At 60.4% G+C, this 55,365-nt stretch carries 57 protein-coding genes, 2 pseudogenes and 1 riboswitch; of the genes and pseudogenes, 27 read left to right on the plus strand and 32 right to left on the minus strand.

Annotated elements, in window-relative coordinates; translation table 11 throughout:
• Positions 1-105: 105 nt before the first annotated feature.
• Together CKW25_RS27340 and CKW25_RS27345 are read left to right on the plus strand one after the other, a co-directional pair.
• Positions 106-186 (plus strand): annotated as a pseudogene (locus tag CKW25_RS27340) (hypothetical protein); the annotation flags it as partial.
• Between the two features lie 439 nt (positions 187-625).
• Positions 626-706, plus strand: a pseudogene (locus tag CKW25_RS27345) (hypothetical protein); the annotation flags it as partial.
• A gap of 173 nt (positions 707-879) precedes the next feature.
• Here the strand turns inward: CKW25_RS27345 and rmuC are convergent.
• Together rmuC and CKW25_RS06645 are read right to left on the minus strand one after the other, a co-directional pair.
• Complete coding sequence (gene rmuC / locus CKW25_RS06640; RefSeq protein WP_172736444.1) at positions 880-2,244, minus strand: DNA recombination protein RmuC; 1,365 nt, start codon at positions 2,242-2,244, stop codon at positions 880-882.
• A gap of 175 nt (positions 2,245-2,419) precedes the next feature.
• Positions 2,420-2,743, minus strand: coding sequence for a sel1 repeat family protein (locus CKW25_RS06645; RefSeq protein WP_095078388.1), 324 nt, complete (start codon positions 2,741-2,743; stop codon positions 2,420-2,422).
• 985 nt (positions 2,744-3,728) lie between these two features.
• Here CKW25_RS06645 and CKW25_RS06655 point away from each other — a divergent pair.
• The 3 genes from CKW25_RS06655 (at position 3,729) to CKW25_RS06665 (ending at position 6,132) form a co-directional block, all read left to right on the plus strand.
• Positions 3,729-3,953, plus strand: coding sequence for a hypothetical protein (locus tag CKW25_RS06655; RefSeq protein WP_007898912.1), 225 nt, complete (start codon positions 3,729-3,731; stop codon positions 3,951-3,953).
• A gap of 278 nt (positions 3,954-4,231) precedes the next feature.
• Positions 4,232-4,714, plus strand: a complete 483-nt coding sequence (locus tag CKW25_RS06660; protein ID WP_095078389.1) for a hypothetical protein — start codon at positions 4,232-4,234, stop codon at positions 4,712-4,714.
• Positions 4,715-4,860: 146 nt separating this feature from the next.
• Positions 4,861-6,132 (plus strand): OmpP1/FadL family transporter, encoded by a 1,272-nt coding sequence (locus tag CKW25_RS06665; RefSeq protein WP_095078390.1) that lies wholly within the window; start codon positions 4,861-4,863, stop codon positions 6,130-6,132.
• Positions 6,133-6,221: 89 nt separating this feature from the next.
• Here the strand turns inward: CKW25_RS06665 and CKW25_RS06670 are convergent, their stop codons facing one another.
• The 14 genes from CKW25_RS06670 to cobO form a co-directional block, all read right to left on the minus strand.
• Positions 6,222-6,773, minus strand: coding sequence for a glutathione peroxidase (locus CKW25_RS06670; protein ID WP_095078391.1), 552 nt, complete (start codon positions 6,771-6,773; stop codon positions 6,222-6,224).
• Between the two features lie 70 nt (positions 6,774-6,843).
• Positions 6,844-6,966, minus strand: a complete 123-nt coding sequence (locus CKW25_RS26960; protein WP_256577939.1) for a hypothetical protein — start codon at positions 6,964-6,966, stop codon at positions 6,844-6,846.
• Positions 6,963-8,171 (minus strand): MFS transporter, encoded by a 1,209-nt coding sequence (locus CKW25_RS06675; RefSeq protein WP_095078392.1) that lies wholly within the window; start codon positions 8,169-8,171, stop codon positions 6,963-6,965. The genes CKW25_RS26960 and CKW25_RS06675 overlap by 4 nt, the downstream gene beginning before the upstream one ends.
• Before the next feature lie 52 nt (positions 8,172-8,223).
• The gene (locus CKW25_RS06680; RefSeq protein ID WP_095078393.1) at positions 8,224-8,628 is read right to left on the minus strand and encodes a MarR family winged helix-turn-helix transcriptional regulator; all 405 of its coding nucleotides are present in this window, start codon (positions 8,626-8,628) and stop codon (positions 8,224-8,226) included.
• Between the two features lie 82 nt (positions 8,629-8,710).
• Positions 8,711-9,442 carry an adenosylcobinamide-GDP ribazoletransferase gene (locus CKW25_RS06685; RefSeq protein WP_095078394.1) on the minus strand — a complete coding sequence of 244 codons (732 nt, stop codon included), beginning with the start codon at positions 9,440-9,442 and terminating at the stop codon, positions 8,711-8,713.
• Positions 9,443-9,444: 2 nt separating this feature from the next.
• Positions 9,445-10,020, minus strand: coding sequence for an alpha-ribazole phosphatase family protein (cobC, locus tag CKW25_RS06690; RefSeq protein ID WP_095078395.1), 576 nt, complete (start codon positions 10,018-10,020; stop codon positions 9,445-9,447).
• Positions 10,017-11,072: a nicotinate-nucleotide--dimethylbenzimidazole phosphoribosyltransferase gene (gene cobT / locus CKW25_RS06695; protein WP_095078396.1), complete on the minus strand. Its 1,056-nt coding sequence runs from the start codon at positions 11,070-11,072 to the stop codon at positions 10,017-10,019. Before cobT ends, cobC begins: the two co-directional genes overlap by 4 nt.
• Complete coding sequence (cobU, locus tag CKW25_RS06700; protein ID WP_095078397.1) at positions 11,069-11,590, minus strand: bifunctional adenosylcobinamide kinase/adenosylcobinamide-phosphate guanylyltransferase; 522 nt, start codon at positions 11,588-11,590, stop codon at positions 11,069-11,071. The genes cobT and cobU overlap by 4 nt, the downstream gene beginning before the upstream one ends.
• 123 nt (positions 11,591-11,713) lie before the next feature.
• Positions 11,714-13,165: a cobyric acid synthase gene (locus tag CKW25_RS06705; protein WP_095078398.1), complete on the minus strand. Its 1,452-nt coding sequence runs from the start codon at positions 13,163-13,165 to the stop codon at positions 11,714-11,716.
• On the minus strand, positions 13,162-14,154 hold the full coding sequence (gene cobD, locus CKW25_RS06710; RefSeq protein ID WP_095078399.1) for a threonine-phosphate decarboxylase CobD: 993 nt from the start codon (positions 14,152-14,154) through the stop codon (positions 13,162-13,164). Before cobD ends, CKW25_RS06705 begins: the two co-directional genes overlap by 4 nt.
• Entirely contained in the window at positions 14,147-15,055 is a 909-nt protein-coding gene (gene cbiB, locus CKW25_RS06715) for an adenosylcobinamide-phosphate synthase CbiB (protein ID WP_095078400.1), read from the minus strand. Before cbiB ends, cobD begins: the two co-directional genes overlap by 8 nt.
• Positions 15,052-15,702, minus strand: coding sequence for a 5,6-dimethylbenzimidazole synthase (bluB, locus tag CKW25_RS06720; protein ID WP_095078401.1), 651 nt, complete (start codon positions 15,700-15,702; stop codon positions 15,052-15,054). The genes cbiB and bluB overlap by 4 nt, the downstream gene beginning before the upstream one ends.
• A complete protein-coding gene (locus CKW25_RS06725; protein WP_095078402.1) occupies positions 15,699-17,018 on the minus strand; it encodes a cobyrinate a,c-diamide synthase in 1,320 nt (439 codons plus the stop codon). Before CKW25_RS06725 ends, bluB begins: the two co-directional genes overlap by 4 nt.
• A gap of 10 nt (positions 17,019-17,028) precedes the next feature.
• Positions 17,029-17,640 (minus strand): cob(I)yrinic acid a,c-diamide adenosyltransferase, encoded by a 612-nt coding sequence (gene cobO / locus CKW25_RS06730; protein WP_095078403.1) that lies wholly within the window; start codon positions 17,638-17,640, stop codon positions 17,029-17,031.
• 80 nt (positions 17,641-17,720) lie between these two features.
• Positions 17,721-17,959: riboswitch (cobalamin riboswitch) on the minus strand.
• Between the two features lie 154 nt (positions 17,960-18,113).
• On the opposite strand from cobO, the gene CKW25_RS06735 reads away from it, so the two are divergent.
• Both CKW25_RS06735 and CKW25_RS06740 read left to right on the plus strand, forming a co-directional pair.
• Entirely contained in the window at positions 18,114-18,698 is a 585-nt protein-coding gene (locus CKW25_RS06735; RefSeq protein WP_095078404.1) for a hypothetical protein, read from the plus strand.
• 63 nt (positions 18,699-18,761) lie between these two features.
• Positions 18,762-20,075 (plus strand): sorbosone dehydrogenase family protein, encoded by a 1,314-nt coding sequence (locus CKW25_RS06740; protein ID WP_095078405.1) that lies wholly within the window; start codon positions 18,762-18,764, stop codon positions 20,073-20,075.
• Positions 20,076-20,096: 21 nt separating this feature from the next.
• On the opposite strand, the gene CKW25_RS06745 is transcribed toward CKW25_RS06740, so the two are convergent.
• From CKW25_RS06745 to CKW25_RS06770, 6 genes are all read right to left on the minus strand, one after another.
• Positions 20,097-20,759 (minus strand): class I SAM-dependent methyltransferase, encoded by a 663-nt coding sequence (locus CKW25_RS06745; protein WP_095078406.1) that lies wholly within the window; start codon positions 20,757-20,759, stop codon positions 20,097-20,099.
• Positions 20,760-20,782: 23 nt separating this feature from the next.
• Positions 20,783-21,316 (minus strand): C40 family peptidase, encoded by a 534-nt coding sequence (locus tag CKW25_RS06750; protein WP_095078407.1) that lies wholly within the window; start codon positions 21,314-21,316, stop codon positions 20,783-20,785.
• 242 nt (positions 21,317-21,558) lie between these two features.
• Positions 21,559-22,185, minus strand: coding sequence for a C40 family peptidase (locus tag CKW25_RS06755; protein ID WP_095078408.1), 627 nt, complete (start codon positions 22,183-22,185; stop codon positions 21,559-21,561).
• Positions 22,186-22,398: 213 nt separating this feature from the next.
• A complete protein-coding gene (hda, locus tag CKW25_RS06760) occupies positions 22,399-23,103 on the minus strand; it encodes a DnaA regulatory inactivator Hda (RefSeq protein ID WP_008033543.1) in 705 nt (234 codons plus the stop codon).
• A 217-nt stretch (positions 23,104-23,320) separates the two neighbouring features.
• Positions 23,321-24,397, minus strand: a complete 1,077-nt coding sequence (locus CKW25_RS06765; protein WP_095078409.1) for an AI-2E family transporter — start codon at positions 24,395-24,397, stop codon at positions 23,321-23,323.
• A 37-nt stretch (positions 24,398-24,434) separates the two neighbouring features.
• On the minus strand, positions 24,435-25,481 hold the full coding sequence (locus tag CKW25_RS06770) for a DUF2066 domain-containing protein (RefSeq protein WP_095078410.1): 1,047 nt from the start codon (positions 25,479-25,481) through the stop codon (positions 24,435-24,437).
• 385 nt (positions 25,482-25,866) lie between these two features.
• On the opposite strand from CKW25_RS06770, the gene purM reads away from it, so the two are divergent.
• The 4 genes from purM (at position 25,867) to CKW25_RS06790 (ending at position 28,808) form a co-directional block, all read left to right on the plus strand.
• A complete protein-coding gene (gene purM / locus CKW25_RS06775) occupies positions 25,867-26,925 on the plus strand; it encodes a phosphoribosylformylglycinamidine cyclo-ligase (RefSeq protein WP_095078411.1) in 1,059 nt (352 codons plus the stop codon).
• Position 26,926: 1 nt separating this feature from the next.
• A complete protein-coding gene (gene purN, locus CKW25_RS06780) occupies positions 26,927-27,577 on the plus strand; it encodes a phosphoribosylglycinamide formyltransferase (RefSeq protein WP_095078412.1) in 651 nt (216 codons plus the stop codon).
• 8 nt (positions 27,578-27,585) lie between these two features.
• Positions 27,586-28,305, plus strand: coding sequence for a DUF3108 domain-containing protein (locus tag CKW25_RS06785; RefSeq protein ID WP_095078413.1), 720 nt, complete (start codon positions 27,586-27,588; stop codon positions 28,303-28,305).
• Between the two features lie 314 nt (positions 28,306-28,619).
• On the plus strand, positions 28,620-28,808 hold the full coding sequence (locus CKW25_RS06790) for a hypothetical protein (RefSeq protein ID WP_095078414.1): 189 nt from the start codon (positions 28,620-28,622) through the stop codon (positions 28,806-28,808).
• Between the two features lie 294 nt (positions 28,809-29,102).
• On the opposite strand, the gene CKW25_RS06795 is transcribed toward CKW25_RS06790, so the two are convergent.
• From CKW25_RS06795 to cysM, 5 genes are all read right to left on the minus strand, one after another.
• Complete coding sequence (locus CKW25_RS06795) at positions 29,103-29,645, minus strand: DUF2058 domain-containing protein (protein ID WP_095078415.1); 543 nt, start codon at positions 29,643-29,645, stop codon at positions 29,103-29,105.
• A gap of 24 nt (positions 29,646-29,669) precedes the next feature.
• Positions 29,670-30,503: a nucleoside triphosphate pyrophosphohydrolase gene (gene mazG / locus CKW25_RS06800; protein WP_095078416.1), complete on the minus strand. Its 834-nt coding sequence runs from the start codon at positions 30,501-30,503 to the stop codon at positions 29,670-29,672.
• 152 nt (positions 30,504-30,655) lie between these two features.
• Entirely contained in the window at positions 30,656-32,899 is a 2,244-nt protein-coding gene (gene relA / locus CKW25_RS06805; protein WP_095078417.1) for a GTP diphosphokinase, read from the minus strand.
• A gap of 122 nt (positions 32,900-33,021) precedes the next feature.
• Positions 33,022-34,374, minus strand: coding sequence for a 23S rRNA (uracil(1939)-C(5))-methyltransferase RlmD (rlmD, locus tag CKW25_RS06810; protein ID WP_095078418.1), 1,353 nt, complete (start codon positions 34,372-34,374; stop codon positions 33,022-33,024).
• On the minus strand, positions 34,374-35,276 hold the full coding sequence (cysM, locus tag CKW25_RS06815) for a cysteine synthase CysM (RefSeq protein ID WP_095078419.1): 903 nt from the start codon (positions 35,274-35,276) through the stop codon (positions 34,374-34,376). Before cysM ends, rlmD begins: the two co-directional genes overlap by 1 nt.
• A 432-nt stretch (positions 35,277-35,708) precedes the next feature.
• Between cysM and CKW25_RS06820 the strand changes: the two genes are divergently transcribed.
• The 7 genes from CKW25_RS06820 to CKW25_RS06845 all read left to right on the plus strand — a co-directional run bounded on the left by CKW25_RS06820 (position 35,709) and on the right by CKW25_RS06845 (position 42,728).
• On the plus strand, positions 35,709-37,001 hold the full coding sequence (locus tag CKW25_RS06820) for an HlyD family secretion protein (protein ID WP_095078420.1): 1,293 nt from the start codon (positions 35,709-35,711) through the stop codon (positions 36,999-37,001).
• Between the two features lie 37 nt (positions 37,002-37,038).
• Positions 37,039-37,224, plus strand: a complete 186-nt coding sequence (locus tag CKW25_RS06825; protein WP_095078421.1) for a response regulator transcription factor — start codon at positions 37,039-37,041, stop codon at positions 37,222-37,224.
• A gap of 216 nt (positions 37,225-37,440) precedes the next feature.
• On the plus strand, positions 37,441-37,701 hold the full coding sequence (locus CKW25_RS26830; RefSeq protein ID WP_095078422.1) for a hypothetical protein: 261 nt from the start codon (positions 37,441-37,443) through the stop codon (positions 37,699-37,701).
• Between the two features lie 42 nt (positions 37,702-37,743).
• On the plus strand, positions 37,744-38,079 hold the full coding sequence (locus tag CKW25_RS26080; protein WP_143497275.1) for a hypothetical protein: 336 nt from the start codon (positions 37,744-37,746) through the stop codon (positions 38,077-38,079).
• Positions 38,080-38,139: 60 nt separating this feature from the next.
• Entirely contained in the window at positions 38,140-39,294 is a 1,155-nt protein-coding gene (locus tag CKW25_RS06835) for a JmjC domain-containing protein (protein WP_095078423.1), read from the plus strand.
• A 33-nt stretch (positions 39,295-39,327) separates the two neighbouring features.
• Complete coding sequence (locus CKW25_RS06840) at positions 39,328-41,415, plus strand: peptidase domain-containing ABC transporter (protein ID WP_095078424.1); 2,088 nt, start codon at positions 39,328-39,330, stop codon at positions 41,413-41,415.
• A 32-nt stretch (positions 41,416-41,447) separates the two neighbouring features.
• Positions 41,448-42,728, plus strand: coding sequence for a TolC family outer membrane protein (locus CKW25_RS06845; RefSeq protein ID WP_218192548.1), 1,281 nt, complete (start codon positions 41,448-41,450; stop codon positions 42,726-42,728).
• A gap of 94 nt (positions 42,729-42,822) precedes the next feature.
• Here CKW25_RS06845 and CKW25_RS06850 read toward each other — a convergent pair whose 3' ends face one another.
• Both CKW25_RS06850 and CKW25_RS06855 read right to left on the minus strand, forming a co-directional pair.
• The gene (locus tag CKW25_RS06850; RefSeq protein WP_095078426.1) at positions 42,823-44,202 is read right to left on the minus strand and encodes a sensor histidine kinase; all 1,380 of its coding nucleotides are present in this window, start codon (positions 44,200-44,202) and stop codon (positions 42,823-42,825) included.
• Complete coding sequence (locus tag CKW25_RS06855; protein WP_095078427.1) at positions 44,189-44,911, minus strand: response regulator transcription factor; 723 nt, start codon at positions 44,909-44,911, stop codon at positions 44,189-44,191. The genes CKW25_RS06850 and CKW25_RS06855 overlap by 14 nt, the downstream gene beginning before the upstream one ends.
• Before the next feature lie 218 nt (positions 44,912-45,129).
• Between CKW25_RS06855 and CKW25_RS06860 the strand changes: the two genes are divergently transcribed.
• The 4 genes from CKW25_RS06860 to CKW25_RS06875 all read left to right on the plus strand — a co-directional run bounded on the left by CKW25_RS06860 (position 45,130) and on the right by CKW25_RS06875 (position 49,855).
• Positions 45,130-47,880 (plus strand): response regulator, encoded by a 2,751-nt coding sequence (locus CKW25_RS06860; protein ID WP_095078428.1) that lies wholly within the window; start codon positions 45,130-45,132, stop codon positions 47,878-47,880.
• Positions 47,881-47,945: 65 nt separating this feature from the next.
• A complete protein-coding gene (locus CKW25_RS06865) occupies positions 47,946-48,935 on the plus strand; it encodes a 2-hydroxyacid dehydrogenase (protein ID WP_095078429.1) in 990 nt (329 codons plus the stop codon).
• A gap of 81 nt (positions 48,936-49,016) precedes the next feature.
• The gene (locus CKW25_RS06870) at positions 49,017-49,451 is read left to right on the plus strand and encodes a hypothetical protein (RefSeq protein WP_095078430.1); all 435 of its coding nucleotides are present in this window, start codon (positions 49,017-49,019) and stop codon (positions 49,449-49,451) included.
• Entirely contained in the window at positions 49,451-49,855 is a 405-nt protein-coding gene (locus CKW25_RS06875) for an META domain-containing protein (RefSeq protein WP_095078431.1), read from the plus strand. Before CKW25_RS06870 ends, CKW25_RS06875 begins: the two co-directional genes overlap by 1 nt.
• Positions 49,856-50,004: 149 nt before the next feature.
• Here CKW25_RS06875 and CKW25_RS06880 read toward each other — a convergent pair whose 3' ends face one another.
• Positions 50,005-50,472 carry a TlpA disulfide reductase family protein gene (locus tag CKW25_RS06880; RefSeq protein ID WP_095078432.1) on the minus strand — a complete coding sequence of 156 codons (468 nt, stop codon included), beginning with the start codon at positions 50,470-50,472 and terminating at the stop codon, positions 50,005-50,007.
• Positions 50,473-50,589: 117 nt separating this feature from the next.
• Here CKW25_RS06880 and arsC point away from each other — a divergent pair, with 117 nt between their 5' ends.
• The 3 genes from arsC to CKW25_RS06895 are packed head-to-tail and all read left to right on the plus strand — an operon-like array spanning position 50,590 to position 51,981.
• Positions 50,590-50,943 carry an arsenate reductase (glutaredoxin) gene (gene arsC, locus CKW25_RS06885; protein ID WP_095078433.1) on the plus strand — a complete coding sequence of 118 codons (354 nt, stop codon included), beginning with the start codon at positions 50,590-50,592 and terminating at the stop codon, positions 50,941-50,943.
• Positions 50,940-51,563, plus strand: coding sequence for an NAD(P)H:quinone oxidoreductase (gene wrbA, locus CKW25_RS06890; protein ID WP_095078434.1), 624 nt, complete (start codon positions 50,940-50,942; stop codon positions 51,561-51,563). Before arsC ends, wrbA begins: the two co-directional genes overlap by 4 nt.
• Complete coding sequence (locus CKW25_RS06895; RefSeq protein ID WP_095078435.1) at positions 51,556-51,981, plus strand: DUF2069 domain-containing protein; 426 nt, start codon at positions 51,556-51,558, stop codon at positions 51,979-51,981. Before wrbA ends, CKW25_RS06895 begins: the two co-directional genes overlap by 8 nt.
• 111 nt (positions 51,982-52,092) lie before the next feature.
• Here the strand turns inward: CKW25_RS06895 and CKW25_RS06900 are convergent, their stop codons facing one another.
• Both CKW25_RS06900 and ttcA read right to left on the minus strand, forming a co-directional pair.
• Complete coding sequence (locus CKW25_RS06900) at positions 52,093-52,764, minus strand: DNA-3-methyladenine glycosylase I (RefSeq protein ID WP_095078436.1); 672 nt, start codon at positions 52,762-52,764, stop codon at positions 52,093-52,095.
• A 68-nt stretch (positions 52,765-52,832) separates the two neighbouring features.
• The gene (gene ttcA, locus CKW25_RS06905; RefSeq protein ID WP_095078437.1) at positions 52,833-53,657 is read right to left on the minus strand and encodes a tRNA 2-thiocytidine(32) synthetase TtcA; all 825 of its coding nucleotides are present in this window, start codon (positions 53,655-53,657) and stop codon (positions 52,833-52,835) included.
• A gap of 313 nt (positions 53,658-53,970) precedes the next feature.
• Between ttcA and CKW25_RS06910 the strand changes: the two genes are divergently transcribed.
• The gene (locus CKW25_RS06910) at positions 53,971-54,573 is read left to right on the plus strand and encodes a Yip1 family protein (protein WP_095078438.1); all 603 of its coding nucleotides are present in this window, start codon (positions 53,971-53,973) and stop codon (positions 54,571-54,573) included.
• A gap of 183 nt (positions 54,574-54,756) precedes the next feature.
• The gene (locus CKW25_RS06915) at positions 54,757-55,251 is read left to right on the plus strand and encodes a SprT family zinc-dependent metalloprotease (RefSeq protein WP_095078439.1); all 495 of its coding nucleotides are present in this window, start codon (positions 54,757-54,759) and stop codon (positions 55,249-55,251) included.
• Positions 55,252-55,365 lie beyond the last annotated feature (114 nt).

Genomic DNA, 55,365 nt, shown 5'->3' on the forward strand with positions numbered 1-55,365 from the left:
AACCGATGGATGCGGTGTGCCTGAGACAACGGGCTGGACGCTTTCAGGGGCGCTTCGCACCCCAGCGGGAGCAAGCTCCCTCGCCACAGGGAAACCCGATTGCCCGCTCCAGGCCTGGACTACCTGGCCAAACCGGTGAAACCGGCGGCGCTGCGCGCCCTGTTGAGCCGGCATTTGCCGTTGTAGTCGACACACCGAGGAAAGGACAGATAACCCGTGGCGAGGGAGCTTGCTCCCGCTCGGTTGCGCAGCAACCGTAAAACCGATGGATGCGGTGTGCCTGAGACAACGGGCTGGACGCTTTCAGGGGCGCTTCGCACCCCAGCGGGAGCAAGCTCCCTCGCCACAGGGAAAGCCGATTGCCCGCTCCAGGCCTGGACTACCTGGCCAAACCGGTGAAGCCGGCGGCGCTGCGCGCCTTGTTGAGTCGGCATTTGCCGTTGTAGTCGACACACCGAGGAAAGGACAGATAACCCGTGGCGAGGGAGCTTGCTCCCGCTCGGTTGCGCAGCAACCGTACAACCGATGGATGCGGTGTGCCTGAGACAACGGGCTGGATGCATTTAGCGGCACTTCGCGCCCCAGCGGGAGCAAGCTCCCTCGCCACAGGGAACCCCGATTGCCCGCTCCAGGCCTGGACTACCTGGCCAAACCGGTGAAACCGGCGGCGCTGCGCGCCTTGTTGAGCCGGCATTTGCCGTTGTAGTCGACACACCGTGGAAGGGACAGCCAACCCGTGGCGAGGGAGCTTGCTCCCGCTCGGTTGCGCAGCAACCGTAAAACCGATGGATGCGGTGTGTCTGAGACAGCGGGCTGGACGCTTTCAGGGGCGCTTCGCACCCCAGCGGGAGCAAGCTCCCTCGCCACAAGGAAACCCGATTACTCGGGCAATTCGGCCAGGCCATCTACATCGGTCATCGCCCGCTCCAGCAATTCCGCTGGCAGGCTCTTGCTGGCCCGGGCGCCCAGCAGCTTGAGCTGCTCGCTACGGCTGACCAGGTTGCCACGGCCGTCGGTCAGCTTGTTGCGCGCGGCACTGTAGGCTTTATCCAGTTGCTGCAAGCGATTGCCGACCTCGTCCAGATCTTGAATAAACAGTACAAACTTGTCGTACAGCCACCCAGCACGCTCGGCGATTTCCCGCGCGTTCTGGCTCTGCCGCTCCTGCTTCCACAGGCTGTCGATGACGCGCAAGGTGGCCAGCAACGTGGTTGGACTGACAATCACGATGTGTCGATCGAAAGCTTCCTGGAACAGGTTCGGCTCGGCCTGCAAGGCTGCCGAAAAGGCGGCCTCGATGGGCACGAAGAGCAACACGAAATCGAGGCTGTGCAGACCGTCCAGACGCTTGTAGTCCTTGTCGGACAGACCTTTGACGTGGTTGCGCAACGACTGCACGTGCTGTTTGAGTGCGGCCTGGCCCACCGCCGTGTCGTCGGCGGCGACATACTGTTGATAGGCCGTGAGGCTGACCTTGGAGTCGACCACCACCTGCTTGTCGCCGGGCAGGTAAATCAGCACGTCCGGCTGGAAGCGCTCGCCATCCGGCCCCTTGAGGCTGACTTGCGTCTGGTACTCACGGCCCTTCTCGAGACCTGCGTGCTCCAGCACCCGCTCAAGAATCAGCTCGCCCCAGTTACCCTGGGTTTTCTGGCCCTTGAGCGCGCGCGTCAGGTTGGTCGCCTCATCGCTCAACCGCAGGTTCAATTGCTGCAAGCGCTCCAGCTCCTTGGCCAGCGAAAAACGCTCGCGGGCTTCGGCCTGATAGCTTTCCTCGACGCGCTTTTCAAAGGATTGAATGCGTTCTTTCAACGGATCGAGCAACTGCCCCAGGCGCTGCTGGCTGGTTTCGGCAAAGCGCTGCTCGCGCTCATCGAAGATTTTCCCGGCCAGTTCGGCAAACTGCGCGCGCAACTCATCCCGTGAGCCCTGCAGGTCGTTCAGGCGCTGTTGATGGCTTTCCTGCTGCTCGCGCAACTCGGCATGGAGTGAGGCGGCCTGGGCGTCCAGGCGTCGCAATTCGGTTTCCTTGCTGCTGCGCTCAAGGTTCCAGGCATGGGCCGCGTCACGGGCATTGTCACGCTCGATCTGCAACAGCTCGACCTCACGGCGCACGGCAGCCAGGTCGGCTTGCTTGGCGGCGTTGGCCTGCCCCAGGTCACTGATCTCGTCGCGGCTGGCATCGAGCTGTGCATTAAGGCCGTCCTGCGCCATCTGCGCAGTGCTCAGGCGTTCTTGCAGCAGTGAAAACCCGGACTGTGCCACACCCAGGCGTCGTTGCAGCTGCCACGCCAATACCAGCAATGGCAATGCAGCGCCCGCCAGCCCCAGCAACACACTGGTCAAGTCCACAGCCATGACGACTCCCGCCGAAGAATTAAAGCCCGAAGGTTAACCAAGCCATCGAGGCTTGGACAGCTCAGTCTTCGATCTGGCCCAATTCGCGCTGGGCACGCCGGTCCCCGGCCCGAGCGGCCTGGCGCAGCAGGTCCTGGCCTATGCGGCGGTCCCGGGCATTGCCGCACTCGCGGCACATCAACTGGCCCAGGCGACTTTGCGCTGCCACCACACCTTCACGGGCCGGCGCCTTGAGCAAGTGGCCGGCAAGATGCTTGACGCTCGGGTTTTCCCCCAGGCGCGGACTGTCGAGCAACCATTCGGCCACACGCATCGTAAAGCGCTTGGGCGGGGTAACACTTGAGGGTACGTCGGTAACAGAGGTTGATACTGAGCGAAACTTCATAAAGCACTGTGGGGCAGATCGGAAGGCGCGCAACTTTACTCCTTTTTTCGTACAGGTAAAGCCGAAAAAAACCCTGCACGCCCGTCCTAGAGCAAGCGCTCGGGACAATCCACAGAAGCTGTGGATAACTCAGTGGACAACCCTCCTCGAACTCGCCAGAAGCCTTGTGGAATGGGGCCTGCGTTCAAACTGACGCTTTTTTCACCAGTAAAAAAAAGCGATGTTTTTCATTGACTTAAACTTTCACTACAGGCACCCACTGTGCTTGAGGGTGAAATGACAGAGTGGTGACAGCCTGCGCAACTAATGTGCACAAGTCCCGATGAGGCGGTTATATCGGCGCACTTTTTTCGTGCGGATGACTGCCAACCCGTAACACCCGGAGGGACTGTCCGCAGTCCAGCACTCACTTGAAGCCGTTACCTCCCCGCATTTGTTGTCACAATTGTGTGCTGCCCTGCCATGGCGCCGATTGACCGTCGGCTACCGAAGACCCCAGGACCTGTAACCAAATGTTTTTTGCCTAGCACACTTCCATTCCCCAATTCAATCCGTTAGTATCCCCGGCGTTAGTACCAAGCTGAAAGTCAATTCTGGTCGAACGACACCCGCGGTATACCTTCCCTAAAGAGAAGCCTCTACCGACACCACGGGATCGACCACCTCGATGGTTTCCAGGTAATGCTTGCGGCAACACGGCCTTTGAATCGAATGCAAAGGGTGTTGCGAAGCTCACTTACTCTGACCGAACCAACCTGCAAATTGATCAGGATCTTCACCCCGGGCCCAGAACCTTTGCCCTTGATGTGTTGCCTGCCCTCCTAAGTACCTACCTGCCGGCCCAAGCGCGCAAAAATCATAGCGCTTCAACTGGCTGCTTTGTTCCAGTCGGGTTCTTCGTTCGATCAATGGTGATCGACGTTACTGGAACGTTTTAACGTTGCACGGTTCTTATCCGTGTCATTTGTAGGAACACCTAATAACTATGTCTACTCAAATCCACACTCAGGATGCCATTCGCACCCTAACCAACGCCTTCGCACCAATGAACTGCCTGATCATGGCCGCTCGCAAAGGCTGCTTCAGCTTCACCCTGGTCAACGAACACGGCATCGCTCGTCACAGCGAACGCCTGTACCCCGACCAGTACTCCAGCGCCGAGCCGCTGCAGGCCGTGATCGAGCGTACCCGTCAGGCACTGGTTGCCTGAAGCGCCAGAAAGGCTGAAAACCCTGAAAGCCCTGCTGAAAATGCGGGGCTTTTTATTGCCCGATGTTTCTCCAGCCGCGGTTCCGGCTTAAGCACCAACCGGTATAAGGTTTATAACTGGAAGCCGTAAATATTTTAAAAACAGTCCTTTACAGCGCGAAATTGACACTAGACTTCAACTCAAGCGGCCTGATCCGCTTCCGGCGAGCCTGAGTCGACCCACTGCTGCCAAGCCCACCCATTCAGGTATCGCCGCCCATTCCACACTTCGAGGGTTTTATGGGTATCGCCGCCAGCGAACTGTGCCGCTTTGTGATCCGCCCCACATTGATTTATCTGGGGCGCCACAGCACGACAGCTGAAGCCTTGCTACTGGGGGTCGCAGCCAGTCAATCCGCCCTGGGTTCCGCCCTGCATGACCGCCGTGGACACGGCCTGTACCGGATTGCCGAGCTTCGCCACCAGGCACTCTGGGATCACTACCTGGCGCGGGACCCGGATCGCGCCAGCCTGGTGCGTGGCCTCGCCAGCCAGCACGCCTTTCTCAGCGGCCCGCACCTGGAACTGACCGTGAACCTGCGCTACGCCACCGCCATCGCCTGGTTACTGATAGAAGAACAAAACACCCCCCTCCCCGAAGCAGATGATCTGCTGGGTATGGCGCGAATCTGGCGCCAGACCTTCCAGCCTCAAGGACGCCTGCGCGATTTCACCTGCGCCTGGCAAGCCTGTGTATCACCCGTGAATCAGATCGCCTGCTGAGCAGCCAAAACTGCAAGATCGTAAAAAAAGCCGCGATTCTAGTCGGATTGTCCTACAAAACCGCTCTATCTCAAGGCATACAGCCTATGGCGCTGAAGCAAAAATGTTGGTAATTTCCGCCCCGGTGATCACCGGGAGTTCTAATAATGAAAAAAGTAATGCTCAAAACCACGCTTGGCCTCGCCGTTACAATGGCATCCACCCAGATCTTCGCAGCTGGCTTCGCCATCAACGAGCAAAGCATCAGTGGGATGGGTACTGGATTCGCCGGGCGTTCTTCTGTCGCAGATGATGCAAGCACCATTTTCGGTAACCCTGCCGGCATGTCGCGCCTCAAGCGCGAACAAGTCACCGGCGGTGTCGCCATGCTCGACGCTCACACCGATATCAACCATGCCACCTCCAACCCCAATGGCGGCACCAACCAAGGCGACATGGTTCCGTTCATCGCCGTGCCAATGGGCTACTACGTCAAGCCAATCGATGACCAATGGGCCGTCGGCGTCGGCATGTATGCCCCGTTTGGCCTGGTCACCGACTACGAGAACGGTTTTGCCGGCAAATACTTCGGCAGCAAGAGTGATGTAAAAGTCGTCACCCTGCAGCCAACCGTTTCCTACGCGTTCAACGACAAGGTCTCGATCGGTTTTGGTCCAACCATCAACCGTATCGAAGGGGTCCTGGAGTCCGACCTGTCGATTACCCAGGCTGCGCCTGACGGACACGTGCGCATCAAGGGCGACGACACCGCGCTGGGCTACAACATCGGTGTCCTGGCACAACTGACCGACAGCACCCGTGTCGGCCTGACCTACCACTCGAAAGTGAAGTACAAGCTCGAGGGCAACACCAAGATCAACTATGGCTTGCTGCCGCTGGCAGGCCAGAGCAAGGACCAGAAGTACGACGCGTCCCTGGACCTGACCACCCCTGAATCGGTGGATTTCTCGGTGACTCACGAGCTGGACGACCAGTGGACCCTGTACGCAGGCAGCACCTGGACTCGCTGGAGCCGCCTGAAAGAAATCACCGTCGAGAACAAAGGCGTTCCAGGCGTACTGGGCGGACAATTCGGCGAAATCACCGAAGAACAGAACTGGCACGACACCTGGGCTCACGCCATCGGTGCTTCGTACCAGCTGAACAAGCAGTGGGTCCTGCGTACCGGTCTGTCGTTTGACCAGGCACCGACCAACAACGTGGATCGCTCCCCGCGTATCCCGACGGGCGATCGCAAGATCTTCAGCCTGGGCGCTGGCTGGAGCCCGACCGATGACCTGACCATCGACCTGGCCTACTCCTACCTCAAGGAAGAAGCGGTCAAGGTCAACAACAGCAACGACCTCGGCCAAAGCTACAACGCCAAGTATGAAAACTGGGCGAACGGTTTCGGTGTCGGCGCGACCTACCGCTTCTGATTCACGGCGAGCCTGAAGGGCTCGCTCGCTTGAATCGCAAAAAAGCCCCGCTCTCTGGCACAGAGGCGGGGCTTTTTAGTGGGCGCCGATCAGGGCCTGGAAGCCAGCGCCTGCTCCACGGCCCGGATGAACTCGGGGTTATCGGGCTTGGTCAGGCTGGAGAAGTTCCCGATCACCTTGCCCTGGCGATCGACCACGTACTTGTAGAAGTTCCACTTCGGCGAACTGCTTTGCTCGGCCAGTATCTTGAACAGATGCACGGCGTCGGGGCCACGGACTTTCTGCATCTCGGTCATGGTGAACGTCACACCGTAGTTCACGTAGCAGACCTTGGCCGTCTCGGCGCCGTCCCCGGACTCTTGCTTGAAGTCATTGGACGGAACGCCAAGCATCTCCAGCCCTTGCCCCTTGTAACGCTGGTACAGCGCCTCAAGGCCTTTGAACTGGGGGGCGAAACCACAGAAGCTGGCCGTGTTGACCACCACCAGCGGTTTACCCGCAAAGCGCTGGCACAGGTCGATGGAGTCCTTGGCATGCAACCGGGTCAACGACCCCGAATACAACGGCGGACACCCGGCCGCCAGTGCCGAACCTGCCACGGCCAGAACAAGAGCGGGAACAGCCAGCCAGCGCAGTGGCATATCGAGCATCCTCAAGAAATCGTCAGGGGGCGACGGTACTCGCCCTCCCCCGCCCGTAGCAAGGGACGATTCAGCAAGCCCCCAACCCCAACTGCATCATCGCCAATCCGCCCTGATGCCAGCCCCACCAGGCCAGCGCCAGCAGCAGCGCCCCACCCACCACCGCGGCGAGCCCGACGGCAATACGACTCATGCGGCACCCGCCTGGGCCTGCAGGCGGGCCACCGGACGCTCACGCACCGGCCAGTTCAGGGCGGCAGCGAACAGACTGAGAAGAATCGCCACTTGCCAGATCAAGTCATAGTTTCCTGTTCGGTCGTAGACCACCCCGCCCAACCAGCCGCCAAGGAATGAACCCAGCTGGTGAAAGAGGAAAACAATACCGCCCAGCATAGAGAGATTTCGGACCCCGAACAGCGTTGCGACCGTACCGTTGGTCAATGGCACGGTGGACAACCAGAGGAACCCCATGGCCATGCCGAACAGATAAGCACTGGTCTGCGTGACCGGCATCCACAGGAACAGGCCAATCACCACCGCACGCATCAGGTACAGCGCGGTCAGCAAACGCGGCTTGGACATGCGCCCGCCGAGCCAGCCCGCGGTGTAGGTACCAAAGATGTTGAACAGGCCAATCAGTGCCAGCACCGTGGTGCCGACGCTGGCAGGCAGGTGTTGGTCCACCAGATACGCCGGCAAGTGCACGCCGATGAACACCACCTGGAAACCACAGACGAAAAAGCCGAACGCCAGCAACCAGAAGCCTGAGTGCGAACAGGCTTCGCGCAGGGCCTCGGACAGTGTCTGCTCATGCCCCAGTACCGGCAGCGGTGCATCCTTGAGCATGCTGACCAGCGGCACGATCAGTGCCACCAGCATGCCCAGCACCAGCAGTGCCGTCGACCAGCCCAGCCAACCGATCAACCCCAGCGTGCCTGGCAACATGGCGAACTGGCCGAAGGAACCGGCGGCACTGGCAATGCCCATGGCCATACTGCGCTTTTCCGGTGGCACGGCACGGCCGACCACGCCCAGGATCACTGAGAACGAGGTGCCGGAAAGGCCGAGGCCGATCAACAGGCCGGCACTCAACGACAGTGTCCAGGCAGAGTCGGACAGGCCCATGAACACCAGGCCCACGGCGTACAACACGCCACCGACCCACACCACTTTCGCCGCGCCGAAGCGGTCCGCCAACGCGCCAGTGAAGGGTTGTGCCAGCCCCCAGATCAGGTTCTGCAAGGCGATGGCGAACGCAAACACTTCGCGCCCCCAGCCGAACTGGGCGCTCATCGGCGGCAGGAACAGGCCAAAGCCATGCCGTACACCGAGTGACAACGCCAGAATCAGCGCACTCCCGAGCAAAACCCAACCACTGGTACGCCACATCGATGTCATTGTTATTCTCCAATTACGGGCATATACCCGTTTAAAATCGAAAAAACCCGCTTCATGCGAGTTCATCCAGCAAGGCCAGCAAGGTGGCGCGCTTCTCGGCGCCCAGGCGATCGATCAGCCGTTGCTGGGCAGCTTCCCAGGCCGGCAAAGCCGCTGCCAGGCGTTCGCGCCCCGTGTCAGTCAGTTGCACGATGCGATTACGCTGGTCTTCTCCCTCAACCATGCGCACCAGCCCCTCGCCTTCCAGCACCCGCAGGTTGCGCCCCAGCGTGCTGCGGTCCAGCCCCATGGCTTCAGCCAGGGCGGAAATACTCGGCTGATCCAGGCGCTGTAAATTGCACAGCAAGGAGTACTGCGCAACATTGATCCCGAAGCCGTCGAGGGCGCCGTCGTAAAACCTGCTGACGCCTCGAGCGGCGCGACGCAGGTTGGTGCATAAACATTGAGAAGCTAGCATGGTGCGTGTATATACCCGTGAATCAGTGAACGCAAGCGCAATGATCGCACGAGCGCAGGCAGATACGTGGGCAAAATGCTCTTCAGGCCAGCGCCAACCCGACCAGCACCGCCACTTCCAGCAACTCCAGCACGGCACCGGCAGTATCGCCGGTCGTCCCGCCCAGGCGTCGCAACACCACCTGACGCAAGCCGAAAAACACTGGAACCGCCAACACCAGGGCAAACACACCGCTCCAACCGCCGATCAGCACGCAAGCCACGGCACTGAGCACCATGACCTGCACACCACGCTGGCGCGGCAGATGATCGGCCAGTGCCTGGCCCAGGCCACCGGCACGCACATACGGGGTCGTGAGGAACAGCCCCAGCAACGCACTGCGGCCGATCAACGGCGCGAGGATCAGACCGATCGTGGCGTGCTGCTCGATCAGTGCCAGCAACGCAGCCAACTTGAGCAACAGCACCAGCACCAGCGTGACCACCGCGATCGGGCCACTGCGCGGGTCCTTCATGATGGTCAGGGTACGTTCGCGATCGCCAAAACCGCCCAGCCAGGCGTCGGCGCTGTCGGCCAGGCCATCCAGGTGCAAGCCACCGCTGAGCAGCACCCAGGCGCTCAAGAGAATCACCGCGTGCAGCAACGTCGGCGTACCGAGCAACAGCCCGTTCAACGCCCACAGCAACACGCCGAACAGCAGCCCCACCAGCGGATAAAACAGCAAGGAGCGCCCCAGCTCCTGGGGGGATGGCATGCCCGGCAGACGAACCGGCAAGCTGCTCAGAAACTGCAGGGCAATCCAGAACGGCAACATGTTCAGCCCTCTTCCCCAAGCACCCCGTCCGCCTCGACGCGCAATGAGAACATCGCACCATGGCCGACTTCGACGTTGAGCAGTTGCTCACGCGGCAAGCCCCGCGCCCGCGCCAGCAATAAACGCATGACCCCGCCGTGACTGATCAGCAACACACGCTGGCCGGCATAGGCCTGATGCAAGCGCTCGACCGCCGCCAGCACCCGCGCCGAAAACGCCGTAACCGGCTCGCCCTCAGGCGGCGTGAAGCTATAAGGGTCGGCCCAGAACCGCCCCAAGGCCTCCGCATCGGTCTCCATCAACGCCGCCGCGCTACATCCTTCCCAGGCACCGAAGTGCAACTCTTGCAGGTCCTTGTCCAGCATCACCGGCAACTGCAACTGCTCACCCAGCGCCTGGGCAAAATGTGCGCAACGCTGCAGCGGCGAACTGACCAAGCGATCCCACGGCCCTCGATCGATCACCGCCGCCCGCATCTGCTCCCAGCCGCTGGCGGTCAGTGCGTCGTCCAGGCTGCCACGCAAGCCGCCGCCGAGCTCGGTCTCACCGTGGCGCAGCAGATCCAGATGCAAGGTCATGCCGGACGATCAGCCACCGCCGCCTCCGCGAAGGTTGCCATTTGCCCGTGCAGGTCGCACGCCAGCCGCAACAAGGGCACCGCCAGTGCCGCCCCACTGCCTTCGCCCAGGCGCAGACCGAGGTCGAGCAACGGCTCGGCGTTCAAGGACTCCAGCACATGACGGTGGCCCGGCTCTGCCCCGCGATGGCCGAACAGCAGCCACTGGCGGCAAGCCGGGTTGAGACGCACCGCGACCAGAGCGGCAACGCTGCAAATGAAACCATCCACCAACACCGCCAGCCCTTCCTGGGCACAGGCCAGATAAGCGCCGACCAACGCCGCGATCTCAAAACCACCGAGGTTGAACAGGGTCTGCAACGGGTCACCCCGCTCAGCGGCATGCAATACCAGGGCACGCTCGATAACCTGAGCTTTGTGGCTCACGCCCGCGGCGTTCAAACCGGTGCCCGGCCCGGTGAGGTGCGCCACCGGACACTCGAGCAAGGCACAGGCGAGCGCACTGGCCGCCGTGGTATTGCCGATGCCCATCTCGCCACCGATAAACAGCTCCGAGCCTTCGGCGATGGCCCGCAACACGCTGTCGCGGCCGGCCTGCAAAGCTTGCTCACCCTGGCTCCGCGTCATGGCCGGGCCCTGGGCAAAGTTCGCAGTGCCCGGCCCGATGTGCAGATGGCGCACGCCCGGCAGACTCAATGACGGCGTCACGGTGCCCAGGTCGATCACTTCCAGCCGCGCTTGCAGCTGCCGCGCCAGGACGCTGATGGCAGCACCACCCGTGACAAAGTTATGCAGCATTTGCCCGGTGACTTCCTGCGGGAACGCCGAAACGCCCTCCGCGACCACCCCATGGTCGCCGGCAAAGATGGCGATCCATAGCTGATTCACGCTCGGCTTGACCCGCCCTTGCAGGCCCGCCAGTTGCACGGCAAGCGCCTCCAGTTGCCCGAGGGAGCCGGCCGGCTTGGTCAGCTGCTGCTGCCGGGCCGCCGCTTGCGCATGAGCCTGGGCGTTAATCGGCTTGCACGGGTTCAGCCACCAGAAATCGCTCATAACGCGGTACCTTTCAGAGTCAGGGGCAGGCCGGCGACGGTCAGTACGACACGCTGACAGCGCTCAGCCAAGGCTTGATGCAACCAACCGGCTTCATCGACATAACGGCGAGTCAGCTCGCCCAGCGGCACGACCCCCATGCCGGTCTCGTTGCTGACCAGCACAATCTCACCCGGCAATGAGGCCAGGCAATCGAGCAGGGCTTCACGTTCTTGCGCCAGGCGCTCGGGGCTGTCGAGCATCAGCAGGTTGGTCAGCCACAGGGTCAGGCAATCGACCAACAGGCAACGCTCGGCACGGGCGGTTTCGCGCAGCACCCGGGCCAGCTCAAGGGGCTCTTCAATCAGCGCCCATTCAGGTGGGCGACGTTCGCGATGATGGGCCACGCGGGCACTCATTTCACCGTCCAGCGGCTGGCTGGTGGCGATGTACGTGACCGCCAGGCCGCTGTCGAAGGCAAGTTTTTCGGCCAGGCGGCTTTTGCCGGAACGGGCACCGCCGAGGATCAGTTGCAGCATGGTGGTATCCCTTGAAATTGGCGCCGTGGAGCGTTCAGTCTTTGCAGGCAAGCCCGCTCCCACAGGCACGCGGCGATCCCATGAGGGAGCAGGCTTGCCCGCGAAATAGGCGGTGCTGCCCCCCTACAAGCCACAGAGTTCACGCAGCAAGCCAGTGTCCAGGTGCGTCTCCACCAGGTCGGCCAGGCGCTCGATATCGCGCTCACGCAAGCCGTGGTAGTCGACCTCCTGCACCGCCTGCAGACCGGCCCAGCGCAACAACGCGCTGCACGCCGCCGGGGACTCGAACAGACCGTGCAGGTAAGTACCGAGCACCTGGCCATCGGCGCTCTGCGCACCGTCGCTACGACCATCGTCCAGCCGTACCGCCGCCTGCTCCAGGGCAAGGCCAGTGGTCACCCCGGCATGAATTTCATAGCCGCTGACGTCGGCGTTTTCCAGCACCAGGCGACCGCGCACATTACGCAGCTGCTTTTCTGCCTCAAGCACGGTCTCGAACGCCAGCAAGCCCAGGCCAGCACTGGAACCCGCCGCCCCTTCCAGCCCCAGCGGGTCGTGCAACTGCTCACCCAGCATTTGCAGGCCGCCGCAGATACCCAGCACCTTGCCGCCGTAGCGCAGGTGACGGGCAATGGCGGCGTCCCAGCCATTGGCACGCAGGTAGGCCAAATCACTTCGCACGCTTTTGGAACCCGGCAAAATGATCAGGTCGGCCGGCGGAATCGGTTGGCCAGGGCCGACAAACCGCAGATCAACCTGAGGGTGCAGGCGCAGCGGGTCGAAATCGGTGTGGTTGCTGATACGCGGCAGCACCGGCACCACCACCTTGAGCACTTGCTCGGCTTTGTCGGCCTGACGCTGGTCGATACCGTCTTCGGCCTCCAGGTGCAGGTCCATGACATAGGGCAGCACACCGATCACCGGCTTGCCGGTGCGGGCTTCGAGCCAGTCCAGCCCCGGCTGCAACAAGGCGAGGTCGCCACGGAAACGGTTGATGATGAAACCCTTGATCCGCGCCTGCTCGGTGGCAGACAGCAACTCCAGCGTGCCGACCAGATGGGCGAAGACCCCGCCGCGATTGATGTCGGCAATCAATACCACCGGGCAATCCACCGCTTCGGCAAAGCCCATGTTGGCGATGTCGCCGGCCCGCAGGTTGATCTCCGCCGGCGAGCCAGCCCCTTCCACCATCACCACCGGGTAGGTCGCGCTCAGCCGTTCGTGAGACGCGAGCACCGCCTGCATCGCGATGACTTTGTAATCGTGATAGGCGACCGCATTCATGCTGGTCACGGCACGACCGTGGATGATCACTTGCGCACCGGTGTCACTGTTGGGCTTGAGCAACACCGGGTTCATGTCGGTGTGCGGCTCAAGGCGGGCGGCCTGGGCCTGCACCGCTTGCGCACGGCCGATTTCACCGCCGTCGGCGGTGACCGCACTGTTGAGCGCCATGTTCTGCGGTTTGAATGGCACCACGGCGACACCCTGGCGCGTCAGCCAGCGGCACAGCGCGGTGACCAGGGTACTTTTCCCGGCATCGGAGGTGGTGCCTTGCACCATCAGCGTGGTCATGGGGCTTCCTTGGTGTAGGCGGCGAAGGCGTGTTCGAGGCGCAGCCAATCGGCCTCATCGGCCGGCAAGCCAAAACGCAGGCTGCTGTTGTGGGTGAACAGGCGCAGCAGAATGCCTTGCCGGGCCATGAATTCGTACAGGTGCTCGGCGTGATCGGTGATCAACCACTGAAACAGCGCGCAGCCGCCCTGGGGTTTGAAGCCATGGCACTCAAGGACCTGCGCCAGGCGCTGGCTCGCGTGCTCGCTGCGCTCACGCTGAAGGGCATGCCCCTGGATATCGCGTAAACAGACTTGCGCCAGGACCCGCGTCGGCCCGTTGACCGTCCAGGGACCGACCTGTTCGGCGAGCAGCTTGAGCAACTTGCGCTCGGCCAACACAAAGCCCAACCGCACCCCGGCCAGGCCGAAAAACTTGCCGAACGAACGCAATACGATCAGGCCGACCTGATCGGCAAACGCCGCCAGGCTCAACTGCGGAGTGTTGTCCATGAACGCTTCATCCACCACCAGCCAGCCACCACGCTGCGCCAGGCGCGCATGCCATTCGAGCAGGCGTTCCGGGGTCAGGCTCAGGCCGGTGGGATTGTTCGGATTGACCACCACCAGCACGTCGAGGCTGTCGAGGAAAAAATCGACTTCCTGCTCCACCACCTCACGCACGATGTAACCGTTGCGGCGCCAGGCTTCGGCGTGCTCGGCATAACACGGCGACAGCACGCCGACCTTGCCGGCACGACGCAGGCGCGGCAGTAACTGGATGGCGGCCTGGGAACCGGCGACAGGCAGCACATGGCTCGCACCGTAGTACTCCCGAGCGGCCTGCTCCAGGCCGTCTTCGGTTTCCGGCAAGCGCGCCCAGGCGCGTAACGGAATCTGTGGGATAGCCCAGGGCCAGGGTGCCAGACCACTGGAGAGGTCAAGCCAATCGGCTTCGGCAATGCCGTAGTGCAAGGCCGCCTTGCGCAGGCGGCCACCGTGTTCAAGCATAAAACTCGGCCCCCACACAGAGAATCAGCAGCCACAACCATACCCCGCGCTGGACCAATTGCCAGCCGCGGTCAATCGAGTCGGCGTCTGCCGGCACACCCTCGCCCAATTGCGGACGCTGATGCAGCTCACCGTGATAGATCGCCGCCCCGCCCAGTTCGACCCCCAGTGCCCCGGCACCTGCGGCCATCACCGGCCCGGCGTTAGGGCTGTCCCACGTGGGCCCCTGAGTGCGCCAGCATTTGAGCGCCAGACGTGTCTTGCCCAGCAGCGCATAGGTCAGGGCCACCAGCCGCGCCGGAACATAGTTGAGCAGATCGTCGATTTTCGCCGCCGCCCAACCAAAGCGTTCGAAGCGCTCGTTGCGATAGCCCCACATGGCATCGAGCGTGTTGCTCAGGCGATAAAGCACCACCCCCGGCGCGCCGGCCACGGCAAACCAGAAGAGCGCGGCAAACACCGCATCGCTGCCGTTCTCCAGCACCGACTCGGTGGCCGCCCGGGCCACCGCGGTCTCATCCAGTTCGCTGGTCTGGCGACTGACCAGATAACCGACGCGGGTGCGGGCTTCCTCCAGGTCATGGCTGCGCAGGGCCTGGGCCACCGGCTCGACATGCTCGCCGAGGCTGCGCAGGCCCAGCGCGCAATACAGCGCGAGAATCTCGACGATCCAGCCCAGATAAGGCAACCAGGAAAACGCGGTGACCACCAAGGTCAGCGGCAACACCGCAATCACCCACGCGGTGACCCCATGACTGCGCCAACCACGGCCGCCCGCATTGAAACGTTGTTCGATGCGATCGGCAAAACGGCCGAACGCCACCAGCGGATGCCAGCGCCTGGGCTCGCCCAGCAGCGCATCCAGCGCTACCCCGGCGACACTCAGCAAGGCCACACTCATTGACTCTCTCCCCAGACATTTTCGTACAACAATTCACTCAGCGGGCGCGGTTGCGCCCAGCCTTCGAGCACCAGCATCGGCGCCGGATAGAATGCCTCGACCGGCCCCAGGCACAACACCGCCAGCGGCTTGGCCCCGGGCGGCAAGCCCAGCAGGTCAGCCAGGGCCTGGGGCTCGAACAGCGACACCCAGCCCATGCCCAGGCCTTCGGCACGCGACGCCAGCCAAAGGTTTTGAATCGCACAGGACAGCGACGCCATGTCCATTTCCGGCAAGGTGCGCCGACCAAAGATGTGCCGCTCGCGATCATCCATCAGCGCGGCGACCAGCACCTCGGCGCAATCGTTGATGCCTTCGACCTTGAGCGTCATGAATTCATCGGAGCGTTCTCCCAGCGCCTCGGCGGTGCGCACCCGCTCCTCTTCCACCAGGTGCTGGATCTTGCCGCGCAATGCCCGGTCGCTGATGCGGATAAACCGCCAGGGCTGCATCAGGCCGACGCTCGGCGCCTGGTGCGCCGCTTCGAGCAGGCGCCGCAGCAGTGCCGGTTCGACGGTGCCACCGCTGAAATGACGCATGTCGCGACGCTCGGCGATGGCGCGATACACCGCATCGCGCTCGGCCGGACTGAAGGCGTTGTCAGTCATGGTTTCTTCACAGTCTCAAGGTCAGGCGCAAACAGCGCGGCAATCGCCGACGGATTGGACGGGAAATAAAAGTGCACGTATGAAGCGGTCATTCTTCCGACACGGTACACCGCCTCCGCGCCTCGTCCGCCATTGGGGCTCAGGCCACGGGCAATCGGCTCGAGCTCGGTACGGGTCAACGAGTGGTGGTAGGTGTGGCCACGCAGCGAGCCCTCGGGCAGGTCGACCGCCTGCAACGCCAAGGCCGCCAAGCGCTTTTGCATCACCGCCTCACCGGCCAGCAAGCCCACCAGCGCCGCCCGCGTGCCTTCGACATCGGTCAGCGAGTCGAGCAAATACAGCATGCCGCCGCATTCGGCGAGCAACGGTTTACCGGCACCATGGTGAGCGCGGATGGCGTCGAGCATCGAGGTGTTTTCAGCCAGGGCGACGTGGTGCAACTCCGGGTAACCACCCGGCAGATACAAACTGTCAGCCTCCGGTAACTCGCGGTCGCGGATCGGCGAAAAGAAGCGCAACTCGGCCCCCATCGCCCGCAACAGGTCCAGGCTCGCACCGTAGGTAAAGGCGAAGGCTTCATCGCGCGCCACGGCGATACGCACACCCGCCAGCAATGGCTCGGCCGTGATCACATCGGGCGCGGCAAACTCGACGGCCGGGGGCAATGCCACTTCGCAACTGCTGGCCAGGGCCTCGGCAGCGGCGTCGAGGCGCAGGTCCAGGTCGTTCAGCTCACTGGCTTGCACCAGCCCCAGGTGACGGCTCGGCAACTCGATACCGGTTTCCCGGGACAAGGCGCCGTACCAGCGCAGGCCTTCGGTCAGGCTGCCTTCGAGCAACTGCGCGTGACGCAAGGTGCCGACCCGGTTGGCCAGCACCCCGGCGAACGGCAGGTCCGGCTGATAACGCGCCAGGCCCAGGGCCAGCGCACCGAACGTCTGCGCCATGGCGGTACCGTCGATCACCCCCAGCACCGGAACGCCAAAGTGCCGTGCCAGATCAGCGCTGGACGGCGTGCCGTCGAACAACCCCATGACCCCTTCGATCAGGATCAGGTCGGCCTCAGCGGCCGCTTCCCACAACAGCCGGCGACTTTCCTGCTCGCCGACCATCCACATGTCCAGTTGGTACACCGGCGCACCGCTGGCGCGCTCGAGAATCATCGGATCAAGAAAGTCCGGGCCGCATTTGAATACCCGGACCTTGCGCCCCTGATTACGATGCAAGCGGGCCAGCGCCGCGGTGACGGTGGTCTTGCCTTGCCCGGAGGCCGGCGCGGCAATCAGCACCGCTGGGCAGTATCGACAGCTATTCATATGAAAAGGCTCACAGCTCGACACCCTTCTGCGCCTTGATCCCGGCCTGGAACGCATGCTTGATCATGCCCATTTCGGTGACGGTGTCCGCCAGCTCGATCATTTCCGGCTTGGCGGCACGACCGGTAACGACCACGTGCTGCCTCGGCGGGCGCGCCTGTAAGTCGCTGAGCACCTGATCCAGATCGAGGTAACCGTGCTTGAGGGCAATGTTCAGTTCATCGAGCACCACCAGGCCGATGGCCGGATCATTCAGCAACTGACGGGATACCGCCCAGGCAGCTTCGGCGGCCGCGATATCGCGCTGCCGATCCTGGGTCTCCCAGGTAAACCCTTCGCCCATGACATGGAAGCGCACTTGCTCCGGGAAGCGCCGGAAGAACAACTCCTCGCCCGTGCTGTTACGCCCCTTGATGAACTGCACCACGCCGCACTGCATACCGTGGCCCATGGCCCGGGCCAGCATGCCGAACGCCGAACTGCTTTTGCCTTTGCCGTTACCGGTCAGTACCAACAGCAGGCCGCACTCGTTCGGGGAGTTGGCAATGCGTTCATCGATCACCGCTTTCTTGCGCAGCATGCGCGCCAGATGGCGTTCGTCACGATCAGGGGAATCAGTCATGGGGGAGCTCTCCGTTGAGGCTGGATAACGGCGGGCAGGCATGGATACAGACGGCAGGAAGCCTGGCATCGCCCACCGTGATGCCGCTGGATGGATCAGGCCGGTCTCCGGGCTCATGAGCGGCTGGTTTGGCCGGACCGCGCGCCTTCCCATGTCGAACGTCGACACAGTGGCTCAAGGCGCGATCTTCACTCATTTACCGTTGCGGGGGCAGCGCCGGGATCGTTGCCCGCTCTGTCGAAGAGCGCGCCCTCACCGGCTTCCCTGTTTCACTCGATCGACCAGAGGGTCACCGAGCACCTGAAACAAGTCGCGAAGGTTAGAGGGTTGGGGGTGGAGCGTCAATTAATGCCGGGCTCATGCCGCGACAGAAACAGACCCCGATCAATAAACCGACGCCCTTGTTGTGCCAGACTTAAAGCAGTGATATCAAATAGCCACAACCTGACACCACAATAAAAAGGGCGAGCACCATGCAAGGCATGATCATCAGTAACCCGAAACTGGAATTTCTACGCCCGGTACTGGAGCGCTGGTTTGACTGTATCGATCGCTACAACGCCGTGCGCGGCGATAACGAAAGCCCCTACTGGTTTGATGAACGCGCCAACCTGGGCCTGCTTTCAGCGGCGGCCTGGATGGCGGAGATGGTCACCCTGGAACACGCGCCCAGCAGAAAGCAGATCGAGGAAGGCGAGCGTAATGGCCGCGCCGACCTGCTCATCGCCAACCAGGAACAACGCGCCTACCTTCAAGCCACACAACGCTGGCCACGGGTCAACCAGTTGAACATCACCCAGGCGCTGCTGGACATTGCCAGCGAAGCCAAGACCATCGCCTATGCCAACGAGCTGAAGATCGGCTGCCTGTTCGTCGCCCCGCAAAAACTCCAGCACAGCGCCACACCGGAAGAACTCCAGGACATGGTCGACGACCTGCAAAAGGAACATTGCTGCGCCGTGGCCTGGTACTTTCCCTACGCTTATCGCAAATTGCGCAACGAAGCCGGCTACTATCATCCGGGTATCGCCGTGCTGCTCAAGGAGGCCCGTAGCTGAGATTGAACCTCAAGGCGATCCGGCTCCTCTGGACTGAAGGGATGCACTCGTGGAGAAGCCCGCATGTTCAAGCCCCGATTCGCCCTGGTTATCACCCTTGCCGCAGGCCTGGCCGCCTGCGGGGAAACCTCCAGCCTGCAGGTGTCGGACGGCATAGGTCCTTCACCCACACTGCCGGAACCGGACAAGACCCTGATCCCCACCGTGAACATCGCCCCCGCCGTGGGCTGGCCTGACGGCACCAAGCCGATTGCCGCGCCCGGCACCCAGGTGGTGGCATTCGCCGAAGGGCTCGAACACCCACGCTGGCTGTATGTGCTGCCCAATGGCGATGTGCTGGTGGCCGAAACCAACGCTCCGCCCAAGCCTGATGACGGCACAGGCGTGGTCGGCTGGATCACCGAAAAAATCATGGCGCGCGCCGGTGCCGGCGTGCCCAGCCCGAACCGCATCACCCTGCTGCGCGACGCCGACCACGACGGCCACGCCGAAACCCGCACCCCGTTCATTGAACACCTCAACTCGCCCTTTGGCATGGCCCTGGTCGGCAACGATCTGTACGTCGCGGATACGGATCGGCTGTTGCGCTTCAACTATGCAGGCGGCGCCACTTCGATCACCTCCGCCCCCATGAAGGTGATCGACCTGCCCGGCGGCACACTGAACCATCACTGGACCAAAAACCTCATCGCCAGCCAGGACGGCAGCAAGCTGTACGTGACCGTCGGCTCGAACAGCAACATCGCGGAAAATGGCCTGGAGCAGGAAACAGGTCGCGCGGCGATCTGGGAAGTTGATCGCGCCACCGGCAACCAGCGGATTTTCGCCTCGGGCCTGCGCAACCCCAACGGCATGGGCTGGGAGCCGCGCAGCGGAAAACTCTGGACTGCCGTCAATGAACGGGACGAGCTCGGCAACGACCTGGTGCCGGACTACATCACCTCGGTCGAGGACGGGGGCTTCTATGGCTGGCCGTTCAGCTATTACGGCCAACACGTCGATGCCCGGGTCACGCCACAAGACCCGGACCTGGTCGCCAAGGCCATTGCCCCGGACTACGCCGTCGGCTCACACACCGCCCCGCTGGGCCTGGCATTCACACAAGGAAGCAAACTGCCGCCGCCCTTCACCGAAGGCGCCTTTATCGGCCTGCACGGCTCGTGGAACCGCAAACCCCACAGCGGCTACAAAGTGATCTTCGTGCCGTTCCGCGCAGGCAAACCGGTCGGGCAGCCTGTCGATGTGCTGAGCGGTTTTCTCGACCAGGACGAACAGGCCATGGGCCGGCCGGTGGGCGTGGTGATCGACCGGCAAGGAAATCTGCTGGTGGCCGATGATGTGGGGAACACGATCTGGCGGGTGTCAGCCCTTCAATGAGCGACTACCAGCGGACGAGGCCTAGACTTTGCGGCACAAGGTCAGGCCATCCCCCAGCGGCAGCAACGACAAGTCCACCCGCGCATCCGCCTTCAAGGCACGATTGAGCGCCTGGATGGCCCGGGTGTCTTCGCTGGCGGGATTGCTTTCCAGCACCCGGCCGCTCCACAGCGTGTTGTCGAATACCGCCAGGCCGCCCTGGCGTAGCAGCCGCAAGGCGCTTTCCAGGTAAGCCGGGTAATTGGCCTTGTCGGCATCGATGAAGATCAGGTCAAAGCAGCCCCCCTGCCCTTGCTGCTCCAACTGCGCCAGGGTCTGCAGTGCCGGCGCCAGGCGCAGCTCGATACGCCCGGCCAGCCCGGCCTCCTGCCAGTAACGGCGCGCCGTGGCATTGTAGTCGCCGGGGAGGTCGCAGCAGATCAGCGAGCCGTCCTGCGGCAAGGCCGCCGCCATGCACAGGGCGCTGTAACCGGTAAAGGTCCCCACCTCGAGTACGCGTCGGGCGCCTGTCAGTTTGATCAACAGGGCGAGGAACTGCCCTTGCTCCGGCGCTACCTGCCAGCGCGCCATGGGCAGCGCCTGGGTTTCATCACGCAAACGGCGCAGCAGCGGCGTTTCGCGCAGCGATACATCGAGCAGGTAGTGGTAGAGGTCATCGTCGAGATTGAGCGTACGAGCGGTCATGACCACCTCTGCGAGACAGGACGCTAGGGATTGCGCGCCAGATGCTCAGGCTGCAATACGCGCTTGGCGCTCAGGTAGGCCTTCTGCCAATAGGCTTTGGACAGGCTGTCCAGCTTGACGGTACCGCCGGTGGCCGGCGCATGCACGAATCGACCTTCGCCGACGTAGATCCCGGCATGGCTGACTTGCGAGCCGCCATTGGTGGCGAAGAAGATCACGTCACCGGTCTGCAAGGCGGTCTTGCCTACACTGGGCGCCTGCATGCCGATCATTTCACTCGTGGTGCGCGGCAGCGTGATACCCGCCGCGTCTCGGTAGACGTAGCCGATCAGGCCGCTGCAATCAAACCCCGAATCCGGCGTATTACCGCCCCAACGATACGGCGTGCCCACCAGGCCCAGCGCGCGGAACAGCACGTCGTCGGCCACCGGGGAGAATGATTGCGAGGGTGCAAAGACAGGGGCGCGAGCCACTTTGGCCGGCGGCGGAGTACGACTGGCACAGGCGCTAAGCAGCGCTGCGAGGAACATGAGTGCGAGGCGGGCCGACATCGTCATCTACAGAGCATCCTGATCTGGCTGCGGCGTTCTCTGCCGAGAGGCTGAAAACAAAACCGCGTAAGCAGGGCTTACGCGGTTAGTTGATCAACAATAGATCAGGATTCTAGCGGCTAAGCGCCAAACTTCAAGTAAGACTTTAAGTTGGGACTACAAATTGAAGGGGTATTGCTCGGCGAGGGTCAATTCTGGGTAGCCGCGCCCGGGTATTGCACCCAGGGCGCAGTGGCTACGCAGACCGCTTACTTGCGCGCGGTAGTGACCGACGTCGGGGCCATGGCGAGTGCACGCTTGGCTTCAATGAAGGTCTTGCTCCAGTAGCTGTCGCCCAGGCTATCGACCCGGACACCGCCGCTGCGGCTGCTGCTGGAGTGGATGAACTGGTTGTCACCCAGGTAGATACCGGCGTGACTGACACGACCGCGACGACCATTGGTGGCAAAAAACAGCAGGTCGCCAGGTTGCAGCTTGCTGCGAGAGACCAGCGGCGCGTCAACGTTGATCATTTCGCGCGTGGAGCGCGGCAGGTTCATGCCCGCTTCTTCGCGGAACAGGTAACCAATGAAACCGCTGCAATCAAAACCGGCTTCAGAGGTACCGCCGAAACGGTAACGGGTACCGATCAGGGACATGCCACGTTCAAGGATGCTGTCGGCCAGGACAGGCAACTGGTAAGGCTTGCTGCCAGCGAAATCGGCCAGTTCTTTTTCGGTTGCCAGTTCTTCCTGATAAAGAGCGGAAGACTGTGCGGTAACAGAGTTTTGAACCTGTTGCTGGGGCGCTTGCTGGGACACTGGAGAGTGCGCGGCGCAACCAAACAGCAGGGTAACGAGTGCGAGAGGCACGAGGGGTGCGAAGCGATTTAGCATGGGCACGACCGTGGCTGAAGGTGTAAAGAAGCCGAGACTATGCCTTCTATCGTCCTCATTTGCAAATTCAATCGATTTAAATGTGACTTATCAGTTTTCTCTTAACATCTAAGCGCTTAAGCCCATTTTAAATCTGCGCGCGCCGGAAACACCCTTCCGGAAGCGGGCTTTCTGACGCCTCGAATAGGCCGAAACGCTCTACAGGCCGCGGTTTTACCAGCCCAGGGTTTCTTTGAGGAAGGGGATCGTCAGCTTGCGCTGGGCCTGGAGCGAGGCCTGGTCGAGGCGTTCGAGCAGCTCGAACAGGGCACTCATGCTGCGCGTACCCCGGGTCAGGATAAAATGCCCGACTTCGTCGGTCAGGTGCAGGCCGCGACGCGAGGCGCGCAATTGCAGCGCACGCAGCTTGTCTTCATCGGACAGGGGGCGCATCTGGAAAATCAGGGCCAGGGTCAAGCGGGACTTGAGGTCAGCCAGCTTTACCGGCAACTCTCGTGGCGACGTTGACGCGGCGATCAGCAGGCGCCGACCGCTGTCGCGCAAACGGTTGAACAGGTGGAACAGCGCCTCTTCCCAGTCAGCCCGCCCCGCGACCGCCTGCAAGTCATCCAGGCAAACCAGTTCGTACTGTTCAAGGTTGTCGAGGATTTCGATACCGCGATCCAGCAACTCGGCCAACGGCAGGTACACCGCCGGCTCCCCCAACTGCTCGAAGCGCAGGCAAGCGGCTTGCAGCAGGTGCGTACGCCCTACCCCGTCCTTGCCCCATAGATAGATCAGGCTTTCGGTCCAGCCGGCGTCGGCTTCGCACAGGCGTTCGACATAGCCGAGTGCAGCGGCGTTGGCGCCAGGGTAGTAGTTGATAAAGGTGGCGTCATCACGCAGACGCACACCTAGGGGCAGCTGAATCGGTTTCATGCTGACTGAACAGTTCCAAACGAACCGTTAGTGGCCTCTGTGTAAAGTTTGCAAAGTTTATACCCGTGACGCCGGCCGCACAATGCGGCAGACCATAAGCAAAATCAAAGGTTTGCGTTAACTTGCAAGGATCGAAGGGGTTTGTTTGACGGTGCATGTGGCAGCCAGGCACCCTGTACAAGAGCGCCCGGCCAGCCTTTTCAGGGCGGATCGCCCGCTATCGGGACTCCGGTTCGTCCACGCTGCCGTACATGGATGAGTCCTTGTACAAGTCATGCACATGACGCACCAGCACCATGATCACCGCAGCCACGGGCAACGCCAGCAAAATACCGGTAAAGCCAAACAGCTCGCCACCGGCCAGGATCGCAAAGATCACCGCCACCGGGTGCAGACCAATCCGGTCGCCCACCAGCAACGGCGTCAGCACCATGCCTTCCAGGGCCTGGCCAACCATGAACACGGCAACGATCCCGATCATCGGATACAGGTCGCCGCCAAACTGAAACAGCCCGGCAACCAACGCCGCACCGATCCCGATCACAAACCCCATGTACGGCACGATCGCCGCCAGGCCGGCGATCAGGCCGATCAACAGCCCCAACTCCAACCCCACCAGCATCAGGCCCGCGGCATAAATCACCCCCAGCGCCAGCATCACCATCAACTGCCCGCGCACAAACGCCCCCAGCACCTCATGACACTCACCGGCCAATGCCATCACGCGCTCCTCACGACCACGTGGCAACAGGCTGCGGATTTTGCCCATCATCAGGTCCCAGTCACGCAACAGATAGAAGCTCACCACCGGAATCAGCACCAGGTTGGCCAGCCAACCCATCAATGCCAGGCTCGACGCCGTTGCCTGGCTCAGCACCATCCCGACAATGTCGGTGGTCTGCCCCATGTGTTCGCTGATGGCCGCCTTGACCTTGTCGAACTTCCAGAAGCCGTCCGCCAACCCCATCCGGGCCTGCACCCACGGCATCGCCGTGTGTTGCAACCAGTCGAGCATCTGCGGTGCCAATTCGTACAAACGAAACAGCTGCCTGGCCAGCATGGGCACCAGCACCAGCAACAACGCCATGACGATCAGGGTAAACAGCGCAAACACGGCCACCACCCCCCAGGTCCGCGACAAGCCGTATTTTTCCAGGCGATCGACCAAGGGATCGAACAGGTACGCCAGCCCCAGCGCAACCAGGAAGGGGGTGAGAATCGGATGCAACAGGTACACAAACACGCACAGCAGGGCGATCCCAGCCAGCCAGACCCAACGCCGAGAATCGGCCATGAACAACTCCATATGCTTCTATATAAGAAAAGAAAAACTACCAGCGGAAACTCAACTGCGCCCTCGGTGCGGGGGCAACCACGGGAACCTGGCCTGCGACCACGGGCTGCACTGGCGCAGGCGCGGCACTGGCCGGCACTTCCCGCAGGTTCGCCAGCGTCAACTGCGAGCGCAACTGATCGGTACTGCCATTGACGCGATAGACAATCCGGTCACCCTCGACACGCTGCAACCGCACGGAAAAAGGCTCCAGCAACCGCCCCAGTTCCGCATAGCGCGCGAGATTCATGCCTTGTACTTCCAGCAACGATTGCTCGCTGGACGCCCCGGCCCTGGACGCGAAGCGCGGCGCCAGGCGCTCGCTCACCGCCAGCAGCACGGCATCCGCCACGGCGGCGCTGTCAGCCCCCTGCACGCTGCCCTGCTCACGCTGATCGCCCAGCCACAAATACCACTTGGCTTGCCATTGGCCACCCTCCTCGCGCGCATGCACCGCCAACAAGGCATCGGCACCATAACGCTCGGAAGCACTGCGCAACGGAGCAGGATTGCCGCTATCAAGATTCGGCGCCGTGGCCACAATCTGCTCGTTCAGGTCCGCCAGTGGCAGGCGCAACGGCAGGCCTCGATGCTGGGCCGCACGCTGCAACGGCTCGGCACTGACCTGACCATCGCCCACCAGGCTTGAACCGTCGGTCGAGTCGTTGAGCCACCATCCGAGAATCGACGGACGATTGGCCCCCCACAGGGCCAGCCCGGCCTGACGCAGTGCACGATCCGTGCTGACCGGGTCAAAGTCGACCTTCAGGCTTTCCGGTGGCCCGGCGTCATAGCCGTACTGACTGATAATTTGTTGCGGATCTTTTCGGATGGCGACAAGCCCGGGACTTTGCAACGCCCGGGCGTCCCCCGTGAGGCGCAGCACCAGGGTGTCGAGCGCACGCTGCGTGGCCTGGTCACGCTCCTGCGGAGTCTGGCTGCTGACCGGTTCGCGGACTTGATAGAGACCCTGGACGGTTTCGGCATGGCTCGCCAGGCTGACCAGCGACAAACAGCCTACAAACAGAAATTTACACAGGCGCATGGGGGATTCCCGTCGACAAATAGCGGCTGGAACAGACCGCGTGAACTAGCGTGAGCAAGGCTGTGACCACACAGACCTGCAAAACATTCACACGATCGATGGAAGTTTTCACACCGTCATAACCATAGACGGTAAACCGCTATACCTTATACAGCGACAGGCAAGGCCACCAGCACGGAGCATTTTCGGTTTTTTTAACACGATATGCCCCTGCCCGTCGGCCCGAGGATGGCCGCTGCCCCTCAAGCCTGATAAAATCGCGCGCCTTCGCAGACCGGCAATGGCCCGGTGTTCTGAATGCTTGCGCGGCAATCCCGCCCATGCCTGTTCAGCACGCTCGCCAGACTCGGTCGTTACCCAGAAATCCCCCCTAAAGGCCTGGATCATGAGCAAGCAACCCTCCCTGAGCTACAAGGACGCCGGTGTAGACATCGACGCCGGTGAAGCATTGGTCGAACGCATCAAGAGCGTCGCCAAGCGCACTGCGCGCCCGGAAGTCATGGGCGGCCTGGGCGGTTTTGGCGCCCTCTGCGAAATCCCGGCCGGCTACAAGCAGCCCGTGCTGGTATCCGGCACCGACGGCGTCGGCACCAAGCTGCGCCTGGCACTGAACCTGAACAAGCACGACAGCATCGGCATCGACCTGGTTGCCATGTGCGTCAACGACCTGGTGGTCTGTGGCGCCGAGCCACTGTTCTTCCTTGACTACTACGCCACCGGCAAGCTGAACGTCGACACCGCCGCTCAGGTCGTCACCGGCATCGGCGCTGGCTGCGAACTGTCCGGCTGCTCCCTGGTAGGTGGCGAAACCGCTGAAATGCCGGGCATGTACGAAGGCGAAGACTACGACCTGGCCGGCTTCTGCGTGGGCGTGGTCGAGAAGTCGGAAATCATCGACGGCTCGAAAGTGGCCGCCGGCGATGCCCTGCTTGCCCTGCCATCCTCCGGCCCGCACTCCAACGGCTACTCGCTGATCCGCAAGATCATCGAAGTGTCCGGTGCCGACATCGAGAACATCCAGCTCGACGGCAAGCCGCTGACCGACCTGCTGATGGCGCCAACCCGCATCTACGTCAAGCCGTTGCTCAAGCTGATCAAGGACACCGGCGCCGTCAAGGCCATGGCCCACATCACCGGTGGCGGCCTGCTCGACAACATCCCGCGCGTGCTGCCAAAAGGCGCCCAGGCCGTGGTTGACGTTGCCAGCTGGCAGCGCCCGGCCGTCTTCGACTGGCTGCAGGAAAAAGGCAACGTTGACGAAACCGAAATGCACCGCGTACTGAACTGCGGCGTGGGCATGGTCATCTGCGTCGCCCAGGAACACGTTGAAACCGCGCTGAACGTACTGCGTGAAGCCGGCGAGCAACCTTGGGTCATCGGCCAGATCACCACGGCTGCCGAAGGCGCCGCCCAGGTCGAACTGAAGAACCTCAAGGCTCATTGAGATGCCCCAGACCTGTGATGTTGTGGTGCTGCTGTCCGGCACCGGCAGTAACTTGCAGGCCTTGATCGACGATGCGCAGAATGCTGACAACTCTGTCCGCATTCGCGCAGTGATCTCGAACCGTGCCGATGCCTACGGTTTGCAGCGCGCCAGGGACGCGGGTATCGATACCCGCGCCCTGGATCACAAGGCGTTCGAAGGCCGTGAAGCCTTCGATGCCGCCTTGATCGAACTGATCGACGCTTTCCAACCCAAACTTGTGGTCCTGGCCGGATTCATGCGCATCCTCAGCGCCGGTTTCGTCCGCCACTACCAGGGTCGCCTGCTCAATATCCATCCTTCGCTGCTCCCTAAATACAAAGGGTTACACACTCACCAGCGAGCGCTGGAGGCCGGCGACACGGAACATGGCTGCAGCGTGCACTTCGTTACCGAGGAACTCGATGGCGGCCCACTGGTCGTACAGGCAGTAATACCGGTAGAGTTGCATGATTCGCCGCAAAGTCTGGCGCAGCGGGTTCACACCTGCGAACACCAGATCTATCCGCTGGCGGTACGCTGGTTTGCCGAGGGCCGCTTGAGCCTGGGCGAACAAGGTGCTTCACTGGATGGTCAGTTGCTTGGGACCTGCGGTCACTTGATTCGTCACTAGGAGATTTTATGCGTCGCGCCCTGCTCTTCGCCTGTGCTCTGCTTACCCTGCCCTTTGCGCAGGCCGCAGATCTGCAACCGTTCTCCGCCAGCTATACCGCCGACTGGAAGCAACTTCCAATGAGCGGTACCGCTGAACGAAGCCTAGAAAAAACCAGCAACGGTGATTGGAAGCTCAGCTTCAAGGCATCGATGATGATTGCGAGCCTGACGGAAGAAAGCACACTGAAGCTGGACAAGGACACCTTGCTGCCCCAGTCGTATCTCTTCGAGCGTGGCGGTCTGGGCAAAGCCAAGAAAGTCAACCTGGACTTCGACTGGAGCACCAAGATGGTCACCGGGACCGATCGCGGTGAAGCGGTCAAGGTACCACTCAATACAGGCATGCTGGATAAGTCTACTTACCAGCTGGCCTTGCAGCGCGATGTAGCCGCCGGCAAAAAAAGCATGAGCTACCAGGTGGTTGAAGGTGAAGACTCGGACACCTACGATTTTCGTGTCCTGAATTCCGAAACGGTCAGCACCAAGGTCGGCAAAATTGACGCCATCAAGGTCGAGCGCGTACGTCCGCCAGTCGAGAGCGGGAACAAGCGCATCACCGAGATGTGGTTCGCCAAGGATTGGGGCTATGTTCTCGTAGCCCTGCGCCAGGTCGAAACCGACGGCAAGGAGTACAACATCATGCTCCAGGACGGTACCGTCGACGGCAAGCCGGTCAAAGGCCAGTAAGCCAGACCAACGTTAACAAAGCCTCGCGATTGCGAGGCTTTTTTTCGTCTGTGGTTTTTGCGCTAGCTGACAGACCGCCATCGCCGACAAGCGGAGCGCCGCCCGGCCCGCGAAGAGCCCTTGAAACATGAAACTTCTGTCATGAAACTTTCCACCCTGCGACCGAATGTCACGGCCGGCGGGGGCTGGCGGATTGTCTTCGATCCTGCAACAGACCGTTACCGATCCAGATCATTTACTTAGCAAGCTATCAAAATATATAACAAAGGCCTGCAGACGCCTTGCTGCAGGTCAATTGAAATTGGAGCTCGCAGATGACTGTAAAAGTAACTGAACGCGACGATTCACGGATGTCCCATGAAGGCCTGGCCGCCGGTATCCGGATCTGGGATGTCCATCAACAAGACATGCTGGTGGGGATGTTCCACTCCGAGAGCGACGCCCACCGCTACAGGATCGAACTGGAAACACTGGAACAGCAACGAGAAAGCCGCTGCGCGTAACGACCGTATTGAAAACGACAAACCCCGCCATGAGCGCAATACTGTTCAGTCAAGAAAGGCTTAAAGCGGGTGAGAGACCCGTGGCGAGCGAGCTTGCTCGCGCTGGTGCGCGAAGCGCACCCAACAAAGCGACTGTGGTCTTTCAGAACGAACTCGACGACAGTTTTTGGGGCTGCTCTGCAGCCCAGCGCGAGCAAGCTCGCTCGCCACGGGGGATGTATTGAGCAACCCAATCCTTAACTGAACAGCATTGCCGCCATGAGCGGGGTTTGTCGAAGAGGGGGCGCTAGCGGGTTACCACATCAGATCGTCAGGGATCTGATAGGCCGCGTACGGATCGTCCTCGGCATCGACCTCTTCGGTCTGCACATTCATCTGCACGATACGTTGTGGGTCGCGCTCCTGGATCTTCAGCGCCGCCTCGCGCGGGATGACTTCATAGCCGCCGGCGTGATGGACGATGGCCAGCGAACCACTGCTGAGCTTGTTGCGCATCAGGGTGTTGACCGACAGGCGCTTGACCTTCTTGTCGTCGACGAAGTTGTAATAGTCCTCGGTGTTCAACTTCGGCAGGCGCGAGACTTCGATCAATTGCTTGATCTGTGCGGCACGGGCTTTCTGCTCGGCCTTCTCCTGCTGCTGGCGGTTGAGCTCCTGGTCGCGCTTGACCTTCTCGGCCATGGCCTCTTGCGCCAGACGCTGCTGGGTGTCATCGAGTTCGATCTGGCCTTTGTGGGCCAGGCGTTGTTGCTTCTGCTTGTCTTTGCCGACCTGCTTGGCCTGCTTTTGATTGACCAGCCCTGCTTTGAGCAACTGGTCGCGAAGGGAAATGCTCATGTGCTTACTCACTTAGGCAACTGCTCAACCGCAGCTGGGCAAATTCTTTTCCTGACGTTTGGCTTCGCCCCACAAGGCGTCCAACTCTTCGAGGGTGCAATCTTCCATGGGACGGTGGGTGTCGCGCAATGCCTGTTCGATAAATCGGAAACGTCTCTCAAACTTGCTGTTGGCGCCACGCAATGCGGTTTCCGGATCAACCTTGAGGTGACGCGCCAGATTGACCACGGAAAACAACAGGTCACCGACCTCGTCGGCTACCGCTTGCGGATCATTCTCGGACATGGCTTCGAGCACTTCGTCGAGTTCTTCGCGTACCTTGTCCAGCACCGGCAAGGCGTCCGGCCAGTCGAAACCGACCTGCCCTGCCCGCTTCTGCAATTTCGCCGAACGTGACAACGCCGGCAATGCGCCGGGCACGTCATCGAGCAACGACAGCTGTTCGGGCGCCGAGGATTTCTCTGCGCGCTCCTCGGCCTTGATCTCTTCCCAGCGCTGCTTGACCTGTTCTTCACTCAGGCGCGGGACATCCAGCGGCGCATACAGATCGCCGGTGGGAAACACGTGGGGATGGCGGCGAATCAGCTTGCGGGTGATGCTGTCGACCACGCCCTCAAACTCGAAGCGCCCTTCTTCCCTGGCCAACTGGCTGTAATAAACCACCTGGAACAGTAAATCGCCCAGTTCACCCTGCAAGTGATCGAAGTCGCCACGCTCAATGGCGTCCGCCACTTCGTAGGCTTCCTCCAGGGTATGGGGGACGATGGTCTTGTACGTTTGTTTGATGTCCCACGGGCAACCGTACTGCGGGTCACGCAGACGGTTCATCAGGTGCAGCAAATCTTCAAGTGAATACATCAAAACAGTCTCTGCCCGCTTTCTGTAGGAGCGAGCTTGCTCGCGATGGCCTTTAACGATGACGCACGCTATCTGAATAAATGCGTCGCCCTCAGGTTCTTCGCGAGCAAGCCGCAAGCGGGCGCCCGCTCCTACAATAAAGCTCTTGCGTCTTATGGCGTACGGTTACGCCGGGTTTCGATGATGTTCGGCAGCTGGGAAATCCGACCCAGCAACCGCCCCAGCGCGTCCAGCCCAGGAATCTCGATGGTCAGGGACATCAACGCAGTGTTGTCCTCTTTGTTCGAGCGGGTATTGACTGCCAGTACGTTGATCCGCTCGTTGAGCAACACTTGCGAAACGTCGCGCAGCAGACCGGAACGATCGTAGGCGCGAATGACGATATCCACCGGGTAGGTGAGCACCGGCACCGGCCCCCAGCTGACCTGGATGATCCGCTCGGGCTCACGCCCGCTCAGTTGCAGCACCGAGGCACAATCCTGGCGGTGAATGCTCACGCCACGGCCCTGGGTGATGTAACCGACGATCGCATCGCCCGGTAACGGCTGGCAGCAGCCGGCCATCTGGGTCATCAGGTTGCCCACGCCCTGGATCTGAATGTCACCACGCTTGCCTGGCTTGTAGCCGGTGGCTTTGCGCGGGATCAGTTCCAGCTGTTCGTTGCCCCGCTCCGGCTCGACCAGTTGCTGCGCCAGGTTGACCAATTGCGCCAGGCGCAAATCGCCCGCACCCAATGCGGCAAACATGTCTTCGGCGGTTTTCATGTTGGCCTTGTCGGCCAGCTTATCGAAATCCACCTGCGGCAGGCCGAGGCGATTGAGTTCGCGCTCGAGCAGGGTCTTGCCGGCGGCAACGTTCTGATCGCGCGCCTGCAGCTTGAACCAGTGAACGATCTTCGCCCGTGCCCGCGAAGTGGTGATGTAGCCCAGGTTCGGGTTCAGCCAGTCGCGGCTCGGCGTGCCGTGCTTGCTGGTGATGATCTCGACCTGTTCACCGGTTTGCAGGCTGTAGTTGAGCGGGACGATGCGCCCGTTGATCTTCGCGCCACGGCAGTTGTGACCGATCTCGGTGTGTACGCGGTAAGCGAAGTCCAGCGGCGTCGCGCCCTTGGGCAAGTCGATGGCATGGCCGTCCGGGGTGAAGATGTACACCCGATCCGGCTCGATATCGACCCGCAACTGTTCCGCCAGGCCACCGATATCTCCCAACTCCTCGTGCCACTCGAGCACCTGGCGCAGCCAGGAGATTTTCTCTTCGTAGTGGTTGGAGCCGGACTTGACGTCGGTGCCTTTGTACTTCCAGTGCGCGCAAACCCCCAGCTCGGCCTCTTCGTGCATGGCGTGGGTGCGGATCTGCACTTCCAGCACCTTGCCCTCGGGACCGATCACCGCCGTGTGCAACGAGCGGTAGCCGTTCTCTTTCGGGTTGGCGATGTAGTCGTCGAATTCCTTGGGAATATGCCGCCACAGGGTGTGGACGATGCCCAGCGCGGTGTAGCAATCGCGCATTTCCGGCACCAGCACGCGCACGGCGCGCACGTCGTAGATCTGGCTGAACTCCAGGCCCTTGCGCTGCATTTTGCGCCAGATCGAATAGATGTGCTTGGCCCGGCCGCTGATGTCGGCATCGACGCCGGTGGCCTGCAGCTCGCTTTTGAGCTGGCTCATGACGTCGCTGATGAAGCGCTCGCGATCAAGACGCCGCTCATGCAGCAACTTGGCGATCTGCTTGTATTGCTCCGGCTCCAGGTAACGGAAGGACAGGTCCTCCAGCTCCCACTTGATATGGCCGATGCCCAGGCGATGGGCCAATGGGGCATAGATGTCGAACACTTCCCGGGCGACCCGGTTGCGTTTTTCGTCATCGGCGGTCTTCACCGCACGAATGGCACAGGTGCGCTCGGCCAGCTTGATCAAGGCAACGCGAACGTCGTCGACCATGGCCACCAGCATCTTGCGCAGGTTCTCCACCTGGCCCTGGGTCCCCAGCACCATCGACTGCCGGGGGCTCAGGCTGGCACTGATCGCGGCCATGCGCAGCACGCCGTCGATCAACTTGGCGACGACCGGACCGAAGCGCTGGCTGACTGCCGGCAGCTGGATCTGACCTTCGCGCACGGCACGGTACAGGATCGCTGCCACCAGCGAATCCTGGTCGAGCTTGAGGTCGGCGAGAATTTCCGCGATCTCAAGGCCGGTACGAAAACTCGACGTCCCTTCGGACCAGAGATTCTTCGCCGCATTGTCTTGCTGTTCGGCCTGGCGAGCGAACTCGCAGGCTTCCTTCAAGGCTTCGCGCTCCAGTGCCGGATCGACACTGACCGCATGATCGAGCCAAGCCTCGAGATTGATACTGCCGTCGGTGTTGATCGGCTGGTGTGCTCTCACCTGTACCATCTTGCTTACCTTCCCTACGACGCAGATTCAATGCGTCAATTCGCTGAACTTTACTGCCCATGCACCGCCGCTGGGCTGACGCAATGGGTGCAGGGGCGGTCCAGTCGGACCAGACGAGCATCCTAGCTCGCTTCGAATAACGCCATGGCCTCGACATGTGCCGTCTGAGGAAACATATCGAGGATCCCGGCACGTTTTAACCGGTAGCCCTGCCTGATCAGTTCGACTGTGTCGCGCGCCAGCGTTGCCGGGTTGCACGACACATAGACCAACCGCTTGGCACCCAGGGAGGCGAGCGTGCGCACCGCCTCGAAAGCGCCATCCCGCGGTGGGTCCAAGAGTACCGCAGAAAAGCCCTCGCCTGCCCATTCGGCATTCGCCAAAGGCTGGGATAAATCGGCCTGAAAAAACTTCGCGTTATGCAGATTGTTGCTTGCCGCGTTCGCCGCGGCACGCTCGACCATGGCCTGCACGCCTTCCACCGCGACCACCTCGCGAACCTGTTGCGCCAACGGCAAGGCAAAGTTGCCCAGGCCACAGAACAGATCGAGAACGCGCTCGTCTGCCGCAGGCTTCAGCCATTCCAGCGCCTGGGCAACCATCGCTTCATTGACCCCGGCATTGACCTGGATGAAATCCCCCGGACGGTACGCCAGCTCCAGGTTCCATTGCTCGAGGCGGTAGCCCAGTGCCTGATCCGCCTGCACCGGTTGCGGCTCGCCTTCGCCATGCAGCCACAATTGGGCGTCATGGAAGGCGCAGAACTCCTTGAGGATGGTCAGGTCGGCTTCGGACAGCGGTGCCATGTGGCGCAGCAACAGCGCCAATGACGAACCGGCAAACAACTCGACATGCCCCAGGGCCTGCGGCTTGCTCAAACGCCGGAGCATCTCGGGCAAGCGGCTCATGATCGGTTGCAGGGGCTGGACCAGCACCGGGCAATCGTTGATGCCGACAATGTCCTGGCTGCCCGCTGCACGGAAACCGACTTCGAGGACCTTGGCCTTGATGTCCCAGCGCACCGCCACCCGGGCGCGACGCCGGTAGGCGAATTCCGGCCCGCTCAAAGGCGCTGCCCACTCATCCGGTTCAACGCCAGCCACCCGCGACAACTGCTCGGCGAGCATGCGCTGCTTCAGGGCGAGCTGTTCGCCGTGGGGCAGATGCTGCACGCTGCAGCCGCCGCAGCGCCCGGCATGGGCGCACGGTGCCGGGCGACGCAAGTCACTGGCGATGAAGACACGCTCGGTGCGCGCCTCGACCACTTTGCCGTGAGCGCCCAGCACCCGCGCCTCGACCTCTTCACCGGCCAGGGCACCGATGACAAACCAGGTGCGACCTTCGAAAAACGCGATACCGCGACCGTCATTGGCCAGGCGCTCGATGATCAAGCGCTGCTTCTTGCCGGTCGGGACTTGTGGGGCCTTGCTGCCGCCAGTGGGTTGGAAGCGCAGGCCTCTCTGTTGCTTGGCCATCAGTTGGGCGCGTCGAAAATGCCGGTCGACAAGTAACGGTCGCCCCGGTCACAGATAATCGCGACGATTACCGCATTTTCAACTTCCTTTGACAAACGCAGCATGGCCGCCACGGCACCGCCCGAGGACACGCCGCAGAAGATGCCTTCTTCGCGCGCCAGTCGACGGGTCACGTCTTCGGCTTCGCTCTGGGCCATGTCGACGATCCGGTCCACGCGATCAGCCTGGTAGATCTTCGGCAGGTACTCCTGGGGCCAGCGACGGATGCCCGGAATTGCCGAGCCTTCCATCGGTTGCAGACCGATGATCTGCACGTTCTCGTTCTGCTCTTTCAAGTAGCGCGAGACGCCCATGATGGTACCGGTGGTGCCCATGGAACTGACGAAATGGGTGATGCTGCCCTGGGTCTGGCGCCAGATTTCCGGGCCGGTGGTGGTGTAGTGCGCCTCGGGATTATCACCGTTGGCGAACTGGTCCAGCACCTTGCCACAACCTTCGGCCTCCATGCGTTGAGCGAGGTCGCGGGCACCTTCCATGCCCTCTTCCTGGCTGACCAGGATCAACTCGGCACCATAGGCCGTCATCGCGGCCTTGCGCTCGGCGCTGGAGTTGTCGGGCATGATCAGGATCATCTTGTAGCCCTTGATCGCCGCAGCCATGGCCAGGGCAATCCCGGTATTGCCGGAGGTCGCCTCGATCAGGGTGTCGCCGGCATGGATCTGCCCGCGCAACTCGGCGCGGGTGATCATCGACAGCGCCGGACGGTCCTTGACCGAACCCGCCGGGTTGTTGCCCTCGAGCTTGAGCAGCAGGGTATTGCTGGTGGCACCGGGCAGGCGCTGCAAACGAACCAGCGGAGTGTTGCCGACGCAATCGGCGATGGTGGGGTACTGCAAGGTCATGGCGTATTCGCAATCCAGACTGCGGGGGTGACCATCATACCGGCAAACGTGCGCAGGCCATATCACGCAAAGTATGGGGCTTATGGCGGATGGCTATAAGCAGCACCTCATCGGTGGCTATCTCTCAGCCCTCCCGTATGTGCCTGCCGGAAAATGGGTGTCCGGTTTCAGTTGATCCGCTCAGGCTCGCCCGCGAAGGCGTCGTGATAGGCGAAGATATTTCAGGGCGAAGTCGTCGGAGATTTCCCGCACGTTTTCGCGGTTTGCATGAACTGGTGAGCAATGGGCTTCACTGATAATCTTTGGCCGTCACTGCACATTCAGTGGCCGTATGCTGGAACCCTTCACAACCATCGGAGACGCTTAGGGGAGAGGCATCAAAAATCGGTAGCTACTTCAGTCCCTCTTTAAAGACCTAAAGACCCTACAACAATGCCCGACAGTTCAAAGGACGAAGTCTCTTTATTTCGCTCTGAAGTTGTTTGTGCGAAGAGCGAACAACGTTTTGGTAGCGTACTGATTCATCAACCATGGGGATATAGCATAGCCGCCATCTTGGCCGGCATATTAATACTGCTAGTCGTGGCCTATTCTTACTTCGGAACCTACTCGCGCAAAGCCACTGCCAATGGCTTACTTATGCCCGAACAGGGCATGTTACGTTTGGCATCTGCCAGTACAGGTCTTCTCACTGAGGTTCTTATAAAGGAGGGACAGACTGTAAGGGCAGGCCAAACTTTATTCGTAGTTTCTGGCGAACGCATCAGCAAAACCGGCGATACACAAGCGCTCATCTCGGAGCAACTCAATCAGCGCGTGCTGGTGTTGGAGCGTAATCGCACCTTGGCGAATGAGCGCCTGACAGGACAACTACGCATGCTCGATAGTCGGCTAGCGGCCATTAGTGAGGAGTTAAGTCAGTTTTTTGAGGAGGTACGTCTGCTAGGACGACGTGTCAATTTGGCTGAGACCCACCAGCAGCGACAGCGTGAGCTGGTGGCGGCTGGCTTCATTTCGGTCGCCCAACTTCAGCAAGGGGAAGGAGAGCTTCTGACACTGCAGGGGCAACAGCAAAGTATCCAACGTGCCCGAGCCAGTCTCAATCGCGAACGCATGGAATTGCTGGCGCAGCGACAGGAGACTGAATTGCGGCATCGTACTGAGATTGCAGAGATAGACAACGGTATCTCGTTGGTTAGACAGGAACAGGCGGAAAATGATGTACGCACCAAGCAGGTTAGTGTGGCGCCGTTTGCCGGCACAATAACCGGATTGAATGTGCAAACAGGCCAACAAATCATGGTCGGTGCATTATTGGCCAGCCTGATCCCCAAAGGAGTGGATCTCATAGCTCACTTATATGTTGCTCCCCGTCAGGCGGGATTCATAGAACCGGGCCAGGCGGTACTGATGCGCTACGCCGCTTATCCCTATCAGAAGTTCGGTATGGCACGAGGTCGGGTCATCAGTCTGGCGAAAAGTCCCTATGCAGTTCAGGAGTTGCCTGCACATATTGCAAGTGCGATTCAAAGTGCAACCCTGCCAGCGGAGCTTTTTTATCGCGTGACGGTTACGCTCGATTCGCAGACGGTTGCCGTGTATGGCCACTCACAACCTTTACAGGCAGGCATGTTGTTAGAGGCCGATATCGTCCAAGACAAACGTCGTCTCTATGAATGGATTCTAGAGCCAATCTACTCACTCACAGGCAAGCGCCTGGACTGAGGAGGATCTAAAAACGAATGGTACGGAGCGATAAAACATGACCAAGAGGGAACAAGAAGTCCTGCAATCACTTCTGCAAGGTAAAACCAACAAACAAATTACTTTGTTGCTTGGGATAAGCGATTTCACAGTGCGTGATTATGTATCTTCAATTTTTCGCAAGAAAGGGGTCGGCTCCAGGGCGCAGCTATTCGCAGCAGAGATGAACAAATCAACATCCTGAGCCACCCTACACCTATAGGGTTATATAAATCGCTCAACCAGACTACTCTCACACTCATCACAGAATAAAAGCCCAACAAGACAAGTCGGACCTTGCCAACGCATCAAGCTTTTAGCAATGCATCCACCAACTAATTTCGGCCGCCTGCAAGCATTCCTAATGCAGCAACCATGAACAAACTCTTGCGACCAAATACATATGGAGCGTAGAAAACCCATGAACAACCAAACTCTTACAGATGCTACCGACGAATGGAGTATGGAAATCCTGGGCGTACGCTTTGTAGAGGGTACCGCATCAGATTTCCTCACCTCTTTCATAGTCACCTCAACTGTAATTTTTTTCTACTACGGAATTTTTAGACTTTTTCGCATGCGATGGGGCATTTACCAAAGCCTGGGCGCCACCTACGCTTTAATCCATATCATTCCACCAGTCACACTCTGGATAATAAAACGAGCCCTTTACTCTAACTGACTGCAACTCCAACATTAAAAACCTAACAATTAAGGATAAATAATGCGAGAACTATCGATCAAAGATCTGGAAATAGTGTCAGGTGCAGTAGGTCCACCTGGAGCCATTATTGGAGGTGTCACAGCTGCTGCTGGTTACATCGGAAATGCTATGGCTACCGGGGAAGGTAATGTGTCAGGACTCATTGGAAATACAGCGGCTGGAGCAGTCGCAGGTTTTGTGTTAGGACCTGCCGGATTAGGTGCTGGCCAAATCGCAGCGTCGACCGCGGCTGGCGCCCAGATTGGCTACTACAGCGGAATGCTCGGCGGCCAGATTCAAAGTGCAATCGATGCGGCCGGGACAAACTATGGAGCAGCGGGCACAAATTATAACTAACCCTTGAACTTATCATGGAGCTTGGCACGAGGTTACTGCCAGGCTTTCAAGGCCTATCTAATGAATATAGCGTTCAATATATCTTTTTGTGATTTCATCGAACAATACCAAGAAAAGAAACCGCTACTTTTGAAGGGCGCAGTTTCTAAGAATCAGTTCTCTTGGCAGGACGTGAATGAAATTTTCGATAGCTGCGATGTTGCATCCGATGATTTCAAGCTCTCCCTGGACGGCATACGTCCCAAACACGAGTATGTGGAGAGCTATCTCGACATAGGAACCTTACGCCATCGCCTGATTAAACCAGTGGTCTATGAACACCTGAAGAACGGAGCAACGCTGATCGCCAACAAGATCAAAAATATCTCGCAAGTCAGTCAGTTTTCAAAGCAGATCGCAGCGTTCACTGGCCGACAGGTCGTCAGCAGTGCTTACGTGGCTTTCGGCAACAGGGATTCGTTTCGCTGCCATTGGGATACACGGGATGTGTTTGCGATTCAGTTGATCGGTCGTAAACGCTGGATCGTATACGAGCCGTCGATGGAGTCTCCCCTGTATACCCAGCAAAGCAAAGACTACGAACATCAGCATCCCTGCCCGTCGAAGCCCTACATGGATATTGTCCTGGAGGCCGGTGACGTCTTCTATATTCCCCGTGGCTGGTGGCATAACCCATTGCCCTTGGGAGAGGCTACCTTTCATCTGGCAATGGGTACCTTCCCGGCTTACACCGTCGACTATCTGAACTGGCTGCTCAAACACATTGAAAATTTCACTGACGCGCGTCGGTCTCTCAGTCAATGGCAACAGGACCGGGAAACTCTTGCATCAGTGGGGCAGCATTTCGATGAGTTGATTAACGATCCCGATAACTACCGGTGCTTCCTTGACGAGTTCATTGGTGCAACGCGGGTGGAGTCTCAGTTGGCTCTGGAGCACTTTGGCAACCCCGATGCTGGTGTACTCCCCGACCACTTCGGCATTCGCCTGTGCGCCGCAAGCCGTCACGGCCTGATTGATGGTTATATCATTGCCAATGGCATCCGTTTGAATCTTGATGAACTAAGCAAACAGCTGATCGGTTGTATTGCGGACTCCCCCGGAGTCAACCTTGAACTACTGATCACTCAATTTTCAGAAGTGCCTGCGAGCAAACTAAGGGGGCTGATTACCGACTTGTGTCGTCAAGACGTCCTGGAGCTCTCCCACCACTGATTGCATCAGTGCAGTCTCAGGATGTATTGACTCATGCGAGTAACGCTTCAAGCGGAAAGCCAGGAGTGCGGCCTCGCTTGCCTGGTCATGGTCGCTGCATTTCATGGGTTGCACTTAGACTTGATGAATATGCGCAGACGCTTTTCGATTTCCCTCAAGGGTACCAATCTGTCCCAGTTGATACGTTATGCCCAGGCACTGAATTTCTCCTGCCGACCATTGCGCCTGGAATTGGAAGAGATGTTCCGACTGCGTAGGCCGTGCATTTTGCACTGGAATATGGACCACTTTGTGGTGCTGGAGAACATAAGGGGTAACCGCGTGACCCTGCTCGACCCTGCACTTGGTCGTAGAGTGATGACACTGACTGAGGTCTCGCGGCACTTTACTGGTGTAGCGCTGGAGTTGACTCCCAACACTGCCTTTCGCCCTGCGCAACAGAAAGTTCGAATCCGTCTGCGCGACCTGACCGGACATGTCACCGGGCTCAAACGGGCGCTGGGCAATATATTCATACTTGCGTTGGCGCTTGAAGTGGTTGCGCTGCTCGCCCCGCAAGTGACCCAGTGGGTGGTTGATGGGGCGCTTGTATCGGCGGATCTTGATCTGTTGTTGCTAGCGGTACTGGGCGGCTGCCTGTTGATGATGATTGATTTCGTGCTACGGATGGCCCAAGGCTGGATGGGGTTGCGCCTGAACCAACAGTTGGCACTGCAGTGGTCGGGAAACCTATTCAATCATATGCTGCGTCTGCCTTGGACGTTTTTCGAAAAGCGCCAACTCGGAGATATCTCCGCTCGTTTCCAGTCGCTTGCAGCTATTCGTAATGTATTAACCAACGGTGCCATCACCGCCGTACTAGATGGACTAGTTACATTAGTTACACTTACCATGATGCTACTTTACAGCTCGACACTTACAGCCATTGTGTTAACTGCACTGGTACTGTACGGAATCTTGCGATTGGCTTTCTACCTGCCGCTCCGTAACGCGTCTGAGGAGCGCATCGTACTGGGTTCCCGAGAGAACTCCTATTTCTTGGAAACCATACGGGCGATTTTACCACTCAAGCTCTTCAATGCCACTCCATTGCGGCTGGCAACTTGGCAGAACCTGATTGCGGACGTGCAAAATCGAGACATAACAACACAAAAAATATTATTGGTATTTGCCAGCCTCAACACCCTGATCTTTGGGCTGGAAGGGATGTTGCTGCTTTATGTTGGAGGCATGGCCGTTCTACAGGGCGCGCTATCGCTGGGTATGTTACTGGTATTCATTGCCTACAAGAGCCAGTTCACTGGACGGGCAAGTAAGCTGATTGACCTGAGCATCGAAATTCGCATGCTTTCGTTGCATGCTGAGCGACTGGCCGATATCGCACTCGAAGTACCAGAGTTGGATGTAGCGATGGAAACCGATCTCATGCGCATTGAGCCTCGCATTGAACTAAAAGAAGTTTCTTATCGCTACGCGCAAGGCGAGCCCTGGGTACTACGCAATCTGTCGCTGCTCATCCACGCAGGAGATTCAGTTGCTATCGTTGGCCGCTCTGGTTGCGGAAAAACCACATTATTTAAGTTAATGCTCGGTTTGCTCACACCGACGGAGGGGGAAATTCTGGTCGGTGGGATACCGATGCGACAGTTGGGATCTCAGGCATTGCGTAGTTTGGTCGGGGCAGTGATGCAGGAGGACCAGTTACTAGCCGGTTCCCTAGCTGAAAACATTGCCTGTTTTGATCCTCACCCCTGCCAAGAACGTGTGGAGGAAGTAGCCCGTCTGGCGCATATACACAATACGATTAGCGATATGCCCATGGGCTACCAGACGCTGGTGGCAGAAATGGGCTGTGGTCTGTCCGGGGGGCAGAAACAGCGAGTTTTTCTGGCGCGTGCTTTGTACCGGAAACCGAAAATACTCGCGCTGGATGAGGCCACTAGCCACCTGGATCTGCACAGTGAACAGCATGTAGTAACGGCATTGTGCGAGATGCCAATGACTCGAGTCATGATTGCTCACCGTCGTGAGACCATCTCTTTCGCCAAGCGCCTTATCTGCCTGGACAAGGGCATAGTGGTAGAAGACGTTCGTCTCGATGAGACGAGGGTCAATGAATGACGGGAGTCAGGAGAGTTGTGATTGGGGCAACAATGCTACTGGAAGGGATAATCGCACAGGCGCACGACAGTGACCTTCTGCAGACTTACCAACAAGCACTGTTGCATGACGCGCAGTACGCTGCGGCGAAAGCCAATCAACGCGTGGGGCAGGAGCAGTGGATACAGGGGCGTGCGTGGCTTTTACCCCAAGTATCGCTAGATGCCCAGAGCCATTGGATGGAGAGCGATTACCAAGTCGCAGCCGGCAACATTCAACAGCGCAGACAGAATCGCAGCTACGGCATCCAGTTGATACAACCTGTCTTTCGCTGGCAAAACTGGGTTCAGTTCCAACAGGGGGGGCTACAGCGTGCTCTTGCACAAATTCACCTTCAAAATGCGGGACAGACCTTACTGCTGCGTGTTGCCCAAACCTATTTTGAAGTCCTGAATGCTACTGACGTGCTCGAAGCCATTCAAGATTTGCGCACCGCCGACGCGGAGCAGTTAGCAAGCGCTCGAAAAAATTTTGAACTGGGCAACGTCAGCATTGCCGATGTGCATGAAGCTCAGGCCAGTTTTGATCGCACTACGGCGCAACTTATCAAAGCCAGAAGTGACCTTGAACTAGCCCGATTTGCCTTGGCTCGAATCACTGGGCAACATCCTGGCACACTGAGAGGCTTGTCGGATGACCTGCCTCTCGTATCTCCGCAACCCGCAGAGATTGACGCATGGATCAGGGCTGCTCAGCGATATAGTCTCGACGTGCAAGCACAGGAACTTCTCTTGGGCATTGCGGACACCGAAGTGCGTATTCGCAAGGCCGAACACTTACCGTCTGTTGATCTGGTAATCAGCCAAAACATGCAACAAAACCCTAACGCCAACACTGAGCACGCCGACATCTCTAGTATCGGACTGCGCTTGAGCATGCCACTGTACAGTGGCGGCCGAATTGGTTCGGCTGCTCGGGAGGCGTTGGCGCTGCACGAGCAAACGGAGTTTGAATTGGAGGATGCACGTCGCGCTGCAGCACTGGCGGCCCGAGAGGCTTGGTCGGGCGTGATGGATGGCATGGCGCAGGTGAAGGCACTTGAGGCGGCAAAAGCCTCCGCACGCTTGGCAGTAGCCTCAAACCAGCTTGGCTACAAGGTCGGTGTGCGAGTTGGTATCGATGTGCTAGAGGTTCAAAGCAAGTTCAGTGATATCGTTCAGCAACTATCCCGTGCTCGTTATGACACCTTGCTGGCCCAGTTACGCCTCAAAGCCGTAGTGGGCGTTTTGAATCAAGACGATATTGTCGAGGTCAACGCTATGTTGAATGACTGAGCAAGCGACCTTCGCGAACATAACCACGTCGACACTATCTAGTTGATCCTGTTGTTTCTGCAAGAGTAATGCTCGCCCACGATCTTTCAGGTTACTACCGAGCGAGTGAGGCTTCTTTATCAGGTAAATGAGCCACTAACCGCATATTCAGCCGCAACCCCTGCCCCGCATTCTCCGCCCACAGGCGCCCGCCCTGTCGCTGCACGGCATTGCGCGCAATGCTCAGGCCCAGGCCAAACCCGCCGTTGCCCGGCCGTGAGCCGTCGAGCCGGGTGAACGGATCAAAGATGCGCTCCAGGTCCCGTTCGGCGACGCCACCGCCCTGATCCTCAAGCCGCAACAGCCAGTAATCACCGTCGCACCGCCCGTCGAGGCGGACAATGCCGCCCGCCGGAGAGTGACGAATGGCGTTGCGCAAGAGGTTTTCCAGGGCCTGGGCCAAGGTATTGAGATTGCCGCGGACCCAGCATGAGGCATCCACGCTGCAGTGCAGTTGCCCCGCGGGCCAGCCGCTTTCGTAGCAGGCATTTTCCGTGAGCATCTCCCACAAGGCCTGAATCTGGATATCCTCATCCGGCAGCGGTGCCCGCTCAGTGTCCAGCCAGGCCAGTTGCAGGGTGTCTTCGACCAGTCGCTGCATGCCATCGACTTCACGGCCAATGCGTTCGCGCAACCGCGCCAGGTCCTGCTCGCTCTCACTGGCCACTCGCAAACGGCTAAGCGGTGTGCGCAACTCATGGGACAGGTCACGCAACAGTTGTTGCTGCAAGACCACCGTACTTTGCAGGCGTTCGGACATGTGATCGAACGCTCGACCCAACTCGCCCAGTTCATCCTGGCGATTGGTCGTCTGGCTCGACAGGCGTACGCCCAACTGATCGGCACGCCAGGCGTTGGCCTGTTCACGCAGGTTGTTGAGCGGGACGACCAGCAACCGATACAGCCCGACACACAGCAGCAAGGTGAACAGCCCGGGAATCACGCCATTGGTGATCACGCGCCAGAATACCTTGTAGCGCCCTGGCATGAACCGCTGGGGCAGTTCGATCACCAGGCTGCCGACAGAGGGATCACTGGGAAACGGCACCCGCAGCCACGGCATGCCTTTGTTATGGATGGGCCAATCCAGGCCGCGCAAAAAGGTCAGGCGTTGGATTTCCTTGTCCGTCAGCGCCTGGCTGCTCAAGGACTGCAGGTCGCCACCAATGACCCCTACCCAACCGGCTTCGCGCTGCTGCATATGCTGCAGCCAGTCATCGACGCCGCTGCTCTGTCGCTGCAACCACGCCTGCTCGGCCTCGGCGGCATAGCGCGTCAGAGTGCCTCGGGCCTCATCCGACAGGAACTGGTCCTGCTTTTCCATGTAGAGCCCCCACGACCAGCTGAGCCAGATCATCAGCAGGCAGAAGGCAACCAGTAAAAAAGCCAGTTTCCAGAACAGCGAATGCTTGCCCGGAACGTCAGGCCACTTCATCGAGGGCACTCAAGACATAACCTTTGCCCCACACCGTCCGCACTTCGCGCTCACTGTAGCCAATGGCCTTGAGTTTGCGGCGGATCTGGCTGATGTGCATGTCCAGGCTGCGATCATGGGGCGCGTAGCCGCGCTGCAACACGTGCTGATAAAGGAAGGCCTTGCTGAGCACTTCGTCGCCATTGCGGTGCAGGGTTTCAAGCAAGCGGTACTCGCTGCGGGTCAGGCCCGCCCACCGCTCACCGTAGTGGACATCGCACAGTTCGTCGTCATAACGCAGGTTGTGGGCTTGCGTGTTGACCACCGGCGGCACATGCCGACGATCCAGCGCGACACGCCGCAGAATGGCTTCAATGCGCACCCGCAACTCGGCCATGCTGAAGGGCTTGGGCAAATAGTCATCGGCCCCCAGGTGAAAGCCGCTGATGCGGTCCGCTTCAGCCCCCAGCGCCGACATCAGCAGCACGGGCGTTGAATCGCGGGTCCGCAGGTTGGTCAATACGGACAGCCCGTCCATGCCCGGCAACAGAATGTCCATCAGCACCACGTCGAATGCCTGGGCGCGGGCCATCGCCAGGCCGTCGTTGCCGTTCTGGCACCAGGTGACCTGAAAACCGCAACGCCCCAGATGCTCATGCATATAAGCACCGAGCACGAGGTCGTCTTCGATCGCCAGGATACGTGGGCAGCCAACAGATACGGGAGTCATTAGCTTCTGCAAGTCATTCTCAATCGCCGATTATTCAAGATTGCCCCGCCGCGAGCAACCCGCTCCTTTAGTCTTGGTTGCCAAAGACGATCGACGGGTGACAACACCGTGGATATTTTGCCGAGATTGCCCGCCGGCAAATCGCTACACTGCGCAGGTGCGGCGTGCCGGATGCACGCATCGGTCATTGATGAGCAGCGTGATAGCAGGAGAGTGGCGTGCTGAAAAAACTGGGGATCAAAGGTCGCGTGTTCTTGCTGACCTTGTTGCCGACCAGCCTGATGGCCCTGGTCCTGGGCGGCTATTTCACCTGGATGCAACTGTCCGATCTGCAGACCCAGCTACTGCAACGGGGTGAAATGATCGCCGAACAACTGGCGCCCCTGGTGGCGCCGGCCATGAGCCACCAGGATGAAGAACTGCTGGAGCGCATCGCCACGCAGGCACTGGAGCATCCAGACGTACGCGCCGTGTCGTTTCTCGCCCCGGACCGCACACTGGTGGCCCACGCCGGCCCGTTGATGCTCAACCCGGCGCCGAGCGGTGACGGCTCGCACATGCGCCAACGTACCGGTAACGACGCCACCCGCTACCTGCTGCCGGTGTTCGGCAAGCATCGCAACCTGGCCGGCGATGTGATCCCGGATGAAGCCGAACGGTTGCTGGGCTGGGTCGAACTGGAGCTTTCCCATAGCGGCATGTTGCTGCGCGGCTATCGCAGCCTGTTCGCCAGCCTGCTGTTGATTGTCGCTGGCTTGATCTGTACCGCACTGCTCGCCTTGCGCATGGGCAAAACGATCAATACCCCGCTCCACAGCATCAAGCAGGCCGTGGCGCTGCTCAAGGAAGGCCATCTCGAAACCCGCCTGCCGCCGCTCGGCAGCCAGGAGTTGGACGAACTGGCCTCGGGCATCAACCGCATGGCCAGCACCCTGCAAAATGCCCAGGAAGAGTTGCAGCACAGCATCGACCAGGCCACCGAAGATGTACGCCAGAACCTGGAAACCATCGAAATCCAGAACATCGAGCTGGACCTGGCCCGCAAGGAGGCCCTGGAAGCGAGCCGGATCAAGTCCGAATTCCTGGCCAATATGAGCCATGAGATCCGCACGCCGCTCAATGGCATCCTCGGTTTCACCCACCTGCTGCAAAAAAGCGAACTGACACCGCGCCAGCTCGACTACCTGGGCACCATCGAAAAGTCCGCCGACAGCCTGCTGGGCATCATCAACGAAATTCTCGATTTCTCGAAAATCGAGGCCGGCAAGCTGGTGCTCGACAGCATTCCGTTCAACCTGCGCGACCTGCTGCAGGACACCCTGACCATCCTCGCCCCCGCCGCTCACGCCAAACAGCTGGAACTGGTCAGCCTGGTCTACCGCGATACACCGCTGTCGCTGGTGGGCGATCCGCTGCGCCTCAAGCAGATCCTCACCAACCTGGTGAGCAACGCGATCAAGTTCACCCGCGAAGGCACCATCGTTGCCCGCGCCATGCTCGAAGATGAACACGAAGACAGCGTGCAGTTGCGCATCAGCATCCAGGACACCGGTATCGGCCTGTCGAACCAGGATGTCCGCGCGCTGTTCCAGGCCTTCAGCCAGGCCGACAACTCCTTGTCCCGACAACCCGGTGGCACTGGCCTGGGGCTGGTGATTTCCAAGCGCCTGATCGAGCAGATGGGGGGCGAGATCGGTGTCGACAGTACACCGGGCGAAGGCTCGGAGTTCTGGATCAGCCTGAGCCTGCCCAAAGCCCGCGACGATGCCGAGGACCTGCCGGCCCTGCCACTGCTCGGGCGACGCATTGCGGTGCTGGAAAACCACGAATTGGCACGCCAGGCCTTGCAACATCAACTGGAAGACTGTGGCCTGGCGGTCACGACCTTCAATACCCTGGAAAGCCTGAGCAACGGCGTCACCAGTGCTCATCAGACCGATCAGGCGATCGACCTGGCGGTGCTGGGCATCACCTCCAATGACATGCCGCCGGAGCGGCTCAACCAGCACATCTGGGACCTCGAGCACCTGGGCTGCAAGGTGCTGGTACTGTGCCCGACGACCGAACAGACGCTGTTCCACCTTTCCGTGCCCAACCCCCACAGCCAGTTGCAGGCCAAACCCGCCTGCACCCGCAAGCTGCGCCGCGCACTCTCCGACCTGGTCAACCCGCGCCAGGTCCGCAACGACCCGGGGGAGCCGGTGTCCAGCCGCGCGCCCAAAGTGCTGTGCGTAGACGACAACCCGGCCAACCTGCTGTTGGTGCAGACCTTGCTCGAAGACATGGGAGGCAAGGTGCTGGCCGTCGAAAGTGGCTACGCCGCGATCAAGGCCGTGCAGAACGAAACCTTCGACCTGGTATTGATGGACGTACAGATGCCCGGCATGGATGGGCGCCAAAGCACCGAAGCGATTCGCCAATGGGAAAGCGAACGGGCTTGCACGCCACTGCCCATTGTCGCCCTCACCGCCCACGCCATGGCCAACGAGAAACGCGCCTTGCTGCAAAGCGGCATGGACGACTACCTGACCAAACCCATCAGTGAGCGCCAGCTGGCACAAGTGGTCTTGAAATGGACCGGGCTGGCGCTGCACAAACACCTTCCGGAACGGGCCGACACCCACGGCTCCAACAGCGACCTGCTGGTACTCGACCCCGATGAAGGCCTGCGACTGGCGGCCGGCAAGGCTGACTTGGCGGCCGACATGCTGGCCATGTTGCTGGCGTCGCTGGACTCCGACCGTGAGGCCATTCGCGTGGCCCGCGATAGCCGTGATCAAAACGCCCTGATCGAACGCGTCCATCGCCTGCACGGAGCCACCCGCTATTGCGGCGTTCCCCAATTGCGCGCGGCGTGCCAACGCAGCGAAACCCTGCTCAAGCAGCACGACCCCAAGGCCCAGGCGGCGCTGGATGATCTGGAACGGGCGATCAATCGCCTGGCCACGCAAGCACGTATCAGTGCCTGACCCAGCGCAATGGCGCTGCGCTCATTGGCCGTTAAACTCAGGGCATACAGAACCAGGACCCGACCATGCGCACGATTCTCTTCAGCAGCCAGACCTACGACCGCGACAGTTTTCTTGCCGCCCCCGCGCACGCCGGTATCGAGTTGCACTTTCAGCCGGCACGCCTGTGCCTGGACACCGTGGCCCTGGCCGAGCGATTCGAGGTGGTCTGCGCCTTTATCAATGACGACCTCAGTGCGCCCGTACTGGAGCACCTGGCGGCCGGCGGTACGCGGCTGATTGCCCTGCGCTCGGCCGGCTACAACCACGTCGACCTGGCGGCGGCGAAACGCCTGGGCTTGAACGTCGTGCGCGTGCCAGCCTATTCACCCCACGCCGTTGCCGAGCATGCCGTGGCCCTGATACTGGCGTTGAACCGGCGCCTGCACCGCGCCTACAACCGCACCCGCGAAGGTGATTTCAGCCTGCACGGCCTGACCGGTTTCGACCTGCACGGCAAGACCGTGGGGGTGGTCGGTACCGGGCAGATCGGCGCCACGTTCGCCAGGATCATGGCCGGCTTCGGCTGCCAGCTCCTGGCTTACGACCCTTACCCCAACCCTGAAGTCCAGGCCCTCGGGGCCCGTTACCTGCCACTGCCGCAACTGCTGGCCGAAGCGCAAATCATCAGCCTGCACTGCCCGCTGACCAGCGAAAGCAAACACCTGATCAACAGTCAGTCACTGGCCCGCCTGCAACCCGGCGCCATGCTGATCAATACCGGGCGCGGCGCGCTGGTGGACACCCCAGCGCTGATCGAGGCCTTGAAAAGCGGTCAACTGGGCTATCTGGGGCTGGATGTCTACGAAGAAGAGGCCCAGCTGTTCTTCGAGGACCGCTCCGACCTGCCCTTGCAGGACGACGTGCTGGCGCGCCTGCTGACGTTCCCCAACGTGATCGTCACCGCCCACCAGGCTTTCCTGACCCGCGAAGCCCTGGCCGCCATTGCCGCCACGACCCTGAGCAACATCAGTGACTGGGCGGCGGGTACCCCGCACAACCTGGTCGAGGGTTGAGCCGGACTGATCGAAGGTCGCATCCGTGGGCCATGCGCCACGCCTTCGCGTGCTAGCATATCGGCCATATTTGGAGGACCCATGGTCGAACACGATTTCCGCTACAACCTGATGAACCCGCAGCACACCCTGACCGAATGCCGCGCACTGACACCGGGACGCTATCAGGTCACCGGCAACGGTGGCTCGATTCGCGCCGATGACGTGTTGCTGGTCACCCTCAAGGGCAGCAAGGATTTGTCCATGCGCCTGACCGTCGAAAACGTCCGTCACCTGCTCAAGCCAATGGGTCAGTGGGTAGCCGTGGCCAGCGGTCCGGTGTTTGGCGAACTGGCCATTCACACCTGGCAGGTGAACTGCGACAACTGCACCAAGGAGCTGAGCTTCGAGTTCGCGGTCGACGCCAAGCTGGGCAACAAGGCTGAAAAGCCGGCCGCCACTGCGCGCATCGCCGAGCTGGGCTGGACCACTGCCGGTGAAAAGCACCGCTGCCCGAAATGCCAGGAGCCGGCGTGATGAAACACCTCGTTCTGGCCGGTATGGCAGGCGCGGGCTTGTTGGGTTGTGCCGCTGAACCGGTAAAACTGCAGCAGGATCGCAGCTACATCCTGGAGTGGATCGGTGAGCGTCCGCTGATCGATTACAGCCACCTGACCATCACCCTGGGTGAAGACGGCCGGGCCTATGGCAACGGCGGCTGCAACCACTGGTTCGCCCCCTACACCCTGGAGGGCGACAAGCTGAGTTTCGGCAAGGTCGGCAGTACCCGCAAGCTGTGTGCTCCGGCCCTGATGGAGCAGGAAAAACGCTTCCTGCAAGCGCTGGAAACCGTGCAACGCTGGGACATCTCGCCGATCGAACAGCTACGCTTCTGGCCGGCCGAAGGCAAACCGCTGCGCTGGTGGCCTGAAGAGGGTTAAGCGAACGCCGGCCCTTGTAGCAGCAGCCAGTCGACGCTCGAGTGCTCGCGATGGACGTTAATGACAACGCGTACTTTCTGATTAAACGCGTTGCTCTTGAGTTCATCGCGAGCACGCTCGCTCCTACAAGTACAACCTCAACGCCACACTCAGTTCGTCGCCTGCAATGCCTTGAGCTTGGCCATCACTCCCGCCGCCGTCTGCTCACCCATCAGTTGCTCACGCACCTTGCCCTTGTCGTCGATGATGTAGGTCACAGGCAACGCTTCGCTGCGCGGTAGCTCAAACCGCTCGGCCGGGTCCTGAGCCAGGACCGTGAAGGCGATACCGAGCTTGCTGCTGGCGCTCTTGAGCTCCTCGCCCTGCACATTGTCGAAATTGACCCCGAAGACATCGATCTTCTGACCCTTGAGCTGTTCGGCCAGCGTGTTGAGTTCAGGGATCTCCGTGCGGCACGGGCCACACCATTCGGCCCAGTAATTGAGCACCAGCCATTGGCCATCCAGGCGCTCGGACGCCACCTTCCGCCCCAGTTGATCGGTGCCATAATCGTAACCACAACCGCTGAGCAGCAAGGTTGTGCAAAGTGCCAGTGCTGCCGTCAATCGCCTTGTCATCGGGTTGATCCTTACTCAAAAAATAGGTACTGCTTGCGACCCATTGCCACCGAAGGTTCAGGACTGCTCGCCGCGCGGGTAGAATAGCCGCCACCTTACGCAAGAAGCGACCCGCTCATGACCGATCTGACGCTTTATCACAACCCGCGCTGCTCGAAATCCCGCGGTGCGCTGGAACTGCTGGAAGCCCGTGGGCTGACGCCGACCGTGGTCCGCTACCTGGAAACCCCGCTCAATGCCGCTCAGCTGCAAAGCCTGCTGGGCAAGCTGGGGATCAGTGCCCGGCAATTGCTGCGCACCGGTGAAGACGAGTACAAGACCCTGAACCTGGCCGACAGCAGCCTGAGCGAGGCGCAATTGATCGCCGCCATCGCCGAACACCCCAAGCTCATGGAGCGACCGATCCTCGAGGTCGGTGACAAAGCCATCATTGGCCGTCCGCCCGAGAGCGTGCTGGAGCTGGTGCCGTGAGCGCGCCGTACATTCTGGTGCTGTATTACAGCCGCAGTGGCTCGACCAATGAAATGGCCCGCCAGATCGCCCGGGGCATCGAGCAGGCCGGCATGGAAGCGCGCCTGCGCACCGTCCCGGCAATCTCCACCGAATGCGAAGCCGTGTCGCCGGACATTCCCGACGAAGGTGCGCTGTACGCCAGCCTCGACGACCTGAAAAACTGCTCGGGCCTGGCCCTCGGCAGCCCGACCCGCTTCGGCAACATGGCCGCACCGCTCAAGTATTTCCTCGATGGCACCAGCAACCTGTGGCTGACCGGCGCGCTGGTCGGTAAACCGGCAGGCGTCTTCACCTCCACCGCCAGCCTGCATGGCGGCCAGGAAACCACCCTGCTGTCGATGATGCTGCCCTTGCTGCACCACGGCATGCTGATCACCGGCCTGCCCTACAGCGAATCGGCCTTGCTGGAAACCCAGGGTGGCGGCACGCCGTATGGCGCCAGTCATCACGCCGGAGCCGACGGTAAAAGCGGCCTGGATCAACACGAAGTCGCCTTGTGCCGGGCCTTGGGCCTGCGCCTGGCGAAAACCGCGAAAAAGCTGGAAAGCCGTCAGCCAATGGAGAGCAACCGTGGCTAAAAAGCCCAAGATCCTGCCCTCCATCGAGTGGCTGGAACCCCGCGTACGGTTCAGCCGTGCCGCCAGCCTGCTGTGCTTTTTCGGCCTGGTTGGCCTGCTGTGCGCCTACTACCTGGTGTTTGCCGACCTGCATGGCGCCCGGCCATGGGTCATCCTGCTGATCGAGCTGGTGCCGCTGGTGCTGCTGGCACCTGGCATGATCAGTGGCAGTGCCCGCGGGCATTCGTGGATGTGCTTTGTGGTGAACCTGTACTTCATCAAGGGTGCGACTGCCGCGTTTGACCCCAATCGCCAGCTGTTCGGCCTGCTGGAAATGGCCGCGAGCCTGACGGTGTTCTGCTCGGCGCTGCTGTACGTGCGCTGGCGCTTCCAGCTCAACCGCAAGCTGGCGGGCGAAGGCGAGCCTGCGGTCGCCTGACCTGACGCCAGAGCACGCTTGCTCCCATAGGGTTCTGCAGTGGGCACACCCTGTGTGAACACTCGATCACCCTGCGGGAGCGAGCGGGTTCACGATGAAGGCGGCGCGGTCTCAATGATTGACGGTGTACGCCAGCATCATCGAAATCTGGCACATCCGCCGGCCACTCTCTGCATGCCACTGGTTGAACGCATTCTGCACCGTCGCCAGGTCCCGCTGGCTGGTAGGCGCCTTGTCGATGATCCCTTGGGCGTTCAGTGCCGCGACCACGTCAAAGGTCGGCACAAAGGTATCCTTGCCCACCATCCGCAGAAAGCGCGGCGCCGACAGGCCACCCAACTGATGCCCATGCCTGGCCAGGTATTTCCACAGGCCTACGATATCCGTCACCGGCCACTCGGCAATCAGTTCGCCAAAACTGCCCTTCTCTTTCGCGACGTCCAGCACCAGCTGCGCATTGCGTGGCACGCTCTTGAGCTTGCCCAGGTGGCGGATGATCCGCGCATCCTGCATCAGCCGTTCCAGGTGTTCGGCGCCCATCAACACCACCTTCTGCGGGTCGAACCGGAAGAACACCTCTTCGAACGCCGGCCACTTGGCGTCCACCAGGCTGTGCTTGAGCCCGGCACGGAACACACGCAGGGCCAGGGTCGACAAGTAGCGGTCATCGCTGATCTGGCGCAGTTGTTCCGCCGTCTTGGGCACGGGCAGGTGGGCTTCCAGTTCGGCCGCCGAGCCAAACCGGTTCAGACAGTATTCGTGCAGCCACTTGTAATCGCGCATGCCCTCTCCTGAGCAAAGAAATAAAAACGGCGCCCATGAGCGCCGTCAGAGCGTAACCGTCCATTGAATCAGAGGTTGACCACATTCACGAACCGCGACGCCGCCGTTTCGTCGATACGCAGGCTGGTGAAGTCGAACAGGTTGCGGTCCGCCAACTGCGACGGAATCACGTTCTGCAGGCTGCGGAAAATGCTTTCGGTACGGCCGGGGGTCTTGTGCTCCCACTCCTGAAGCATTTCCTTGACCACCTGGCGTTGCAGGTTTTCCTGGGAACCACAGAGGTTGCACGGAATGATCGGGAATTGCTTGAAGTCCGAGTAGGCTTGAATGTCTTTCTCATTGCAGTAGGCCAACGGACGAATCACCACGTTGCGCCCGTCATCGGCACGTAGTTTCGGCGGCATGGCCTTGAGCGAACCGTTGAAGAACATGTTCAGGAAAAAGGTCTCGACAATGTCGTCGCGGTGGTGACCGAGGGCCATCTTGGTCGCGCCGATTTCGTCGGCGAAGGTGTAGAGCGTGCCACGGCGCAGGCGCGAGCACAGCGAGCACGTGGTCTTGCCCTCCGGCACCAGTTCCTTGACCACCGAATAGGTGTCTTTTTCGACGATGTGGTACTCCACGCCCAGCGCCTTGAGGTAGGCCGGCAGCACATCCTCAGGGAAGCCCGGCTGCTTCTGGTCCATGTTCACCGCGACGATGTCGAACTTGATCGGTGCCACCTTCTGCAGGTGCATCAGCACGTCGAGCATGGTGTAGCTGTCCTTGCCACCGGACAGGCAGACCATGACCTTGTCACCGTCCTCGATCATGTTGAAGTCGGCAACGGCTTCACCGGCCAGCCGGCGTAGACGTTTCTGCAGTTTGTTCTGGTTGACCGTAAGAGTGCCCATGGCGCTTGAAATCCGCGAGGTGTGACGAAAGGTGCGCATTTTACGCAAAAATACTGAGTGGGCGAAGAGTTCCGCGCGTCCTGACGCGCCACTGATATCAGGTAGGCCACTACCTGGTGTGCTGTCATGCAGTGCAGCGATTAACCCCCGGATTTACAGCGCAATTTGCTCTAAAGGCCCTGCTCCCGCCCTATCCAGTCCTTTCTATACTGCGACATAAGGTCGCATGCACCTGAAGACCTGTACTGACTTGGCCAATGGCCTGTAGGCGCTCCGTTGGGGGGCGATAGCAATCACGAAGGAGTGACTGATTATGATCCATCACGTCGTGGGGCTTTTCACCCACCCAGATCAAGAATGGAAAGAGATTCGTGGCGACCAAGAGGAAAGCATCAGCCACATGTACCTCACTCACACGCTGATTCTGGCGGCGATACCGGCAATTTCCGCGTTTATCGGCACGACCCAGGTGGGCTGGGTCATTGGCAGTCGCGCACCGGTCATGCTGACCATGGAAAGCGCACTGTGGATGACCATCATGTCGTACCTGGCGATGCTTGGTGGGGTCGCGGTGATGGGCGCGTTCATCCACTGGATGGCCCGCACCTATGACGCCAGCCCGAGCCTGGCACGCTGCGTCGCGTTTGCCACCTACACCGCCACACCGCTGTTCATCGGGGGCCTGGCGGCGCTCTATCCACACATGTGGCTGGGCATGATCGTCGGCACCGCAGCGATCTGCTACACGGTTTACCTGCTGTACGTGGGGTTGCCGACCTTCATGAACATTCCATCTGACGAGGGTTTTCTGTTTTCAAGTTCAGTGCTCGCCGTAGGGCTGGTGGTGCTGGTTGCGATCATGGCATTCACCGTGATTGTCTGGGGCCTGGGCGTCGGTCCGGTCTATACCAACTAAAACGGGCGATCACCGCGGGCAACTGGAGCGAGCCAGGGATGCCGCCGATAATACAAATCAGGATCTGCCATCACCGGCCGCCGCAAGGCGGCCTTTTGATTGGACCACGACCACTCGGTACCTGAGCGATTCGCAATGCACGCGGTTTGCAGCATACTCGACGCCTCTGGAGAACCGCCAAGCATGCCCGAGCAACTCAATACCCGTGTCGAAGACTGTTTCCAACAAGCCGAATCCTTTTTCAAACGCCCCTTCAAGCGCCCGGTGGTCAGCCTCAAGTTGCGTGGCCAGAAGGCCGGCGTTGCCCATCTGCATGAGAACCTGCTGCGCTTCAACCCGCAACTGTATCGGGAAAACACCGAAGACTTCCTCAAGCAGACCGTGGCCCACGAAGTCGCCCACCTGATCGCCCACCAATTGTTCGGTGAGCGCATTGCCCCTCACGGCGAGGAGTGGCAACTGATCATGCGCGGCGTCTATGAACTGCCGCCCAACCGCTGCCACACCTACGCCGTCAAACGCCGCAGCGTGACCCGCTACATCTACCGCTGCCCGTGTGCCCGTAGCGACTTCCCGTTTTCAGCCCAGCGCCACAGCCTGGTGCGCCAGGGACGACGCTATCTGTGCCGGCAGTGCCGCGGCACACTGGTGTTCAGTGGCGAGATGCGGGTTGAATAACGGGATTGGCAATGACCAATGCTCCCCCTCTGCGCGCGTATGCACTCATCCCACTCAATCAAGTGTGAACACTTCCCTGTGGCGAGCGAGCTTGCCACGATGCCTGTGATCAGG

Origin of the sequence: Pseudomonas sp. Irchel s3h17, from assembly GCF_900187505.1 — a bacterium.
Classification (GTDB): Bacteria; Pseudomonadota; Gammaproteobacteria; order Pseudomonadales; family Pseudomonadaceae; genus Aquipseudomonas.

Coding starts and splice junctions, on each gene's coding strand:
- CKW25_RS26080 (WP_143497275.1), top strand. CDS start 37,744: ATGCGAGAACTATCGATCAAAGATCTGGAAATAGTGTCAGGTGCAGTA.
- CKW25_RS06660 (WP_095078389.1), top strand. CDS start 4,232: ATGGGTATCGCCGCCAGCGAACTGTGCCGCTTTGTGATCCGCCCCACA.
- CKW25_RS06725 (WP_095078402.1), bottom strand. CDS start 17,018: ATGAATAGCTGTCGATACTGCCCAGCGGTGCTGATTGCCGCGCCGGCC.
- CKW25_RS06840 (WP_095078424.1), top strand. CDS start 39,328: ATGCGAGTAACGCTTCAAGCGGAAAGCCAGGAGTGCGGCCTCGCTTGC.
- CKW25_RS06825 (WP_095078421.1), top strand. CDS start 37,039: ATGACCAAGAGGGAACAAGAAGTCCTGCAATCACTTCTGCAAGGTAAA.
- CKW25_RS06740 (WP_095078405.1), top strand. CDS start 18,762: ATGTTCAAGCCCCGATTCGCCCTGGTTATCACCCTTGCCGCAGGCCTG.
- CKW25_RS06655 (WP_007898912.1), top strand. CDS start 3,729: ATGTCTACTCAAATCCACACTCAGGATGCCATTCGCACCCTAACCAAC.
- cobO (WP_095078403.1), bottom strand. CDS start 17,640: ATGACTGATTCCCCTGATCGTGACGAACGCCATCTGGCGCGCATGCTG.
- CKW25_RS06865 (WP_095078429.1), top strand. CDS start 47,946: ATGCGCACGATTCTCTTCAGCAGCCAGACCTACGACCGCGACAGTTTT.
- CKW25_RS06745 (WP_095078406.1), bottom strand. CDS start 20,759: ATGACCGCTCGTACGCTCAATCTCGACGATGACCTCTACCACTACCTG.
- CKW25_RS06850 (WP_095078426.1), bottom strand. CDS start 44,202: ATGAAGTGGCCTGACGTTCCGGGCAAGCATTCGCTGTTCTGGAAACTG.
- CKW25_RS06755 (WP_095078408.1), bottom strand. CDS start 22,185: ATGCTAAATCGCTTCGCACCCCTCGTGCCTCTCGCACTCGTTACCCTG.
- cbiB (WP_095078400.1), bottom strand. CDS start 15,055: ATGAGTGTGGCCTTGCTGAGTGTCGCCGGGGTAGCGCTGGATGCGCTG.
- CKW25_RS06675 (WP_095078392.1), bottom strand. CDS start 8,171: ATGACATCGATGTGGCGTACCAGTGGTTGGGTTTTGCTCGGGAGTGCG.
- CKW25_RS06750 (WP_095078407.1), bottom strand. CDS start 21,316: ATGACGATGTCGGCCCGCCTCGCACTCATGTTCCTCGCAGCGCTGCTT.
- CKW25_RS26830 (WP_095078422.1), top strand. CDS start 37,441: ATGAACAACCAAACTCTTACAGATGCTACCGACGAATGGAGTATGGAA.
- CKW25_RS06855 (WP_095078427.1), bottom strand. CDS start 44,911: ATGACTCCCGTATCTGTTGGCTGCCCACGTATCCTGGCGATCGAAGAC.
- CKW25_RS26960 (WP_256577939.1), bottom strand. CDS start 6,966: ATGAGTCGTATTGCCGTCGGGCTCGCCGCGGTGGTGGGTGGGGCGCTG.
- CKW25_RS06915 (WP_095078439.1), top strand. CDS start 54,757: ATGCCCGAGCAACTCAATACCCGTGTCGAAGACTGTTTCCAACAAGCC.
- CKW25_RS06785 (WP_095078413.1), top strand. CDS start 27,586: ATGCGTCGCGCCCTGCTCTTCGCCTGTGCTCTGCTTACCCTGCCCTTT.
- hda (WP_008033543.1), bottom strand. CDS start 23,103: ATGAAACCGATTCAGCTGCCCCTAGGTGTGCGTCTGCGTGATGACGCC.
- CKW25_RS06645 (WP_095078388.1), bottom strand. CDS start 2,743: ATGAAGTTTCGCTCAGTATCAACCTCTGTTACCGACGTACCCTCAAGT.
- purM (WP_095078411.1), top strand. CDS start 25,867: ATGAGCAAGCAACCCTCCCTGAGCTACAAGGACGCCGGTGTAGACATC.
- CKW25_RS06670 (WP_095078391.1), bottom strand. CDS start 6,773: ATGCCACTGCGCTGGCTGGCTGTTCCCGCTCTTGTTCTGGCCGTGGCA.
- CKW25_RS06770 (WP_095078410.1), bottom strand. CDS start 25,481: ATGCGCCTGTGTAAATTTCTGTTTGTAGGCTGTTTGTCGCTGGTCAGC.
- CKW25_RS06685 (WP_095078394.1), bottom strand. CDS start 9,442: ATGTTGCCGTTCTGGATTGCCCTGCAGTTTCTGAGCAGCTTGCCGGTT.
- CKW25_RS06680 (WP_095078393.1), bottom strand. CDS start 8,628: ATGCTAGCTTCTCAATGTTTATGCACCAACCTGCGTCGCGCCGCTCGA.
- bluB (WP_095078401.1), bottom strand. CDS start 15,702: ATGACTGACAACGCCTTCAGTCCGGCCGAGCGCGATGCGGTGTATCGC.
- cobD (WP_095078399.1), bottom strand. CDS start 14,154: ATGCTTGAACACGGTGGCCGCCTGCGCAAGGCGGCCTTGCACTACGGC.
- CKW25_RS06845 (WP_218192548.1), top strand. CDS start 41,448: ATGCTACTGGAAGGGATAATCGCACAGGCGCACGACAGTGACCTTCTG.
- CKW25_RS06820 (WP_095078420.1), top strand. CDS start 35,709: ATGCCCGACAGTTCAAAGGACGAAGTCTCTTTATTTCGCTCTGAAGTT.
- CKW25_RS06910 (WP_095078438.1), top strand. CDS start 53,971: ATGATCCATCACGTCGTGGGGCTTTTCACCCACCCAGATCAAGAATGG.
- CKW25_RS06870 (WP_095078430.1), top strand. CDS start 49,017: ATGGTCGAACACGATTTCCGCTACAACCTGATGAACCCGCAGCACACC.
- CKW25_RS06765 (WP_095078409.1), bottom strand. CDS start 24,397: ATGGCCGATTCTCGGCGTTGGGTCTGGCTGGCTGGGATCGCCCTGCTG.
- CKW25_RS06795 (WP_095078415.1), bottom strand. CDS start 29,645: ATGAGCATTTCCCTTCGCGACCAGTTGCTCAAAGCAGGGCTGGTCAAT.
- rlmD (WP_095078418.1), bottom strand. CDS start 34,374: ATGGCCAAGCAACAGAGAGGCCTGCGCTTCCAACCCACTGGCGGCAGC.
- cobU (WP_095078397.1), bottom strand. CDS start 11,590: ATGCTGCAACTGATCCTCGGCGGTGCCCGTTCCGGCAAAAGCCGCCTG.
- CKW25_RS06705 (WP_095078398.1), bottom strand. CDS start 13,165: ATGACCACGCTGATGGTGCAAGGCACCACCTCCGATGCCGGGAAAAGT.
- CKW25_RS06790 (WP_095078414.1), top strand. CDS start 28,620: ATGACTGTAAAAGTAACTGAACGCGACGATTCACGGATGTCCCATGAA.
- ttcA (WP_095078437.1), bottom strand. CDS start 53,657: ATGGGCACTCTTACGGTCAACCAGAACAAACTGCAGAAACGTCTACGC.
- CKW25_RS06875 (WP_095078431.1), top strand. CDS start 49,451: ATGAAACACCTCGTTCTGGCCGGTATGGCAGGCGCGGGCTTGTTGGGT.
- purN (WP_095078412.1), top strand. CDS start 26,927: ATGCCCCAGACCTGTGATGTTGTGGTGCTGCTGTCCGGCACCGGCAGT.
- cobC (WP_095078395.1), bottom strand. CDS start 10,020: ATGACCTTGCATCTGGATCTGCTGCGCCACGGTGAGACCGAGCTCGGC.
- CKW25_RS06665 (WP_095078390.1), top strand. CDS start 4,861: ATGAAAAAAGTAATGCTCAAAACCACGCTTGGCCTCGCCGTTACAATG.
- arsC (WP_095078433.1), top strand. CDS start 50,590: ATGACCGATCTGACGCTTTATCACAACCCGCGCTGCTCGAAATCCCGC.
- CKW25_RS06835 (WP_095078423.1), top strand. CDS start 38,140: ATGAATATAGCGTTCAATATATCTTTTTGTGATTTCATCGAACAATAC.
- cysM (WP_095078419.1), bottom strand. CDS start 35,276: ATGACCTTGCAGTACCCCACCATCGCCGATTGCGTCGGCAACACTCCG.
- relA (WP_095078417.1), bottom strand. CDS start 32,899: ATGGTACAGGTGAGAGCACACCAGCCGATCAACACCGACGGCAGTATC.
- CKW25_RS06900 (WP_095078436.1), bottom strand. CDS start 52,764: ATGCGCGATTACAAGTGGCTGCACGAATACTGTCTGAACCGGTTTGGC.
- CKW25_RS06735 (WP_095078404.1), top strand. CDS start 18,114: ATGCAAGGCATGATCATCAGTAACCCGAAACTGGAATTTCTACGCCCG.
- CKW25_RS06880 (WP_095078432.1), bottom strand. CDS start 50,472: ATGACAAGGCGATTGACGGCAGCACTGGCACTTTGCACAACCTTGCTG.
- mazG (WP_095078416.1), bottom strand. CDS start 30,503: ATGTATTCACTTGAAGATTTGCTGCACCTGATGAACCGTCTGCGTGAC.
- cobT (WP_095078396.1), bottom strand. CDS start 11,072: ATGAGCGATTTCTGGTGGCTGAACCCGTGCAAGCCGATTAACGCCCAG.